At 41.4% G+C, this 57,671-nt stretch carries 49 protein-coding genes (2 of these 49 running past the window's edge); 41 read left to right on the top strand and 8 right to left on the bottom strand.

Features of this window, described 5'->3' with window-relative positions; genetic code table 11:
- From uvrB to whiA, 7 genes are all read left to right on the top strand, one after another.
- Positions 1 to 585, top strand: the final stretch of a protein-coding gene (gene uvrB, locus DVW06_RS03815) for an excinuclease ABC subunit UvrB (RefSeq protein ID WP_005471338.1). The gene continues 1,407 nt to the left of window position 1, outside the view; only the last 585 of its 1,992 coding nucleotides appear in the window; its start codon lies off the left edge, out of view; its stop codon occupies positions 583 to 585.
- A 14-nt stretch (positions 586 to 599) separates the two neighbouring features.
- The gene (gene uvrA, locus DVW06_RS03810; protein WP_137264421.1) at positions 600 to 3,416 is read left to right on the top strand and encodes an excinuclease ABC subunit UvrA; all 2,817 of its coding nucleotides are present in this window, start codon (positions 600 to 602) and stop codon (positions 3,414 to 3,416) included.
- A gap of 299 nt (positions 3,417 to 3,715) precedes the next feature.
- A complete protein-coding gene (locus tag DVW06_RS03805; protein WP_117474667.1) occupies positions 3,716 to 4,969 on the top strand; it encodes a carboxylate--amine ligase in 1,254 nt (417 codons plus the stop codon).
- A gap of 3 nt (positions 4,970 to 4,972) precedes the next feature.
- Positions 4,973 to 5,677, top strand: a complete 705-nt coding sequence (locus DVW06_RS03800) for an amino acid racemase (RefSeq protein ID WP_021149805.1) — start codon at positions 4,973 to 4,975, stop codon at positions 5,675 to 5,677.
- A 113-nt stretch (positions 5,678 to 5,790) separates the two neighbouring features.
- The gene (gene rapZ / locus DVW06_RS03795) at positions 5,791 to 6,681 is read left to right on the top strand and encodes an RNase adapter RapZ (RefSeq protein ID WP_003126416.1); all 891 of its coding nucleotides are present in this window, start codon (positions 5,791 to 5,793) and stop codon (positions 6,679 to 6,681) included.
- Positions 6,678 to 7,679 carry a gluconeogenesis factor YvcK family protein gene (locus tag DVW06_RS03790; protein ID WP_005471344.1) on the top strand — a complete coding sequence of 334 codons (1,002 nt, stop codon included), beginning with the start codon at positions 6,678 to 6,680 and terminating at the stop codon, positions 7,677 to 7,679. Before rapZ ends, DVW06_RS03790 begins: the two co-directional genes overlap by 4 nt.
- Before the next feature lie 15 nt (positions 7,680 to 7,694).
- The gene (gene whiA / locus DVW06_RS03785; RefSeq protein WP_003126418.1) at positions 7,695 to 8,630 is read left to right on the top strand and encodes a DNA-binding protein WhiA; all 936 of its coding nucleotides are present in this window, start codon (positions 7,695 to 7,697) and stop codon (positions 8,628 to 8,630) included.
- A gap of 155 nt (positions 8,631 to 8,785) precedes the next feature.
- On the opposite strand, the gene DVW06_RS03780 is transcribed toward whiA, so the two are convergent.
- The gene (locus DVW06_RS03780) at positions 8,786 to 9,301 is read right to left on the bottom strand and encodes a DsbA family protein (RefSeq protein WP_003126419.1); all 516 of its coding nucleotides are present in this window, start codon (positions 9,299 to 9,301) and stop codon (positions 8,786 to 8,788) included.
- A 226-nt stretch (positions 9,302 to 9,527) separates the two neighbouring features.
- Between DVW06_RS03780 and nifJ the strand changes: the two genes are divergently transcribed.
- From nifJ to DVW06_RS03755, 5 genes are all read left to right on the top strand, one after another.
- Entirely contained in the window at positions 9,528 to 13,223 is a 3,696-nt protein-coding gene (gene nifJ, locus DVW06_RS03775) for a pyruvate:ferredoxin (flavodoxin) oxidoreductase (RefSeq protein WP_123867016.1), read from the top strand.
- Positions 13,224 to 13,435: 212 nt separating this feature from the next.
- Positions 13,436 to 14,317 (top strand): diadenylate cyclase CdaA, encoded by an 882-nt coding sequence (gene cdaA / locus DVW06_RS03770; protein WP_005471347.1) that lies wholly within the window; start codon positions 13,436 to 13,438, stop codon positions 14,315 to 14,317.
- A complete protein-coding gene (locus DVW06_RS03765) occupies positions 14,314 to 15,408 on the top strand; it encodes a CdaR family protein (RefSeq protein WP_003126422.1) in 1,095 nt (364 codons plus the stop codon). The genes cdaA and DVW06_RS03765 overlap by 4 nt, the downstream gene beginning before the upstream one ends.
- A gap of 16 nt (positions 15,409 to 15,424) precedes the next feature.
- Complete coding sequence (gene glmM, locus DVW06_RS03760) at positions 15,425 to 16,780, top strand: phosphoglucosamine mutase (RefSeq protein ID WP_003126423.1); 1,356 nt, start codon at positions 15,425 to 15,427, stop codon at positions 16,778 to 16,780.
- 172 nt (positions 16,781 to 16,952) lie between these two features.
- A complete protein-coding gene (locus tag DVW06_RS03755) occupies positions 16,953 to 17,264 on the top strand; it encodes a DUF3784 domain-containing protein (RefSeq protein ID WP_005471352.1) in 312 nt (103 codons plus the stop codon).
- A gap of 248 nt (positions 17,265 to 17,512) precedes the next feature.
- Here the strand turns inward: DVW06_RS03755 and glmS are convergent, their stop codons facing one another.
- The gene (glmS, locus tag DVW06_RS03750) at positions 17,513 to 19,315 is read right to left on the bottom strand and encodes a glutamine--fructose-6-phosphate transaminase (isomerizing) (protein WP_003126426.1); all 1,803 of its coding nucleotides are present in this window, start codon (positions 19,313 to 19,315) and stop codon (positions 17,513 to 17,515) included.
- Between the two features lie 447 nt (positions 19,316 to 19,762).
- Here glmS and DVW06_RS03745 point away from each other — a divergent pair, with 447 nt between their 5' ends.
- The 5 genes from DVW06_RS03745 to tig all read left to right on the top strand — a co-directional run bounded on the left by DVW06_RS03745 (position 19,763) and on the right by tig (position 24,400).
- Positions 19,763 to 20,053: a hypothetical protein gene (locus DVW06_RS03745; RefSeq protein ID WP_003126427.1), complete on the top strand. Its 291-nt coding sequence runs from the start codon at positions 19,763 to 19,765 to the stop codon at positions 20,051 to 20,053.
- Positions 20,054 to 20,067: 14 nt separating this feature from the next.
- Positions 20,068 to 21,093 (top strand): signal peptide peptidase SppA, encoded by a 1,026-nt coding sequence (gene sppA / locus DVW06_RS03740; protein ID WP_003126428.1) that lies wholly within the window; start codon positions 20,068 to 20,070, stop codon positions 21,091 to 21,093.
- Positions 21,094 to 21,095: 2 nt separating this feature from the next.
- Positions 21,096 to 21,881: an RDD family protein gene (locus DVW06_RS03735; RefSeq protein ID WP_124019008.1), complete on the top strand. Its 786-nt coding sequence runs from the start codon at positions 21,096 to 21,098 to the stop codon at positions 21,879 to 21,881.
- A 149-nt stretch (positions 21,882 to 22,030) separates the two neighbouring features.
- Entirely contained in the window at positions 22,031 to 22,975 is a 945-nt protein-coding gene (locus DVW06_RS03730) for a hypothetical protein (RefSeq protein WP_003126430.1), read from the top strand.
- Between the two features lie 141 nt (positions 22,976 to 23,116).
- Positions 23,117 to 24,400, top strand: coding sequence for a trigger factor (gene tig / locus DVW06_RS03725; protein ID WP_003126431.1), 1,284 nt, complete (start codon positions 23,117 to 23,119; stop codon positions 24,398 to 24,400).
- On the opposite strand, the gene DVW06_RS17405 is transcribed toward tig, so the two are convergent.
- Positions 24,397 to 24,597: a hypothetical protein gene (locus tag DVW06_RS17405; RefSeq protein WP_003126432.1), complete on the bottom strand. Its 201-nt coding sequence runs from the start codon at positions 24,595 to 24,597 to the stop codon at positions 24,397 to 24,399. The two genes, tig and DVW06_RS17405, sit on opposite strands and share 4 nt — an antisense overlap.
- Before the next feature lie 91 nt (positions 24,598 to 24,688).
- Here DVW06_RS17405 and clpX point away from each other — a divergent pair, with 91 nt between their 5' ends.
- Together clpX and yihA are read left to right on the top strand one after the other, a co-directional pair.
- Positions 24,689 to 25,933: an ATP-dependent Clp protease ATP-binding subunit ClpX gene (gene clpX / locus DVW06_RS03720; RefSeq protein WP_005471356.1), complete on the top strand. Its 1,245-nt coding sequence runs from the start codon at positions 24,689 to 24,691 to the stop codon at positions 25,931 to 25,933.
- A gap of 81 nt (positions 25,934 to 26,014) precedes the next feature.
- Positions 26,015 to 26,602 carry a ribosome biogenesis GTP-binding protein YihA/YsxC gene (gene yihA / locus DVW06_RS03715; RefSeq protein ID WP_003126435.1) on the top strand — a complete coding sequence of 196 codons (588 nt, stop codon included), beginning with the start codon at positions 26,015 to 26,017 and terminating at the stop codon, positions 26,600 to 26,602.
- A 109-nt stretch (positions 26,603 to 26,711) separates the two neighbouring features.
- Here yihA and DVW06_RS03710 read toward each other — a convergent pair whose 3' ends face one another.
- Complete coding sequence (locus DVW06_RS03710; protein ID WP_416336620.1) at positions 26,712 to 26,948, bottom strand: SPJ_0845 family protein; 237 nt, start codon at positions 26,946 to 26,948, stop codon at positions 26,712 to 26,714.
- Positions 26,949 to 27,028: 80 nt separating this feature from the next.
- Here DVW06_RS03710 and DVW06_RS03705 point away from each other — a divergent pair, with 80 nt between their 5' ends.
- On the top strand, positions 27,029 to 28,360 hold the full coding sequence (locus tag DVW06_RS03705) for a hypothetical protein (RefSeq protein WP_003126437.1): 1,332 nt from the start codon (positions 27,029 to 27,031) through the stop codon (positions 28,358 to 28,360).
- A 122-nt stretch (positions 28,361 to 28,482) separates the two neighbouring features.
- Here DVW06_RS03705 and DVW06_RS03700 read toward each other — a convergent pair whose 3' ends face one another.
- From DVW06_RS03700 to DVW06_RS03690, 3 genes are read right to left on the bottom strand one after another with little or no spacing between them, the layout of a single operon-like run.
- Positions 28,483 to 30,387: a PTS fructose transporter subunit IIABC gene (locus tag DVW06_RS03700; RefSeq protein ID WP_137264420.1), complete on the bottom strand. Its 1,905-nt coding sequence runs from the start codon at positions 30,385 to 30,387 to the stop codon at positions 28,483 to 28,485.
- A 22-nt stretch (positions 30,388 to 30,409) separates the two neighbouring features.
- On the bottom strand, positions 30,410 to 31,324 hold the full coding sequence (pfkB, locus tag DVW06_RS03695) for a 1-phosphofructokinase (RefSeq protein ID WP_003126439.1): 915 nt from the start codon (positions 31,322 to 31,324) through the stop codon (positions 30,410 to 30,412).
- Positions 31,321 to 32,076, bottom strand: a complete 756-nt coding sequence (locus DVW06_RS03690) for a DeoR/GlpR family DNA-binding transcription regulator (protein WP_003126440.1) — start codon at positions 32,074 to 32,076, stop codon at positions 31,321 to 31,323. Before DVW06_RS03690 ends, pfkB begins: the two co-directional genes overlap by 4 nt.
- Before the next feature lie 203 nt (positions 32,077 to 32,279).
- Here DVW06_RS03690 and DVW06_RS03685 point away from each other — a divergent pair, with 203 nt between their 5' ends.
- A complete protein-coding gene (locus tag DVW06_RS03685) occupies positions 32,280 to 33,746 on the top strand; it encodes an alpha-amylase (protein WP_041120203.1) in 1,467 nt (488 codons plus the stop codon).
- Between the two features lie 175 nt (positions 33,747 to 33,921).
- On the opposite strand, the gene DVW06_RS03680 is transcribed toward DVW06_RS03685, so the two are convergent.
- The gene (locus DVW06_RS03680) at positions 33,922 to 35,469 is read right to left on the bottom strand and encodes a ClC family H(+)/Cl(-) exchange transporter (protein ID WP_034704340.1); all 1,548 of its coding nucleotides are present in this window, start codon (positions 35,467 to 35,469) and stop codon (positions 33,922 to 33,924) included.
- A 167-nt stretch (positions 35,470 to 35,636) separates the two neighbouring features.
- Between DVW06_RS03680 and pcrA the strand changes: the two genes are divergently transcribed.
- From pcrA to DVW06_RS03580, 20 genes are all read left to right on the top strand, one after another.
- The gene (gene pcrA / locus DVW06_RS03675; RefSeq protein WP_021149781.1) at positions 35,637 to 37,877 is read left to right on the top strand and encodes a DNA helicase PcrA; all 2,241 of its coding nucleotides are present in this window, start codon (positions 35,637 to 35,639) and stop codon (positions 37,875 to 37,877) included.
- A gap of 12 nt (positions 37,878 to 37,889) precedes the next feature.
- Positions 37,890 to 39,920 carry an NAD-dependent DNA ligase LigA gene (gene ligA / locus DVW06_RS03670; protein WP_003126446.1) on the top strand — a complete coding sequence of 677 codons (2,031 nt, stop codon included), beginning with the start codon at positions 37,890 to 37,892 and terminating at the stop codon, positions 39,918 to 39,920.
- Positions 39,910 to 41,007, top strand: coding sequence for a CamS family sex pheromone protein (locus tag DVW06_RS03665; protein WP_096711046.1), 1,098 nt, complete (start codon positions 39,910 to 39,912; stop codon positions 41,005 to 41,007). The genes ligA and DVW06_RS03665 overlap by 11 nt, the downstream gene beginning before the upstream one ends.
- A gap of 105 nt (positions 41,008 to 41,112) precedes the next feature.
- Entirely contained in the window at positions 41,113 to 41,418 is a 306-nt protein-coding gene (gene gatC, locus DVW06_RS03660) for an Asp-tRNA(Asn)/Glu-tRNA(Gln) amidotransferase subunit GatC (protein ID WP_003126448.1), read from the top strand.
- Positions 41,418 to 42,890 (top strand): Asp-tRNA(Asn)/Glu-tRNA(Gln) amidotransferase subunit GatA, encoded by a 1,473-nt coding sequence (gene gatA / locus DVW06_RS03655; RefSeq protein ID WP_003126450.1) that lies wholly within the window; start codon positions 41,418 to 41,420, stop codon positions 42,888 to 42,890. The genes gatC and gatA overlap by 1 nt, the downstream gene beginning before the upstream one ends.
- Positions 42,887 to 44,317, top strand: a complete 1,431-nt coding sequence (gene gatB / locus DVW06_RS03650) for an Asp-tRNA(Asn)/Glu-tRNA(Gln) amidotransferase subunit GatB (protein ID WP_003126451.1) — start codon at positions 42,887 to 42,889, stop codon at positions 44,315 to 44,317. Before gatA ends, gatB begins: the two co-directional genes overlap by 4 nt.
- Before the next feature lie 10 nt (positions 44,318 to 44,327).
- Positions 44,328 to 45,362 (top strand): diacylglycerol kinase, encoded by a 1,035-nt coding sequence (locus DVW06_RS03645; RefSeq protein ID WP_096711045.1) that lies wholly within the window; start codon positions 44,328 to 44,330, stop codon positions 45,360 to 45,362.
- A 375-nt stretch (positions 45,363 to 45,737) separates the two neighbouring features.
- A complete protein-coding gene (locus DVW06_RS03640) occupies positions 45,738 to 46,037 on the top strand; it encodes a YlaN family protein (protein ID WP_003126453.1) in 300 nt (99 codons plus the stop codon).
- 2 nt (positions 46,038 to 46,039) lie between these two features.
- Complete coding sequence (locus DVW06_RS03635; RefSeq protein ID WP_003126454.1) at positions 46,040 to 47,203, top strand: FtsW/RodA/SpoVE family cell cycle protein; 1,164 nt, start codon at positions 46,040 to 46,042, stop codon at positions 47,201 to 47,203.
- A gap of 21 nt (positions 47,204 to 47,224) precedes the next feature.
- Entirely contained in the window at positions 47,225 to 50,653 is a 3,429-nt protein-coding gene (locus DVW06_RS03630) for a pyruvate carboxylase (RefSeq protein ID WP_041120199.1), read from the top strand.
- A 16-nt stretch (positions 50,654 to 50,669) separates the two neighbouring features.
- A complete protein-coding gene (locus tag DVW06_RS03625) occupies positions 50,670 to 51,800 on the top strand; it encodes a CAP-associated domain-containing protein (RefSeq protein ID WP_081132028.1) in 1,131 nt (376 codons plus the stop codon).
- A complete protein-coding gene (locus tag DVW06_RS03620; protein WP_003126467.1) occupies positions 51,790 to 52,233 on the top strand; it encodes a YlbF family regulator in 444 nt (147 codons plus the stop codon). The genes DVW06_RS03625 and DVW06_RS03620 overlap by 11 nt, the downstream gene beginning before the upstream one ends.
- On the top strand, positions 52,205 to 52,552 hold the full coding sequence (locus tag DVW06_RS03615) for a YlbG family protein (RefSeq protein WP_003126468.1): 348 nt from the start codon (positions 52,205 to 52,207) through the stop codon (positions 52,550 to 52,552). Before DVW06_RS03620 ends, DVW06_RS03615 begins: the two co-directional genes overlap by 29 nt.
- 101 nt (positions 52,553 to 52,653) lie before the next feature.
- Positions 52,654 to 53,208 carry a 16S rRNA (guanine(966)-N(2))-methyltransferase RsmD gene (rsmD, locus tag DVW06_RS03610; protein WP_003126470.1) on the top strand — a complete coding sequence of 185 codons (555 nt, stop codon included), beginning with the start codon at positions 52,654 to 52,656 and terminating at the stop codon, positions 53,206 to 53,208.
- A gap of 1 nt (position 53,209) precedes the next feature.
- Positions 53,210 to 53,704 (top strand): pantetheine-phosphate adenylyltransferase, encoded by a 495-nt coding sequence (gene coaD, locus DVW06_RS03605; protein WP_003126473.1) that lies wholly within the window; start codon positions 53,210 to 53,212, stop codon positions 53,702 to 53,704.
- The gene (locus DVW06_RS03600) at positions 53,694 to 54,737 is read left to right on the top strand and encodes a SepM family pheromone-processing serine protease (protein WP_021149767.1); all 1,044 of its coding nucleotides are present in this window, start codon (positions 53,694 to 53,696) and stop codon (positions 54,735 to 54,737) included. Before coaD ends, DVW06_RS03600 begins: the two co-directional genes overlap by 11 nt.
- A gap of 227 nt (positions 54,738 to 54,964) precedes the next feature.
- Positions 54,965 to 55,384: a DUF1149 family protein gene (locus DVW06_RS03595; RefSeq protein ID WP_005471385.1), complete on the top strand. Its 420-nt coding sequence runs from the start codon at positions 54,965 to 54,967 to the stop codon at positions 55,382 to 55,384.
- 5 nt (positions 55,385 to 55,389) lie between these two features.
- Positions 55,390 to 55,761, top strand: a complete 372-nt coding sequence (locus DVW06_RS03590; RefSeq protein WP_137264419.1) for a VOC family protein — start codon at positions 55,390 to 55,392, stop codon at positions 55,759 to 55,761.
- A gap of 267 nt (positions 55,762 to 56,028) precedes the next feature.
- Complete coding sequence (locus DVW06_RS03585; protein ID WP_137264418.1) at positions 56,029 to 56,763, top strand: metallophosphoesterase family protein; 735 nt, start codon at positions 56,029 to 56,031, stop codon at positions 56,761 to 56,763.
- A gap of 382 nt (positions 56,764 to 57,145) precedes the next feature.
- On the top strand, positions 57,146 to 57,671 hold the 5' portion of the coding sequence (locus tag DVW06_RS03580) for a Tex family protein (RefSeq protein ID WP_081132030.1). It continues 1,658 nt past the right edge of the window; the window shows 526 of its 2,184 coding nt (coding positions 1–526); it begins with the start codon at positions 57,146 to 57,148; its stop codon lies off the right edge, out of view.

The raw sequence follows: 57,671 nt of genomic DNA, 5'->3' as shown, positions 1-57,671 counted from the left end.
TTTAAAGAGTTAGGAATCAAAGTCAAATATCTTCACAGTGACGTCAAGACACTTGAGCGGACAGAGATCATTCGCGATTTGCGGCTTGGTGAATTTGATGTATTAGTCGGGATCAATCTGCTTCGAGAAGGGATCGACGTTCCTGAAGTTTCTCTCGTAGCGATCTTAGATGCGGATAAAGAAGGATTCTTGCGTAGTGAGCGTTCTTTGGTCCAAACAATTGGTCGAGCTGCTCGGAATTCTGATGGTAAAGTGATCATGTATGCGGATAAAATGACTGACTCTATGCAGCGAGCGATTGATGAAACAAGTCGCCGCCGCAGTATCCAAGAGGCGTATAATAAAGAGCATGGCATCGAACCAAAAACGATCATTAAGGAAATTCGCGATTTGATCGCTATTACGAAAGTTGCGGAAGAGTCAGGCGATTATACAACCACTTCGTATGAAGACATGACTCGTGAAGAGAAAGCAACTCTCTTATTAAAACTGGAAAAAGAAATGAAAGATGCCGCAAAAGCATTAGACTTTGAAACTGCAGCTACTTTACGAGACACGATCTTGGAATTGAAAGCAGCTGAGTAAAAGGAGACAAGAGAATGGCAAATGATAAAATCGTAATCCATGGCGCTCGCGCACACAATTTAAAGAACATTGATGTGACGATTCCTAGAGATAAACTGGTTGTTGTGACCGGTTTGTCTGGTTCAGGAAAGAGCTCTTTGGCGTTTGATACCCTTTATGCAGAAGGACAGCGGCGGTATGTGGAAAGCTTGTCTGCATATGCACGACAATTTCTAGGACAAATGGATAAGCCAGATGTGGATAGTATCGATGGACTGAGTCCAGCGATCTCCATTGATCAGAAAACGACGAGTAAGAATCCTCGCTCAACGGTCGGTACGGTGACCGAGATCAATGACTATCTGCGTTTGCTGTACGCCCGTATTGGACACCCGATCTGCCCGAATGATCATATTGAGATCACTAGTCAATCAGTGGAACAAATGGTCGACGAAGTACTGGCATTGCCAGATCGGACAAAGATCCAGTTGTTGGCACCGATCGTTTATCAAAAGAAAGGCCAGCACAAAAAAGTTTTTGAAATGATTCAACGAGAAGGGTATGTGAGGATTCGAGTAGACGGTGAAATCTATGATGTTTCTGAAGCGCCTGAACTGGAAAAAAATAAAAAACACGACATCGCCATCGTGATTGACCGGGTCGTTGTCAAAGAGGGCATTCGTTCGCGATTGTTTGATTCTTTTGAAGCCGCATTACGTTTGGCAGATGGCTACGCTGTAGTAGATGTGATTGGTCAAGAAGAGATGTTGTTTAGTGAACACTATTCTTGTCCTTATTGCGGCTTCACAGTAGGCGAGTTAGAACCACGTTTGTTTTCTTTCAATGCACCTTTTGGGGCTTGTCCGGATTGTGATGGATTAGGGGTAAAATTAGAAGTTGATACTGATCTAGTGATTCCTGATACTAGCAAAACGTTGCGTGAAGGTGCAATCGTTCCTTGGAATCCCATTAGTTCACAATATTATCCACAAATGCTGGAACAAGCTTGCTTGGAATTCAATATTGAGATGGACACGCCTTTTGAAGAATTGCCAGAAGAACACCAAGCAATTATTTTGAATGGTTCCAATGGCGAAATGTTCCATTTTCATTATGAAAATGATTTTGGCGGTGTACGGGACGTTGAAGTACCCTTTGAAGGAATTCTTCCTAATATCAAACGTCGCTATCATGAAACCAATAGTGATTTCACCCGGGAACAAATGCGTCTGTACATGACAGAATTGACCTGTAAAACCTGTCATGGCTACCGGCTAAACCCGCAAGCATTATCCGTCAAAGTGAATGGCAAGCATATTGGTGAACTTAGTGAGATGGCAATTAACAACGCCTTATCATTTGTCGAAAAATTAACGCTCTCTGAACAAGAAAAGATGATCGCAAAACCGATCGTCAAAGAAGTGGATGACCGGTTAAGCTTTTTGCGCAATGTGGGATTGGATTATTTGACTTTAAGTCGGGCTTCTGGCACTTTGTCCGGGGGCGAAGCTCAACGTATTCGCTTAGCGACACAAATTGGTTCCAATCTTTCTGGTGTGCTTTATATCTTGGATGAACCTTCGATCGGTCTTCATCAGAGAGACAATGACCGCTTATTGGATTCATTGCGTAAAATGAGAGATCTTGGCAATACATTGATTGTGGTCGAACATGATGAAGACACCATGCGTTCTGCCGATTATTTGATTGATGTAGGTCCGGGAGCTGGACATGCTGGCGGCGAGATCGTTGCAGCAGGGACCCCAGAGGAAGTTGCGGCTAATGAACATTCGCTGACTGGACAATATCTTTCAGGAAAACGGGAGATTCCAACGCCGGCAGAACGTCGAGCAGGAAATGGACAGTCCATTCGCTTGACTGGCGCAGCTGAGAACAACTTGAAAAATGTCAGCGTTGATTTTCCTCTTGGAAAGTTTATTGCTGTGACTGGGGTATCTGGTTCGGGAAAATCAACATTAGTGAATGAAATTTTGAAAAAAGCTTTAGCACAAAAAATCAACCGCAATTCGAACAAACCGGGAAAATATAAGAAACTAACCGGATATGAAGCAATCGAAAAGCTAATCGACATTGACCAAAGTCCCATCGGGCGAACCCCTCGAAGTAATCCGGCAACTTATACAAGTGTTTTTGACGACATTCGTGATTTGTTTGCAAAAACCAATGAAGCCAAAGTCCGCGGTTATAAAAAAGGTCGCTTCAGCTTTAATGTCCGCGGCGGTCGCTGTGAGGCGTGTAAAGGAGATGGGATCATCAAGATCGAGATGCATTTCTTGCCGGATGTCTATGTTCCTTGTGAGGTTTGCCACGGCAAACGATACAATTCAGAAACCCTCGAAGTGCATTACAAAGGGAAGAATATAGCAGAGATCCTTGAGATGACGGTCGAAGATGCTGTCGAATTCTTCAAACATATTCCTAAGATCCATCGAAAATTACAAACGATCGTTGATGTAGGTCTAGGGTATGTCACGATGGGGCAACCGGCAACCACTTTGTCAGGTGGGGAAGCACAGCGAATGAAACTTGCCAGTGAACTCCACAAAAATTCTCATGGAAAAAGCTTCTATATATTAGATGAACCTACAACTGGTTTGCATACGGATGATATTGCTCGTTTATTGAAAGTCTTGGAGCGTTTTGTTGATGCAGGGAATACAGTTCTAGTGATCGAGCATAATCTTGATGTGATCAAATCAGCAGATCATGTGATTGATTTAGGTCCAGAAGGCGGCGAGGGCGGAGGAACGATCCTTGCAACTGGTACACCTGAAGAGATAGCAGCAGTTCCTGAAAGCTATACCGGAAAATACCTCAAGAAAGTCTTATGAGAGAGGTAGGATAAAGGCGGAGATAAAGGGGATTTTAGCAAAATTTAATATTTACTGTAATAATTCTGCAAATTCTCAAATAACTCTTGTAATGCACCGTTTATTTGTTAAAATAGCAATAGGTAAATGTCTATTCGTAACAGAATAAACGACCTATAAGTTCTATCCGTTCAAAGAAGAGGAAGGCAATCAGAGGTACATACTTTGATTGCTTTTTTCTTTATGGTATTATAGGTCTGTTGTAACAAAGTAAATAGGTAAAAATCTAAATTTATATATGCAAAAGAGAGAGTGGTTTTATGAATCCGGAAAAATTCGTTCCTATTTTGTTAGGAAGCGATATGAATGTCTATGGTATGGCAAGAGCCTTTCACGAAGCATATGGCATCCAGTCAATTGCTTATGCTGGGACACAGCTTGCCCCCACCCGCTATAGCAAAATCGTCAAGGTCAATCAAGTAGCAGGATTTGATCATGATCCTGGTTTTTTAGATACATTGATTGATTTGGCAAAAACCACTTATAACGATCCCTCTATGACTTATTTGTTGATTCCTTGCGGGGATGGTTATGCTGAATTGTTAGCGAAACATAAAGCAGATTTAGCGTCATATTACACATTTATTGCGAATGATTATTCTTTGTTGAAACGATTGATCAATAAAGTGAGTTTCTATGAAGTGTGTGAAGAGTTTGGCTTACCTTATCCAAAAACTTTTATTTTGACACCAGATCTATTAGAGGATGGCCGCTTTACTCAAGAACTGCCATTTGAGTTTCCCGTGGCATTGAAACCGGCAAATAGTGTCGCTTGGTTATCTGTTGATTTCGAAGGACGGAAGAAAGCCTTTATTATTGAAGATCGTGCCGAGTTCGATAAGATTGTTGAGCGGATTTATCAAGCTGGCTATAATTACGAGATGATCGTGCAAGATTTTATTCCAGGGGATGACAGCAATATGCGTGTGCTGAATGCCTATGTTGACAAAGACCATAATGTACGAGTGATGGCATTGGGTCATCCACTTTTAGAAGATCCAACTCCTGGAGCAGTCGGCAATTACGTGGTTATTCTGCCGGATGAAAACCAACAAATCTATCAAATGATTTCGACGTTCTTAAAACAAATTCAATATGTTGGCTTTGCCAATTTTGATTTGAAATATGATAGCCGAGATGGGCAATACAAATTATTTGAAATCAATCTTCGTCAGGGGAGAAGTAGCTTTTTCATCACATTAAGTGGATTGAATCTTGCTAAATTTCTGACAGAAGACTTAGTATTTGATGTGCCTTTCCAAGAAACTGTTTATGGGAAAGCATATGCTCCAACAGCGAAGCTTTGGTTGGGTGTACCGAAAAACATCTTTTTGGATTATGCCAATGAAAATGAAGAAAAAGAACGGGCTAAAAAGCTGCTAGCCGAAAATCGCTGGGGGACTACCGTTTTTTATGACAAAGATCTCTCCATCAAACGTTGGATTCTACTAAAAAGAATGTTCTATCTTTACAACAAACGATTTAAACTGCATTTCCATTCGAAAGAAGGCTAGTCTATGGAAAACTTCTTTAGTATCTTAGGTGGAATGGGAACGATGGCGACTGAAAGTTTTGTACGAATCTTGAACCGTCGAACCGTTGCTCATAAAGACCAAGATTATTTGAACTATGTGTTATTCAATCATGCGACAGTGCCAGATCGCACTGCGTATATCTTGAACAACGATTTAGAAGATCCTGTTCCTTATTTGCTTGATGACATCGCTAAACAGAACTTATTACAGCCAAATTTTATTGTACTGACATGTAATACTGCGCATTATTTCTTTGATCAGTTGCAAGAAGCCACACCGATTCCGCTACTTCACATGCCGCGGGAAGCTGCTAAATCTTTGCAAAAAGAAGGTGTTACCGGGAAAGTGGCCTTTTTAGGAACAGAAGGTAGTATCAAGGCTGGGATTTATGAAGCCGAGTTACGTGCTTGTGGCTTTGATGTCTACTTGCCTGAGCCGCAATTACAACAAAAAGTAAATACATTGATTTATGATCGGATCAAAGAATCTGATACATTAGACCAAGATCTTTATTTTGAGATCTTAGAAGAAGTAACACATAAAATTGGTTGTGAGAAAGCTGTCCTAGGCTGTACCGAACTTTCATTGATGGAAGAATTCACGGAAAATAATCCTTATCCGGTAGTCGATGCGCAATCGATTTTAGTCGATCGAACAATTGAAAAAGCGTTAACTTATCGAAATTGAGCGAGGCATTGACATGGGAGTCAACTCTCATGTTGATGCTTTTTTTGTGCGGTAGTGTTTAAATGATACGCCCGGCATGATATACTGTTAATGAGTGAGGAAGGAGTTTTACGATGACAGAAGTAGATAATTTAGAACTAGTGATCATCACTGGTATGAGTGGAGCAGGAAAAACCGTTGCTATTCAAAGTTTTGAGGACATGGGCTATTTTTGTATTGACAACATGCCGCCGAGTTTAATTCCTAAATTCTGGGAATTGATCAAAGAGTCAGGGAAAGTGACCAAAATTGCATTGGTCGTTGATTTGCGTTCGCGTTCCTTTTTTGAAGAAATCCAAAGCATGCTGATCGATATCGAGAATACTCGATTCATCGATACAAAAATATTGTTCTTAGATGCTACAGACAATGAGTTGGTTTCTCGTTATAAAGAGACACGCAGAGCCCATCCCCTTGCGATGGACGGCTTAATAACGGAAGGGATCCGTAAAGAGCGTGCGATCTTGGAAGACTTGAAGACAAAAGCGAATATCGTGATCGACACGACAACTTTAACACCAAGACAGCTGCGAGAAAAGATCAATCAAGAATTTCGTTCTTCCCATGAACATGGATTTCGGGTGGAAGTTGTTTCCTTTGGCTTCAAATACGGATTGCCTATCGATGCGGATATCGTGATGGACGTGCGATTCTTACCAAACCCACATTATATACCCGAATTGCGTCCGCTAACGGGAAAAGATGAAACCGTATATGACTATGTCATGTCTTTTCCAGAAACTGAAGAGTTTTATCAGCAATTTGAGACATTGCTTGAAACTATAATGCCTGGGTATATCAAAGAAGGAAAAAGCAGTTTGACGGTCGCAATTGGTTGTACGGGCGGACAACATCGTTCGGTCGCTTTATCTGAACGGATCAGCGCTGCTTTAGCAAAAAATTACAAAGTCAATGTGACCCATCGTGACAAAGATAAGCGCAAAGAGACGGTGAATCGATCATGAAAATGAAAACCTATCGAATCCGTAAACCTAAGATCGTTGTCATTGGGGGCGGAACTGGCCTGCCGGTCATTTTAAAAAGTTTGCGGAATCAAGGTGTTGATATCACAGCAATTGTGACGGTCGCAGATGATGGTGGCAGCAGTGGTGAGATCCGCAACCTAGTTTCGTCTATTTCGCCTCCAGGTGATTTGCGCAATGTGCTGGCTGCTTTGTCAGATATGCCGCAACTCTATAATGATATTTTTCAGTATCGGTTCAAGAAAGAAGACAAATTTCTTGCAAACCATGCCTTAGGTAATTTGATCATTGCCGCCATTGCGGAAATGCGCAACAGTACCTATGAAGCGATCCAGATACTTTCAAAAATCATGCACATTGATGGCCATGTCTATCCCTCTTCTGACCAACCTTTAATTTTGCACGCTGTTTTTAAAGACGGGACAGAAGCAGTGGGAGAATCCAAAATTGCCTTGGATCGTAAAACCATCGATCACGTGTTTGTGCGGAATCAAGATGACGAAAATGAACCCAAAGCTGCACGTAAAGTTGTGACGTCGATATTAGAAGCTGATATGATCGTATTAGGACCGGGTAGCTTGTTTACGAGTATCTTGCCGAATTTGATGATCAGTGAGATCGGACAGGCGTTGCTAGAAACGGCAGCGGAGACTGTTTACATCTGCAATATCATGACGCAAAAAGGGGAAACAGAACACTTTACTGATGCAGATCATGTTCGAGTTTTGCATCAACATTTAGGGAAGTCTTTTATTGATACCGTGTTAGTCAATACAGAGAAGGTCCCAGAAGGCTATATGGATCCAGAAATCTACGATGAATACCTTGTCCAAGTGAAACATGACTTCCAAGGACTGCGGAATGAAAGTTGTCGCGTGGTTTCAGCGGATTTCTTAGAGTTACGTGATGGCGGTGTCTTTCATGACGGTGATAAAGTGATCGATGAATTACTGCGGATCGTCTACGGTGCCAAAATCTAGAAAGGAGGCGACGCTATGTCCTTTGCAGCAGAAGTCAAAAAGGAACTGACATCACTAGAAGTACATCGGGAACATGCAAAAGCAGAATTAGCTGCTTTGATACGAATGAATGGATCGTTAAGTATTAACAACCAGCAGTTCGTTCTCAATGTGCAAACAGAAAATGCTGCCATTGCTCGGCGGATTTATTCCTTATTGAAAGATCACTACAATGTCCGAAGTGAGCTGTTGGTTCGTAGAAAAATGAAGTTGAAAAAGAACAATGTTTACATCGTTCGCTTAAAACAAGAGACCAAACGTGTATTGCTAGATTTAGATATTATGGATGGATTGATGTTTCATAGTCATGTATCGGATGAAATTATGGGGAATGCCCAAAAAATGCGTTCCTATTTACGGGGGGCATTTATGGCATCAGGTTCAGTCAACAATCCAGAGACCAGCCGCTATCATTTGGAAATCTATTCGATCTATGAAGAGCACAATCAAGATATCTGCGATATGTTGAACTATTATGGATTGAATGCGCGAGCCCTTGAACGACGAAATGGCTTTATTTCTTATTTAAAGGGCGCAGAAAAAATTGCCGATTTTCTCACATTGATCGGCGCGACCAATTCGATGCTCAAGTTTGAAGATGTTCGGATTGTCCGCGACATGCGCAATTCAGTCAATCGTTTGGTGAATTGTGAAACAGCAAATATGAACAAGACCATCGATGCAGCTTCCAAACAGATTGACAATATTGAATTTATTCAACAACGGGTGGGGCTGGGAGCTCTTCCAGAGAAGCTGCAGGAAATTGCAGAATTGCGATTGGAACATCCTGAAGTCAGCTTGAAGGAGTTGGGAGAGATGATTCCTTCTGGAGCGATCTCCAAATCAGGCATCAACCATCGAATCCGTAAAATCAATGAATTTGCGGATCGTTTGCGAGATAAAGTCAGTTAAACTAACCTGTGCCACAGGTCATAACAAGACAACAGTTGAAGGGATAGAATGAAGCTAAAACGGCTAAGTATCAAGTAGTTTTGGCTTCGTTGGACCGCACGTGCGAGTCGATTATCCTTCAAGAGTGGGTTGCTGTTAGAACTGTGGCACAGGTTTTATTCATTGATCAATTGTGTCAACTCATCCGCTGAGATTGATTCATCGAAAATGTGACTGCCTACGATAACGGTCGGCACAAATTGAATATTTGCTTTTCGGGCTTCTTCCACGATTTCACCAGCATACGTGGAATGGTTATGTTCGGTTAATCCTAGCTGGTTTTGCGCAAATTCTGCAACCTCCTCTAAAGTTAAATGTCCCCATTGATCTTGTGTTTGATAGATTTTAGTAATATCTGCGATCGTTTGAGCAGGATTATCCGTTGCTACAAACCGATGCATCACATTTCCCCGTTGAAGAGACTCTTTTTCTTTATCGAATAATTTGATCACTCGTTGAACTTTTCCCGCAGCAACAGCTTCGGTTAGGATCGGCAATGACTCTTCAAACCATTTGCGGCAATAAGGACAACGAAGATTCATGAATTCAATGATTGGCTTAGCATTTTCATCACCAATCTTGATTCCAGTAGTCGTATTTGTTTCTTTAGCTTTGATAATTGAAATATCCATGTTTCATCCTCCTTTTTTTTAAGTTTAACAGAATTTCAACTAGAAAGAAAAGGAGAAACAACCAAATGAAATTTGTGAAAAAATCTTAGATTAGATAGAAACTGTATCGTTTGCTCTTTCACTAAATCGCTGCTATTTTGATTTGCAGTATTTATTCAAGTAGATTTTTCAGCTATAATGGATTGTGTGAGAATGCTCAAAATGGAAGATAAAGGAAGTTAGAGAGATGCGCAAGAAAAAAACAATGGACGGAAATACAGCGGCAGCCTACATTTCTTATGCTTTTACAGAATTAGCCGCAATCTATCCTATTACCCCTAGTTCAACAATGGCGGAATTGGTAGATCAATGGTCCGCCAGCGGAAAGAAAAATATTTTTGGACAACCAGTGAAAGTGGTTGAAATGCAGTCAGAAGCCGGAGCAGCTGGTGTAGTACATGGTTCATTAAAGACTGGGGCTTTAACGACGACTTATACAGCTTCGCAAGGATTGCTGTTGATGATTCCAAATATGTACAAAATCGCGGGAGAACGTTTGCCTGGCGTATTTCACGTTGCCAGCCGAGCAGTCACTACGAATGCATTGAATATTTTTGGTGACCATACAGACGTGATGGCGGCTCGCCAAACAGGCTTTGCGATGTTGGCGGAAAGCAGTGTTCAAGAAGTTATGGATCTTGCACCTGTGGCTCATTTAGCGGCGATTGAAAGTGGGATTCCCTTTCTGAATTTCTTTGATGGTTTTCGAACCAGCCATGAAATCCAGAAGATTGATGTACTTGAATACAGTGAATTGGCTCAATTGATTGATCAAGAAAAATTAGCAGCTTTTCGCGAAAAGGCAATGAATCCAAACCATCCAACGGTTAGCGGAACGAATCAAAACCCCGATATTCATTTTCAACAGCGAGAAACGGTCAATGCCCATTACGATGCGTTACCGGCAACAATTCGCAAATACATGAAAGCCATTAATGATTTGCGCGGAACCAACTATGATTTGGTCGATTATTATGGCTGTGCTGATGCAGAAGAAGTAATTGTAACAATGGGTTCTTCGGCTCAGACTGTACAACAGACGGTGGATCATTTGCTCAAACAAGGAAGAAAAGTCGGGGTCTTGACAATTCATTTGTATCGACCATTTCCATTGGAAGTCTTTTTGGAAAAACTTCCATCAACGGTCAAAGCAATTGCCGTTTTAGACCGTAGCAAGGAGCCGGGAGCAAACGGTGAGTCTCTGCTTTTAGATGTCCAAAGTGCCCTTTATGATGCAGCGATCCGGCCAGCTGTCATTGGTGGTCGCTATGGATTGGGTTCAAAAGATATAACGCCAGATCAAATCGTTGCTGTATACGAAGAACTGACGAAAACAAAAAGTGAGCAAAAAAGACGGTTTACGATTGGGATCATGGATGATGTTACCCATCTCTCGTTGAACACGGAAGCTACTTTGGACTTGACCAATCCCAATACATTTCAGGCGAAATTTTGGGGATTTGGCTCCGATGGAACCGTGGGTGCCAATAAATCAGCGATCAAAATTATTGGCGATCACACAGATAAGTATGTTCAAGGTTATTTTTATTATGATTCCAAAAAATCAGGAGGATTAACAGTCTCCCATTTGCGTTTCGGAGACACACCGATCCGCTCGACTTATTTGATCGAGCATGCTGACTTTGTCGCATGCCATACCCCTGCGTATCTGCATACATATGATTTGCTGAAGGGGCTAAAAAAAGGCGGTACCTTCCTACTAAATACCACCTGGAATGAGCAACAAATTGCAACTAGTCTTCCTAAACACATCAAGCGTTACATTGCAGAAAATGACATCCGTTTTTATACCATCAATGCCATGCAATTAGCAATGGAGACTGGGCTCGGCAGACGCATCAACACGGCAATGGAAACTGCCTTTTTCTATTTGTCTGATATTATGCCTTTCGACGAGGTTCTGCCGATTTTAAAAGCGGAGGTATTAAAGAATTACGGACATAAGTCCATGGAAATTGTCGAAAAAAACTATTTAGCGATTGATCGGACCCTTGAATTGCTTTACGAGATTCAAGTGCCAGCTGAATGGGCCTTCATTGATGTGCCTGAACGGAAATCAACTGCAACATCCCGTTATGTTCGGGAGATCGTTGAGCCAATCAATCGACAGGAAGGCAATCAATTATCAGTGGGGACGCTCGTTCGGAATCAAATGACGGAAGGAGCGATGCCTCTAGGGACCACTGCAGTGGAAAAACGAGGGATTGCTTTAGAAGTGCCAGAATGGTTATCCGACCGTTGTACGATGTGCAATGAATGTGCATTTGTTTGTCCGCATGCAGCGATTCGACCTTTCTTAGTGGATGAAGATGAACTGACAGAGGCACCAGAAGGGTTTATTGTTCGAGAAATGCGAGGAAAAGATGGTCAGAAGTATCGAATCCAAGTTTCAATTGAAGATTGTACTGGCTGCGGGCTTTGTGTTGAAGCGTGTCCCGCAAAGGACAAAGCTTTGGTCATGAGCTCTTATGAAAGCCAAAAAGAGCAAGCAATGAATTGGGCCTTTGCTATGACACTACGTCAGAAAGAGAATCCGGCAAAACCGGGTACCGTAATGGGCACCCAATTCAATAAACCGCTTCTAGAATTTTCAGGAGCCTGTGCAGGATGTGGCGAAACTCCGTATGTCAAACTGTTGACTCAAATGTTCGGAGACCGCATGATGATCGCAAATGCCACCGGCTGCTCATCGATTTGGGGCGGCGCTGCTCCGGTGTCTCCTTATACGACCAACGACCAAGGGCAAGGACCGGCATGGTCCAATTCACTATTTGAAGACAATGCCGAATTTGGTTATGGGATGTTTCTAGCAAATCAAACACGAAGAGAAGCCTTAGCAGCAAAAATGCAGGCAGCCTTAATCACTGTTCCGATAGATCTACAAGGGATTATGCAAGACTGGATCGATCATCGGGAAGAAAGTGCAGGAAGCCAACAGAGGGCGGCAAAATTACAGGCTGCTTTACAACAAGAAATTCATCAACAGCCAAGTTTGCAAGCGATTCTTGACGACAGCGACTTGTTTGTAAAGCCAAGTCAATGGATGATTGGTGGCGATGGTTGGGCTTACGATATCGGATTTGGCGGAATCGATCATGTCTTGGCCTCAGGCGCGGATGTAAATATTCTAGTTTTAGATAATGAAGTCTATTCAAATACTGGCGGGCAAGTCTCTAAAGCAACCCCAACTTCAGCGATTGCTAAGTTTGCAGCTAGTGGGAAATATGTGTCGAAAAAAGATTTAGGGATGATGGCTATGACATATGGTCATGTATACGTGGCGCAAATTGCTTCCGGAGCCAATCAAATGCAGACGATCAAAGCTTTCGAAGAAGCGGAGAAATTCCCTGGACCATCTCTGATCATTGCTTATACACCATGTATCACCCATGGATTAGCAGGTGGCATGAGACAATCCATCAAAGAAGCAAAAGAAGCAGTGGCTTCCGGTTATTGGTCTCTATACCGTTACAACCCATTAATGACTGAAAAAGGTAAGCCAGCAATGACACTAGACTATAAAAAACCTGATTTTTCGTTAATGCCAACGTTTATGAAAACACAGGTTCGTTTTTCAGCCTTAGGTGCAGCTAACCCAAGTGCTGCAAGTGCATTATTCACAAAAACAGTCTTGGATGCCAAAAACCGTTTCTATAATTATGCGCGTCTTGCTGGGCAAGAAGAAAAGATTCGAGCAAAATTAGAAAAAGAGCCATTGTCTGAAGCAGAACCTCAATCGGTGGAAAAACAAGGAGAATCTGTTAGAACTAAACAGCGTAGATCAGTCTCTGATCCTGAAGTCGAAGCAGTTCGCGCGGCAAGAAGAGCTGCCAGAGCGGAGCGGAGAAAAAAATCAGAATAGGCAAGTGTCACAGCTCTAGCCAGTATCTGGCAGAGCTGTTTTTTTTAAGCTCCATTACGTAAAGATCAACCGTGTTATCCAATAATCGAGAGTCCAGAAAAAAGTGAGATTTTTTTTGAAAAAATGAGATAAATTTGCTTTTTTTCAACGTGTTAAAAGAAGTCCTATGTTATACTATTATTTGAAGTCTTAAGAATAAAGGAAGGCTGTTTATGTCGATGAATTTCAGTGATTTTTTTAATTTTGATTATTGGAGAGAAGTTTTCTCGTTTAATATATTTTCTATTTCGTTTTTAATCAATGTTTTGGATGTTTTAGTTGTCTGGTATGTGGTCTACAAATTGATTCAGTTAGTCAGAGGGACCAAGGCGATCCAGCTATTCAAAGGGGTCGGGCTGTTTATCGTCTTACGTTTTTTAGCGGGTTTGATTGGTTTGAGAACTCTCTCATGGCTGATGGATCAAGTAATCACCTATGGGGTGATCGCTGCTATTGTCATTTTTCAACCGGAGATTCGGCGAGGTTTGGAACATTTAGGTCGGAGTTCGCTATTCAAGACCTCTAAGTCTGAAAAGCACGAAGACGAAGTGATGGTCCAATCTTTAGATAAAGCGATCCAGTATATGGCGAAACGCAAAATAGGTGCCTTGATTACAATTGAGCGAACTACCGGTTTGGAAGAGTATGTCGAAACTGGGATTGCCTTGGATGCCGATATTACCGGAGAACTATTGATCAATATTTTTATTCCCAACACACCTTTGCACGACGGAGCAGTCATTATACGAGACGGCAAAATTGCGGTTTCGAGTGCGTATCTGCCCCTTTCAGAAAGCTTGTTGATTCCTAAAGAATTCGGGACTAGGCATCGGGCGGCAGTGGGGGTGTCAGAAGTCAGTGATGCTTTGACGATCGTTGTGTCTGAAGAAACTGGGGATGTCAGTATCACTATGAACAACCAATTGTTATCTGGGTTATCTCGAGAACAATACTTGGATATTTTGAATCGAGAGCTTGTGCCTGAAGAAAAAACAGCAAAACGTAATCTACTGCAATCTTTCCTTGACGGTGTGAACAAAGGGGGAAGAAAATGATTAAGAAAGAACGCCAACGAAATATTTTTTATGGTATACTAGCGCTGTTCTTTAGTTTGGTGTTGTTTTTTATTGCTAGTGGTTCCACACTGCAAGTCAATCTATCCGGCTCTACTAGTGGTTATGAAGAACATCTTAGCAATGTTCCCATCCAAACGACGTATGATACAGATAGCTATTTTATCCAAGGGTATGAAACCACCGTGAATGTCACCTTGAAAAGTCGAAATCGTATCCAGTTGAATGCAGAAAAAAATGATGAGACACGAAACTTTCGCGTGATGGCGGATCTCTCTGAATTAGGGGAAGGAACGCATGAAGTTCCTTTAGAAGTTCAGAATTTGAGTTCGGGTGTAACAGCTGAAATCGAGCCGAAGACCATCACAGTGACTATTGAAAAGAAAGTAACAAAAACATTTACTGTTGAACCAGTCATATCGGGCGCAGATATAAAGGAAGGGTATTCTATCGCTTCTCTAGAGGCAGATCCTCAGAAAGTAGCGATCACTACGGGTGATCGCACCTTAAATGATATCGATCGTGTGGTGGCTGTCATTGATCCTAATGAGATCGGAACGTCCTCTTCAACAGTCAAAGGAACGATACAAGCGTGGGATACCGCTAAAAATGCATTAGCAATTTTGCCAGATCCCGAAACAGTTAACGTAACGGTAACATTAGAAGCCCCGACAAAACAAGTGGAATTATTCGTCACCCAGCAAGGAACAGTTCCTAACGGCATCTCCCATTTTATCTATAGAATGAGTGCAATCAGCGGAACGATTTCTGGTAGCCAGTCTATTTTAGATACATTAGATCAAATTGGCGTACCAATCGATATTTCAAGAATCACCTCAACTGTTGAGCGAACTGTTGAAGTGCCAGTGCCAGATGGTGTGACGATTGATCCTAAAGTAGTGACGATCCAAGTGACACCTGTTTTCCAATCAACGGAAACGAATGGTCAAACTGGCAACGAGTCATCTGCCGAATCTCGATCAGATGAAACTAGTGAATCATCTACTAGTGAAGAAAACCGTGATTCAGAAAGCGAAACAACTGTTACAACTTCAGATGAGAGTAAAGAATAAGAGAGGGTAATACATTATGGGAAAATATTTTGGTACAGATGGTGTTCGTGGAGAAGCAAATAAGGAACTTACACCAGAATTAGCATTTAAACTTGGCCGCTATGGCGGATATGTATTGAGTCAACATGAAACAGACGATCGTCGACCTCGCGTCTTAGTTGGGCGAGACACACGAATCTCTGGTCAGTTATTAGAAAATGCACTGATCGCTGGTTTGCTATCTGTGGGAATCGAAGTGTTTCAACTAGGCGTCATCTCAACGCCGGGTGTGGCTTATCTGACACGGGTCCAAAAAGCTAGTGCTGGAGTAATGATCTCAGCATCACATAATCCAGCACAAGACAACGGAATTAAATTCTTCGGTAATGATGGCTTCAAATTGGTGGACGAACAAGAAGCGGAGATCGAAGCTTTATTAGATGCTGCAGAAGATACGTTACCACGGCCGTCAGCTGAAGGTTTAGGAACCGTTGATGAATTTCCAGAAGGTCTTTTGAAGTATTCCCAATTTCTCCGTCAAACGATCCCGGGTGATCTAGAGGGCATCACCGTCTGTGTAGATGCAGCCAATGGGGCGACTGCTACAAGTGTCAATCGGTTGTTTGCAGACTTAGAAACTGATTTTTATACCATGGGAACTTCGCCGAATGGTTTGAACATCAATGATGGTGTTGGTTCCACTCATCCTGAGAAATTAGCAGAGTTCGTTGTCGAAAAAGGGGCCGATGTTGGACTAGCCTTTGATGGAGACGGTGATCGGGTGATCGCTATTGATGAACAAGGTAATATTGTTGACGGCGATAAGATCATGTACATTTGTGCAAAATACTTAGCTGAACAAAAACGTTTGAAACAAGATACCATCGTTACAACTGTGATGAGCAATTTAGGTTTTCATAAAGCTGTTGAAGCCATTGGTTTGAAAGATGTGATTACTCAAGTGGGTGATCGCTACGTTGTAGAAGAAATGCGCAAAAATGACTACAACTTTGGCGGGGAACAGTCCGGACACATGATCTTCTTAGACTTCAATACGACAGGGGATGGAATGCTGTCTGGTATCCAGTTATTGAATATCATGAAGCAGACTGGGAAAAAACTTTCTGAGCTGGCAGGTGAAGTTACGATCTATCCGCAAAAATTAGTTAATATTCGTGTGACAGATAAAAATGGCGCGATGGATGTACCGGCAATCCGAAAAATCGTCGAAGAAACAGAAGCAGAAATGAATGGGGAAGGTAGAATCTTAGTACGCCCTTCTGGAACAGAGCCACTATTGCGCGTGATGGCTGAGGCACCAACAACAGAAAAAGTAGATTATTATGTCGATAAAATCGCAGCTGTCGTACGGGAAGAAATCGGTGCGGAATAAATGAGATCAAAAACCAACGAAAGTCGTTTTCGTTGGTTTTTTTATCTTGTGAAAATATAATGATAATCCAAATAATGATTTTCATGTGGTATACTCACTGTATAAAGCGCAAGAAACCGATTGGTGAATGGATCTAAACGTTAGGCAGACGTGTAGAGAGGATGAATGTGTGATGGGAAATACAACAGGATGGTTAGTCGTGGGTTTGTTTTTTATTACAGGTATCCTATTTTTAAGCAGACATGGATGGCAATTGATTGCTGGATACAATATGGCTTCTGAAGAAAAAAAGGCACAGTATGATTTAGATCGTTTGTATGTAGCGAATGGCATCGGTATGTTGGTTCTGGGTGCTTTCATCCTGCTTTCATTACTTTTTAGTGATCACTGGTCATTAATGGGGAATATTTTATTCGTTGCAACTAGTTTACTGACGATAGTAGGGATAATCATCATAAATGGCACGTGGTGTGTAAAGAAATGATACATTTCTCCTATGTTGATCAACAGAGGTGCAATGAATCTGGGATGAATGCTGCTTGCTGTTTTGTGCATTACTTAAAAGACTTTAAAAAAATTGAGGGACGAGAAAAGAAAGGATGATCAAAATAGGCAATTCCAAGCAGTTTCAGCTTGTCTAAAAAAATTGCTTTTAATTGGTTGTACGAAAAAAAGAGCTGCGACAATCGTCTTGTCGCAGCTCTTTTTTCTGCCTAAAAACTTTTAAAAGTTTTATTCGACAGTCACTGATTTAGCTAAATTTCGAGGCTTATCCACGTCATACCCTCGTTGCAATGTTGCAAAGTAAGCCAACAGTTGCGTAGGAATCACGGCAACTAAACTAGTAACCAATGGATGGACCGAAGGCAAAACAATGTGATCCGTCGCTTTCGCTAGTTCTTGGCTGACGATGACTAAAGTATGAGCGCCACGAGACTCAACTTCTTTCAAATTTCCTCTCGTATGGGAGCCGGTCACTTCTTCAGTGATGATTCCGATGACTGGGGTTCCTTCTTCGATCAGTGCGATGGTTCCATGTTTCAATTCGCCAGCTGCAAATCCTTCTGCTTGAATATAAGAAATCTCTTTTAGCTTCAGTGCAGCTTCCATGGAAACATAATAGTCATTGCTTCGACCAATATAAAACGCATTGCGACTAACAGACAAATAATCTTCTGCTAATTGACTGATGACCGCTTTTTCATCAACTAATGTTTCCATAGCAGAGGCAACAATACTTAATTCATGGAAAACATCGAAGTCCTGTGCAGCACCAATACCTTTAGCATCACCGATTGCTTTTGCTAATAAGGTTAAAACTGCGATTTGAGCAGTATAGGCCTTGGTAGAAGCTACGGCGATTTCAGGTCCGGCATGAAGTAACAATGTATGGTCAGCTTCACGAGAAAGAGTCGAGCCTGCTACATTTGTAATAGTCAGACTAGGCAAATTCATTTGATTGATTTTTACCAAGACTTGTCGGCTGTCGGCTGTTTCTCCACTTTGTGATAGAAAAATAAAGAAAGGTTTTGCAGACAGCAAAGGCATGTTGTAGCCGAATTCACTTGATAAATGTACTTCAACAGGAATCTGTGTCAGAGATTCTAGAATCGCTTTTGCGGCCCAACCAGCGTGATTACTGGTTCCGCAAGCAACGATGTAGATGCGGTCGCTCGCAATCATTTGATCCTTTAATGCGTCATCGATCGTCACTTCTCCTGTGCCTTGATACTCTTGAATGAGACGACGCATCACAGCTGGCTGCTCGTCGATTTCTTTCAGCATATAGTAAGGATACGTTCCTTTTTCGATGTCTGTTAAATCAAGTTGTGCTTCATAAGACTCGCGATAAACAAGATTTCCTTTTAGGTCTTCGATTTCAATCGTTTCTGCCGTCACAGTTACCATTTCACCGTCTTCAATTTCAACGAAATGAGTAGTCTGATCCAGCATAGCCAATGCATCACTACAAATAACGTTAAACCCATCCCCAAGCCCAATCAATAACGGACTTTTATTTTTTGCTACATAGATGGTTTCAGGGTCATTTTTATCAACTAATGCAAAGGCATAAGAACCACGAATCAATGAGAGTGCCTTTTTGAACGCTTCTTTAGTCGAAAGGTCTTTTTTCAATACTTCGATCAAGTGGACGACAATCTCTGTATCTGTCTGTCCTTCGAAGTGATGATCATTTAAATAGTTTTGATGCAATTCTTCAAAATTCTCGATTACTCCGTTATGAACCAGTACTAATTCTTGGTTAGAAGAAGTATGAGGGTGGGCATTTTTTTCTGATGGTTTACCATGAGTTGCCCAGCGAGTGTGTCCGATACCGATCGTTCCTGTTACTTCTGGTGTGACTTTGTCTTCCAAGTTTTTGATACGCCCTTGTGCTTTGACTAAGTGGCCAGAAGTACGATCAGCAACATATAAACCTGCTGAGTCATACCCACGATATTCTAAACGTTCCAAACCATTCAAAATGACTTGTTCAGCATTTGATTTTCCTACAATTCCTACGATTCCACACATAATGACAAATCCTACTTTCCACTACTTATTTACGATTCATTATGTATTTCTACCTGCGCAGCAAGAGGTTTGTTTTCATCTCACGATGAGGTTTTGTTCTTGCTTATAGAGTGCAGTCCCTAGAGTTACCCGCCGAAAACTTCGATAAACTCTTTCCTCGTCATCTGTTGTACAGATCTGGCGCTATTCCTATTGGTCTATCTGTCCTCCTTAAATTATTTTGTAGAAATACATGCATTATCATAATATTTATAAGGGCGTTAGTCAATAGAAAAAGCTAAAAAAAATAATTGGTATAGATGTTATCAGAGGCAATGTTTGTTCTGTAATGGAGATTTAAAGAAGGAGAATTGCAGATGATCCAATTCGTAAAATTGGAATTGTCCTTTTTGACTATCCTTTTTTTTTTAATTTCGATACAATGACAGAAGAAAGTGAGGGATGAAGATGTCAGAAACTGTACAATGTATGACGTTTTCCGAGTTAAAGGAAATAGTGGAAAGATTAGAGAAACAAGAAAATGTCAATGATGATACAAAAATCATGTTAGACACTGGTTGGGACAGCCTGCAGGAAATTCTTCCGGGTGCAATCTCTGTTCAAGAAGCACAAGCGTTTCGAGTGCAAGATGAATTAACTAAAGAATATTTCGGCGGCTACGCATTGAAAGAAAAAAGCGAAAAATTCGATGCAAGTGGACTAGTTGAAGCGGTAATTGTGATTGAGAACCGCTATTAAAAAGGAGTGGAAAAATGAATAAGAGAAGATGGGTGGCTGTTGCGATTGCAATTGGATTGTTTGTGTGCTCAGGTGTTTTTGCTTTGATGGCTCCGCCAGCAAATGAAGAGTCGTCACTGGACGGATTGAATGCTCTTTTATACGGAAGCAATGAATTGGAGGAACATCAAATAGCGGCTGGAGATAGCAATAACCGCATCCTTCGCTTGACTTTGGAAGGGACGATTGCGAATACTTCAGGTGGTGGATTGTTCTCAACAGAAGGATATGATCATCAATTATTTCTGGAAGAATTACGTGCCGCGCAAGAGGACCCAACGATCAAAGGGATTCTATTTGAAGTGAATTCGCCTGGGGGCGGAGTTTACGAAAGTGCAGAGATTGCTCGTGAAATGAAAAAGATCAAAGAAATTGGAATTCCTGTCTATGTTAGTATGAAGAACACCGCAGCTAGCGGTGGTTATTATGTCTCAGCGGGTGCGGACAAAATCTTTGCCACAGATGAAACCGTGACAGGTTCTATCGGAGTTATTATGTCTGGATTGAATTATTCAGGTTTATTGGATAAATTAGGGATCGAAGATAGCACCTATAAAAGTGGTGCCTTGAAAGATATGGGTTCCTCTACAAGAGCCGCTACCGATGAGGACAAGAAAGTTCTGCAAACTTACGTGGATAATGCATACGGACGCTTTGTTTCCATTGTAGCTGAAGGACGAGGCATGTCAGAAGAAGCTGTTAGAAAAATTGCTGACGGACGGATTTATGATGGTCAACAAGCTGTGGAGAACGGGTTAGTTGACGAAATTGGGTTTCCTGAGGACGCCTTCGCTGCATTAGAAGCAGATCAAGGGTTAGAGGATGCGGAAATTTTTGAATATGGTGTCGGTTCCACAGGGTTCGCTTCTACATGGCTGGGTTCAAAGCTGGCAGAGTTTCAAGGGCTGAAGGCATCTGAGTCTAGTCGTCTTTTGCAAGTAGTAGAAAGCCTGGGTACGATGGATGCGCCGAAACCTCTTTATTATTATGGAGGTGAATAACTATGCCTGAAAAAGAAACGAAAGAGCCACGAATCAAACAACAACCTGTTGAACAAGGAGCAGAAAACGTAACTCTGGAAAATCTAGAGTCGACCTCTGGAATCTCTACAGAGCAGGCGAATCAAGAAGCACAACTAGCTGTGGATACCCCAAATCAAGAGGCCGCTGTGACGAATCATCCAGATGATTTCTATCAACAAGTATTGGGCTCGTTTAAGAGAAAAGAATTTAGCGAGGAAGAGATTGATCAGCGACAAAAAGAATGGCAACGGTATGAGGGGATAGAAGACAAACAGAAAGAACGCAGACGAGTGAATGATTTTCCAGATTACTTTTTTGCTGGGTTTTGGATTCGGCTATTTGCTTATCTCGTAGATGTACTTTGTATCGGAGCTATTACAGGAATTACTCTGGATACGATCTATCACTTAGGTGGTTGGTCAAGTAGCGGGCATCCTTTTGGACTCTACCAGTTACTCTCGTTGGCCATCTACTTAGGCTATTTTGTTTTATTAACAAAGTTCAATCAGGGACAAACGGTAGGTAAGATGATTTTCGGTATTCGGGTCGTGTCATTTACAGAAGCTGATTTGAGTTGGAAAACAGTTCTGACAAGAGAACTGTGTATGCGCTACGTTTTGCAATTCAATCCTTTCTTTTATTGCGGTTATTTGCCAGTGATTTTTACTAAAGAAAAGCAGCATGCCGGAGATTATTTTTCTGAGACCAGTGTGTTTACTATCAATTTGATTAAAGCATTCAATAAACAGGCAAATGCCAATATGTAACAAGAATAGACAATAGCGTAATGAGCGGTCAGTCTCTATTTGAGGCAAACGAAGACTGACCCGTTGAAAAGCGGTCTTGCTACCAGAAGATTGCACCATACAAGCGGAAGTGCGATTGCAGATCGATTACAGATAAAGGAGAATGAGATATGGGAGACACGATCCAGTTTCCAAAACCTGAAGACCGCCTGCGTCATTCAGCAGAAAAAGCATATCAGGCAAAAGATTATCTGAAGGCTTACCATGATTACCAGGAAATTTATACTGAGCATTCTTCTTTTGAGATCAATCAGTCTCTCGTTAAGTGCTTACAGCAACTGGCTGATTTTGCAAAAGCGTTGGAAGTGGCAGATGATTTCTTGGATGAATACCTACAAGATCCAAATGGTTTTGTTCAAATTGGTCATTTGTTGATTCTTGATGGTCAATACTTGCAAGCGAGAAAATGGATAAGACTCGCAGAGGAATTTTCGGTGATCTCTGAAGCGGCAAGCGAAAATTTAGTGAAAGAATTGGATAAAGTAGAAGAAGTTCAACAAATACTTGGTTTGGAAGATTTTTTAGGAAAAAAACAGTCATTGCTTGCAATGGACAGCAGCAACCAACCAGTTAGCGGGCACACATGGCACGTTTTTTCCCAAGGACTCACAAAGGATCAGTTTGTATCGTTGATGACGGAGCTGCTTCCTCAGTTAACGAATCCTTTTTTGTTACCAAAACTAGTAGAAGAACTTGTCCGTTTAGGAAGTTCACAGCAGTTTGAATTGATAGACTACATGGGGGATCAACGGCAGATCATTCCCAATCAGTTATCTTTATTGAGGGAAGTGCCAGTTTTCAGCCAAATGCGACAAGCTGTGAATGAACGAATCGGGCAAGAAAATCCAACCTTAGCAGAAGGCATTTTAGAAGAGTTGAATGATCATTTTGCTTTAAGCTATCCGTTCTTGCCAGAAACCCAAGAGATTGATCGCTGGGTACAAAGCTATATCGATGAGTATCAAGATCTTTTTGCAAAAAGCGAACCACAAGCGATCGACGAGGAGATCCAACGTAAGAAAACAAGATTACGAAAGATTTTGGGTTCTTTCTAATTCTGAAAGCAGATCACTCAAGAAAAAAACGAGAAGTTTCTAGGTAAAATGTTTACAATTAAAGAACGTTAGTGTACTATTTAAAGGTATGCATGAAACTATTTCATATGTAAAATATAATTGTTATTCGGAGGGAAATAAATGACTGCAAAATGGGAAAAAACAGGCACCAATGATGGTGTATTGACATTTTCGATCGAGCAAGCTGAAATCCAAAAAGGCTTGACGACTGCATTTAATAAAGTGAAAGGCAACTTAAACGTACCTGGCTTCCGTAAAGGAAAAGTATCTCGCCAAGTATTTAACCGTATGTACGGAGAAGAAGCATTGTATGAAGATGCATTGAATGCTGTCTTGCCAGAAGCTTATGAAGCAGCAGTTAAAGAAGCTGGTATTGATCCAGTATCACAACCAAAAATCGATGTTGACAGCATGGAAAAAGGTCAAGACTGGGTGATCAAAGCAGAAGTGACTGTGAAACCAGAAGTTAAACTTGGTGATTACAAAGAGTTGACTGTTGAAAAACAAGATCGTGAAGTAACAGAAGAAGACGTAGATGCTCGCATCAAACGTGAACAAGAAGCACAAGCTGAGTTAGTCATCAAAGAAGACGAAGCTGCTGAAAATGGCGATACAGTCGTTATCGACTTTGAAGGTTTCTTAGGTGAAGAAACATTTGAAGGCGGCAAAGGCGAAAACTATTCATTAGAATTGGGTTCTAACTCTTTCATCCCAGGTTTTGAAGATCAATTAGTAGGAGTGAAAGCTGGCGAAAGCAAAGAAGTCAACGTCACTTTCCCTGAAGATTATCAAGCAGAAGATCTAGCAGGTAAAGATGCGGTCTTTAAAGTAACAGTTCACGAAGTCAAAGCAAAAGAATTGCCTGAATTAGATGATGAATTTGCCAAAGATGTTGATGATAGCGTTGAAACACTTGCTGAACTAAAAGAAAAATACCGCAAAGAATTGACAGAAACAAAAGAAAAAGCTGCTGAAGATGCAAAAGATGAAGCAGCGATTCGCCAAGCAGTTGAAAACGCAGAAATCGTTGAATTACCACATTCAATGGTCCATGACGAAGTTCACCGCTCAATGGATGAGTTCTTGAACAACATGCAACGTCAAGGAATTTCACCAGAAATGTACTATCAATTGACTGGTTCAACGGAAGCTGACTTGCATCAACAATTTGAAGGCGAAGCAGAAACTCGTGTGAAAACTAACCTTGTGATTGAAGCAATCGCAAAAGCAGAAGGTTTGGAAGCAACTGAAGAAGACATCGAAAAAGAAATTCAAGAGCTTTCAGAAGCTTACAACATGCCTGTTGATCAAATCAAACGCGTCTTGACAGAAGATATGTTGAAACATGACATCACAATGAAGAAAGCCGTTGAAATCGTAACTGGTACGGCGAAAGAAGCTTAATTTTCATCAAAAGAGCGGCAAACGTCTTTTCCGATGTTTGCCCTTTTTGATTGATCAAAAAGCAATGGTGTGTATATTTCATACGATCGTTTTTTGCTTACTTTGCCTTTTTGAGCAGGAGGATCTTGACTTATTTTGCGGACGTGGTCAATTGCTAAGAAAACGTAACGGCCATGAGAAATAGCTTTTTCTTTCAAATGAGTTATGATAAGATGATTAAAGACTGTAAAGATAGTAAAACCAATTCCACTCCTTTACAGGTTAGAAATTTATCAAGGGGTGAACAGTATGTACGACAACACAAATGGAAATGACGCTGTTCGTTGTTCTTTTTGCGGGAAGACGCAAGAGGAAGTAAAGAAGATCGTTGCCGGTCCTGGTGTATACATATGTAATGAATGTATCGACTTGTGCAAGGAGATCATTGACGAAGAGTTCTACGAAGAAGCCATTCGTGAATTTACCGAGGTACCTAAACCACAAGAATTGCTGCATATATTAAATGATTACGTCATCGGACAAGATCGTGCGAAAAAGACACTTGCTGTAGCGGTTTACAATCATTACAAACGAGTGAACGTTGAGCCGACCGCAGAAGACGTTGAGTTGCAAAAAAGCAATATTTGTCTAATTGGACCAACTGGCTCTGGGAAAACGTTCCTTGCTCAAACATTGGCCCGTTCATTGAATGTGCCATTTGCTATCGCCGATGCCACCAGCTTGACGGAAGCTGGATATGTCGGAGAAGATGTAGAAAATATTTTGCTGAAACTTCTGCAAGCAGCGGACTATAACGTTGAAATGGCAGAAAAGGGCATCATTTATATTGATGAAATCGACAAAATCGCTCGTAAAAGCGAAAATGTTTCGATCACGCGAGATGTATCGGGTGAAGGGGTGCAACAAGCGTTGCTGAAGATCTTGGAAGGGACACAAGCAAGTGTACCGCCTCAAGGTGGACGGAAGCATCCTCATCAAGAAATGATTCAAATCGATACGACGAATATTTTATTCATCGTTGGTGGTGCATTTGACGGGATTGATACCATCGTTAAAAACCGGATGGGTGAAAAAACGATCGGTTTTGGAACGAACAACAAACGGTTCTCAGAAGATGAAAGCATCATGCAACATATCATTCCTGAAGACTTGTTGAAATTCGGCTTGATCCCAGAATTTATTGGCCGTTTGCCGGTTATGGCAGCTTTAGACAAATTGACGACCGATGACTTGGTCCGTATTTTGACGGAGCCGAAAAATGCGCTAGTCAAACAATACCAAAAACTGTTAGCATTAGACGATACTGAGCTTGAGTTTGAACCAGCTGCTCTACGCGCGATTGCGGATAAAGCGATCGAACGCAATACGGGTGCTCGTGGTTTACGTTCGATTATCGAAAATATCATGATGGACGTGATGTTCAATGTTCCTTCTGATGAGTCGATTGAAAAAGTCATTATTACCGAAGATGCAGCCAAAGAAATCGGTGAACCGACAATCATTTATAATGAAGAAACAAAAAAAGCAGTTTAATTTTAGTAAGTCGGATAGTTTGATGACTATCCGACTTTCTTTCTGAAAGCATATGAGATTTTATTAGAAGGGAGCGAGCAGATGAAAGTACATGATGCAGAAATTGTGATCAGTGCTGTTTCACCGGCACAATATCCGGATACGCATTTACCGGAAATCGCGTTAGCGGGTCGTTCCAATGTTGGGAAGTCTTCCTTTATCAATACATTGATTAATCGAAAAAATTTAGCGCGAACGTCTTCGAAACCTGGTAAGACCCAAACATTGAATTTTTACTTGATTGAAAACACCTTGCATTTTGTGGATGTGCCAGGATATGGCTATGCAAAAGTTTCAAAAACGGAGCGGGCAAAGTGGGGGAAGATGATCGAGACGTATCTTGCAGAGAGACAGCAGCTGCGGGCAGTCGTCTCTCTAGTGGATCTGCGCCATGCGCCTTCTCAGGAAGATATTCAAATGTATCAGTTTTTGAAATATTATGAGATCCCAGTAATCGTGGTGGCCACGAAAGCAGACAAGATTCCTCGCGGGAAATGGAACAAGCATGAAAGTGTGATCAAAAAAGCGCTGGAATTCGATCCAGCAGACACCTTTATTCTTTTTTCTTCCATCACTAAACAGGGGAAAGAAGAAGCTTGGCAAGCGATAGAAGCGGCCATCAAGCAATAATAGATAAGAGGTAAGATGCATGGGGCAATCTCTCAGGACTAGAAAATAAACGGAGAAAGTTTGCTCCGGAACATCTTTTATCGGAAAAATTCTGTGCAAACAAAAAACATCAATTAAGATGTTTTTTTGTTTGTTTTTTAAGATCCGTATTTTTTTCAGTTTCTTCTTTATCTTCTTTCGCATTCAAGAAGCGTTCGATGTCGGGTTTGTTTTCTTTTTTGTCATTGTCGGGAAGAATAGCAAACTCATCGAACATTTTATCAAGAGAATCTTCACGTTGGAATTTTAATCCCATATTCCCACCTCCAAGCGCCTCTAGTTTACCATGAAAACCAAAGTTTTTCATCTCAAAAGTAAGCGAAATAGTGTTCAATCATGAATCCCTTTACTATAATAAAATAAGAAGTACATAAAGAGGTGAGAAAGATGATCAAAACGAAGAAAATCTATGCCTTTATTCAATCGGCACAACTCGCCGATGCTCTGATGCGTGAACAAATAGCCAACTGGTTCGCTTTGGTCCGTCTTTCCTTTACCCCCACCAGCTACTATTTAAATCAAAAGGAAATCCACTCCTATGATATCGCTGAAGTACGCTCATTGCTGGAGGGAAGTATTGACGAGGTCAATTTTGAACTGATTTTAACCGATGGACAAAATGAATCCAGTATACACGTTGTCCAAGAAGCCGTACTGCAACGACATCTTTTTACATTTGATGTTTTTCAGGGATCGCGAGAACTATTACTGAGTTATATAAAGACCACAATGGAACAAGGCGGTCTCTTTAGTTATATTCGAGCTTATGATGAATTCCTCAATCATAATGTCGAAAGTGTAGAGAAACGCTATAACTTTCAGAAACCAGAAGAAATCGCTGAATTACCAAAGCGAAAAAACCATGCCAAAGAAATCGTGATCGATTGCAATCAATTTGCCGGATATGATGTTTTTTATAACGGGTTTTGTTTAACTTCCTGTTGGCGCATGTATTTCTCAGAGTACTATGAGCGAGTGTTGCCGTTAGTGATTATTAAAGATGCCCAACAAGTAGAACAAATCCAAACGATGGAGGAAGGGGTTGTCATGGTGGAGCTTTACCGTGATCCGTTTCAATGGGATCATCCTGCCAACCTTTCCTATCAACGTTTGTTTCGGGACCAAATCGGGGTGGATCAACTTACTTGGGATAACGGAGTAGGGATTTTGCGAGAACCGTTTATTGAATACGCGTTTGGCCATCAGTTGATCCAAACGATCCAATATCAAAATGATCGTTTACAGCCCACCGTCAAACGCAAAGCGACCCATTTTATCACTCGGAACTTTGATTTAGTTCGTGAGATTTACCAAGAACGTCGGGTGAGGGGATTGTTGAATGCACAGGCTTATTTCCCTTGGATCGACCAAGAAGGCATGCGGATGATGGATTACATTGTCTTAAAACCACAGTTAACGCTCGATAATGGCTTAGATGCTTATGAATTTTATATTCGCAGTCATTTAGAGGCGGATTACACTACGGAACATTTTGAAGAATACACCGTTTGTTTGCAGTTCTATTTGCCGCAAGAGGCGATGACAGATATTCCTATCGACGAATTGAAAGATCGTATGTCAGATGTTCGCTTTGGTTTATTGCATCGCAGCAAAAAATATACCTGGGTCAATCTAAAAAAAGAAACCCATCGCTTGCGGGTCTATTTTATGAATATGGAACGCTTAGCTGAACACCAATCCATTTCTGGAAATAAATAGAGCCATATAAAATAGCAAAGACAAGGAAGTTGAATGATTCTCGCAAAAAAATCTCCAGTGTGTTTCAAACACGCTGGAGATTTTTTTGCATAGGAGACGCTAGTTGTTTCACACAACACGTATTAAGCGGTAGTTACTTCTTTTTTTAACAAACCGAAGATGATTCCTGAAACAATCGCACCAATTAATATGAACAATAGGAATAATAATGGTTTTGATAGTAAAAGGACCACAAAGATCCCACCGTGAGGAGCCATCAATTGAATATTGAATGCACCGACTAGGGCACCAGTTAAAGCAGAACCAATCACGAAACTTGGAATGGCCCGAAGAGGATCAGCTGCTGCAAAAGGAATCGCACCTTCAGTAACAAAAGATAAGCCCATCACGATATTCGTCAAACCTGCTTCTTTTTGATCTTTAGTGAATTTATTTTTGAATAAAACTGTTGCGATAAAGATCGCCAATGGCGGCACCATTCCACCAGCCATGACTGAGGCCATTACGACACTACCACCTTCGGCAACCGTTGTGGCAAGTGTTGCTGTACCGAACACATAGGCAGCTTTGTTGATTGGACCACCTAGATCGGCTGCCATCATAGCTGCTAACAGAGCACCTAGTAAAGCGGCATTTGTTCCACTCAATCCTGTTAAGAAGCTGTTTAAGCCGTCATTGATCGCTTTCATTGGGACATTGATCATTAGCATGAGGAACCCAGTAATCAACAAACCAAAAACAGGGTAAAAGAGAATCGTTTTGATTCCGTCTAATGACTTAGGTAAACCTTTGAAAAGATTGCGCAAGAATTTGATGACATATCCTGCTAAAAATCCACCAATCAATGCACCAAGGAATCCTGCGCCACCACTGTTTGCCAATGCGCCAGCAGCAAAACCAACGATCAAACCTGGGCGATCACTGATACTCGATGCAATAAATCCAGCCAAGACAGGTAACATGAATCCGAAAGCGGCATTACCGATTTGATTGAACCAAGCAGCTTGTTGATTATAACTACCTAATTGATTTAAAGCGTCTTGCGGTACACCCATGAATTGATCGACCATAAAGGAAATAGCGATCATGATTCCGCCTGCAATAACGAATGGCAACATATGGGAAACACCATTCATCAAATCTTTATAGATTCGTTGACCAAACGTACCATCAGCAGAAGATTCTTCTGCAACTGTTTGTCCGCTACTGTGAAAGACAGGAGCATCACCGCTTAAAGCTTCATTGATCAGTTGTTCCGTCTTACGAATCCCGTCACTAACAGGACGATTCACTAGATGTTTGCCGTTGAAACGATCCATCTCGACCTTTTTATCAGCAGCGACAATGACGCCAGCTGCTCGTGCAATGTCCTCTTCTGTTAATCGATTTTTAATGCCTTCCGAACCATTCGTTTCAACTTTGATTTCTACGCCTAGTTCTTTGGCTTTTTTCTTTAATGCATCTTCAGCCATGTAAGTATGAGCAATACCTGTTGGACAGGCTGTAACAGCAACGATATAAGGGCGATCACTCACTGACTCTGTAGTTGTGACATCTGTCTGTTCTTTTTTTTGTACTTCTGCTTCAGCAAATAGTTGTTGGACTGCATCCGCAGTTGGTGCTTTCTTTAATTTCTCAACAAATTCTGGATCAATCAACAAGCGGGAAAGAGCAGCTAAGGCTTGTAAATGGGTATCATTAGCTCCTTCAGGAGCAGCGATCATGAAGAAGAGGTAAGTAGGTTGACCATCCAGTGCCTCATAATCCACACCGGTTTTACTTTTAGCAAATAAAACAGTCGCTTCATTGACTGCTTGATTTTTCGCATGAGGCATTGCGATACCGTCGCCAAGACCGGTTGATGTTTGGGCTTCGCGAGCCAAGATCCCTTCTTTGTAGACAGCAATATCTGAAATGCGGCCAACTTCATAAAGTTTGGCAACCATTTCGTCAATCGCACCTTTTTTATCCGTTGCTTGAAGCTCCATGATCATGGCATCTTTTAAGAGTAAATCGTTGATTTTCATTGTTTATCCTCCTTATGTTAAGTCAAAGTATCTTTTCAATAACAACTTCTGGCAATAATTCTTGAATAAATGCTGATGTGGCTAAATCATCTGAAAAAGCAGTGGCGCTGCCGCAAGCAACTCCCCATTTAAAGGCTTCCAGTGCATTTTTTGTTGCTGTATATTGTCCGATAAAGCCAGCAATCATTGAGTCGCCAGCTCCAACCGAGTTTTTCAGTGAACGCTTCAGAACATTCGAGCGGTAGATTTCGTTTCCAGTAAAGAAAATGGCTCCATCTCCGCCAAGGGAGACAATGACATTCTTGGCGCCATCAGCGATTAATTTTTGTCCATAAGGTAAAATATCTTCGAAGGAGTGGAATGTCGTTTGATACAATTCCGCTAATTCATGATTGTTGGGTTTGATCAGCAACGGTTGGTCGGGTAATGCTGCGAACAACTCTGGACCCGTTGTGTCAATGACGAACTCGGCTCCAGCTTCTTTGACGATGGCGATCAACTCTTGATAGTAGTCAGCCGTCAGTCCATTTGGTTTGCTACCAGAAAAAATGACGATATCTTCCTTGGTAAGAGAAGACAGTTTGTCTTTCAATTGCTGACTTTCATCCTTTGAGATTGTTGGCCCTAATCCGTTGATTTCAGTTTCTTCGCCAGATTTTAATTTAATATTGATCCTTGTATCGGCAGCAACTTGTGTGAAATCGGTCGTGATTCTTTCATTGATCAGCCAATCTTCAATGAAACGTCCAGTGAATCCGCCAATAAATCCAAGTGCAGTGGAAGGGATCTGGATCCGCTGTAAAATACGAGAAACATTGATGCCTTTGCCGCCAGGAAGTTTAAAGTCTTGCTTCATTCGATTAAGTTCGCCCAATTGTAATGCTTCGACGTGGACAATATAGTCAATTGATGGGTTGAGTGTGACAGTATAAATCATTCGGATACCTCCATAATAGTCGTTTGTGTTCGAAATTTAGCCGCATAGTTTTTCGGACAGAAGTCTGTGATAATCTCTGCGTCTTCAATGGCAGCAACTTGAGCAAAAGTAGTTTGTTGAAATTTAGAATGGTCCAGTAATACATAAGCTTTTTGACTATTTTCAATCGCGATTTTTTTGATCATTGCTTCTTCAGGATCTGGAGTCGTAAAGCCTGCGTCTACATGAGCACCATTCATTCCAATAAAACAGCGATTGAAGCGCAGTTTTCGCAATTGCTCACTGGCACCGCTCCCCAAGACAGCGTTCGTACTGATTTTGATCGTTCCTCCTAAAATCAATGTCTCGATTCCTTGATCGATCAGTAATGCCGCATGTTTGACAGAGTTGGTTACAACCTTCACATTTGAGATCGATGACAAGAAAGGGATCATTTCTAAAGTTGTGGTTCCAGCATCCAAGTAAATGACCTCATCCTTTTTGATCAATGAGACGGCATATTGGGCGATTTTTTGTTTCTCTACTTGGAACTTTTGCGTTTTTTCTTTCATATTGGGTTCAAATCCAAGGTGCTGGATCTTTTTGGCACCTCCATGGATTCGGACCAAAACTCCCTGTGCTTCAAGTTCTTGTAAATCGCGACGGATAGTGGACTCAGATGCTTGTAATTGATGGATCAATTCGCTGACTTTCACGATATCCGTTTCTTCTAAAAGGGCTAAAATCCTTTGATGACGCTCTTCTGTAAGCATTTACATCACCTCTTCAATTGTTATGATAGCACATAAAACAGTCGTAATCAATCACAATCGTTTAAAAACAATCAAAATGTAAGGGTAATACATTCTTAAACGGTCAAAAACGGTCGGCAAATTACTCAGAAAAGAATCGAAATGGGTTAATGTTTGACAAGAATGGCTATTCTTTGGCTTAATTATTTTTAGGGGGGAATTATATGAAGAATGAAGTGATATTGCAAGGCTTCGAATGGGACTTGCCTGCAGACAGTCAACATTGGAATAGATTGAAAGAAATGAGTAGTGAGCTTAAAGATTATGGATTTACAGCGGTATGGTTGCCTCCTGCATATAAAGGTACAGCGGGCGTCGAAGATGTTGGCTATGGTGTCTACGACTACTACGATCTTGGAGAATTTGATCAAAAGGGATCAATACCAACCAAGTACGGAACCAAAGATGAATATCTTGAAGCAATCAAAGCGTTGCAAGATCAGGGGTTGGAGGTTTACGCAGATATTGTATTCAATCATTTGATAGGAGCCGATGAAAAAGAAACGGCACCAGCGGTCAAATACAGTTGGGACAATCGCAACAAGCCGATAAGTGATGAAGAAGAGATCGAAGCTTGGACGAAGTTCACTTTCCCTGGAAGAAAAGGGAAATACAATGACTATGTCTGGACGTGGAAAAATTTTTCTGGCGTTGATTATGATGACCGAACCAACGATCATGCCTTGTTTAACTTTGCCCAAAAAGGGTGGGAAGATCAAGTGGATGATGAGATGGGCAACTATGATTATCTAATGGGCTGTGATTTGGATATGGAGAATCCAGAAACTATCGAACAGCTGGATAAATGGGGCAAATGGTATCAAGAGTTAACGAATGTGGATGGCTATCGCCTAGATGCTGTCAAACATATTGAGTTTAATTATTATGTTAATTGGCTTTTGAATCGCCGGGAAGAAAAAGGCAAAGATTTATTTGTGGTGGGAGAATATTGGTCGGGTGATCTGCCGAAACTAGAAGAGTATCTCGATTCTTCCGGAAATCTGATCCATCTGTTCGATGTGCCACTGCATTACAATTTCTATGAAGCATCTCATTCGAATGGTGCGTACGATATGAGTCAAATCTTTGCAGGTACATTGACTGCTTCTCGAGAAGACTACGCTGTGACTTTTGTCGATAATCATGATACGCAAGTCGGTCAGAGTTTACAGTCATGGGTAGATGGCTGGTTTAAAGTGCATGCCTATGCGTTGATCTTGTTGCGAAAAGCTGGAGTACCAGTTGTTTTCTGGGGGGATCTATTCGGTATTCCTGAACAAGGTATTGAACCAGTTGGAGAAAATTTAGAAAATCTCCTGAAATTGCGTGAAAAAATCTCCTTTGGCAATCAAGTTGATTATTTCGATGACCCAAATTGTATCGGTTGGGTACTGACAGGAGATTATGAGCACGAACTGTCTGGCTTGGCCGTGGTCATGACGAATGCCCAAGGTGCTGAGAAAGAAATGACCATCAGCGCCATTCATGGTGGTGAAACTTACGTAGATATTTTGAAAAATAATGAAGCAAAAGTTGTCTTAGACGAAACAGGTAAAGGAATTTTCCCAGTCAATGACGGTCAAGTTTCCGTTTATGTGGATGAACGTTTGGTGGAAAAATACTATAGCTAATTTCAGAAGCTGATTTTAGAAAGAACCGTTTGGTAATATTATACGACAGCGATTGTATGGCAATGAAAGAAGGAGCAAAACTGCAGAACATGTGTCTGTAGCTTTGCTCCTTCGATTTTTTTCTGATCGATAAATAAAGACAGGAGGATGTTGACGGCAATTTGGCAGCCAATGTTTAAGTCAGAGGACCATCAGCTAAATAGCTGATTTTTTTCTTCACTTCCGAAACACTATTCGAATCCGTTAAGATCAAAAGGGCATCACCAACTTTCATGATCGTATCTCCGCGGGTCAAAATTTCGTTTTCGCCACGACGAATGGAAATCAGCAACATGTTTTCTGGCCAAGGAAAGTCTCGAACGGCCATCCCATCAAATGAACTTTCTGCGGTTACCGGATACTCGATCACTGTTTTCGTTCCTCGGATATTCACAGCGGGTTCTTTATGCATCTTTTCAAGGAGAGACTCATAAATAGGATGACCACCAAGACCATCGACCACGATATAAGCTACTAAACTAACTAGTCCTAACGGCATTAGGTGATTGATTGATCCAACCATCTCTGTTACTAAAATAATAGCAGTTAAAGGAGCCTTACCGATCGCTGTAAAATAACCAGCCATTGCTACGATCACGAAATTCTTGATATAAATAGGATCCAGACCGATCGACTGTGCCAAAAAGGTACCAAAGATCGCACCAATCAGCGCACCTAATGTTAAGATAGGAAGGAAAATCCCCCCAGGCAGTCCAGCTCCATATGAAATCATGGAAAAACAGTAACGCAAAATCAGCAACATGACCAAAAACAACAGGGGAGCCCCGGTTTCTCCTAAAGTCAAGATAATTTGATTCCCGCCGCCTAAATAGTCTGGTAAAAATAGACCGATTGGAATAATCAGCACAAAAGGAATCAATCCATACCAGTCAGAGGATATGGGTAGTTTTCCATACCATTTAGGCAAAGACAGCAATGTCCACTGGTAAAATCGTCCTAAGATCCCTAGTAAGATACCTAAGATGACTAAAGCACCGTAATATTTCAAAGGCAAGTCATTGATCTTTCCTTGGTAAAGGACAGGTTTCAATCCAAAAAAATTTAAAGAGACAAAGTTAGCAGTAATCACTGAAGCAAAAGATGTCAGCCATACAAGAGGTGAAAAGGAATGATGGATCTCTTCTAAAATGAACAGCAAACCGGCAATCGGTGCATTGAAAGCCGCCGACAATCCTGCACTGGCACCACTGGAAATCAATATTTTTTCTTCTGACTTTGGGGCTTCGAAGAACTGACTTAAACCTTGTCCGACAGCAGCACCTAGTTGAATCGAAGGACCTTCCCGCCCCAAAAAAAGACCCGATCCGACGGATAAAATGCCCCCGATAAACTTTTTCCAAAGGACAGAGAACCAATTATAATCGATCTCGCCACTTAACTTCCCTTCAACTTGAGGAATACCGCTGCCTTTGATTTGAGGTTCTGATTTTACTAAAAGGATCACAATAATTGCAGTGATGATAGAGAGAATTACCCACAGTATGATCTGATCTGGATGATCAGCAAGGTGTCGATAGACAGCAGCAACTTTTTCGCCTATCCATTCAATCGCAAGGCGAAACAAACTAACCACGATCCCCACAAATGCTCCTACCAAGATTCCTTTGCCTATAAAGGCCAGGCGGGTTGTATCTAAATAATGGATTTCATGTTTCTTCATCAAACTCCTCACTTTCCTTATTTAATTTAGCCCTTTTTTGAATAGATAACAAGGAATTTTTTTGAAGGACAAAAAAGAAAAATTTAGCAACTTTTCAAGGCGTTCGGTTTTCCCTACAATCGGATAATGCTATAATTGAATGGATTGAGAAAGAAAGGATGGTTAAAACCATGTCATCCAAAAACGAATTACTTGCGAATATGAATCCCCGGCAAAAAGAGGCCGTGATGCATACAGAAGGACCTCTGTTGTTAATGGCCGGAGCCGGTAGTGGCAAAACGCGGGTCTTAACCCATCGGATTGCTTATTTGATTGAAGAAAAAAATGTCAATCCTTGGAATATTCTAGCCATTACTTTTACGAATAAGGCGGCTAGAGAAATGAAAGAACGGGTGAATCAGCTTCTTGGATCTGGGGGAGAAGATGTTTGGGTCTCTACGTTTCACTCGATGTGTGTCCGGATTTTACGAAGAGATGTTGATCAGATCGGCTACTCTAGAAACTTTACGATCATTGATACCTCTGAACAAAACACTTTGATGAAACGAGTCTTAAAAGAGTTAAATATTGATCCAAAAAAATATGACCCGCGTTCCATTTTAGGAGCGATCTCCAATGCCAAAAATGAATTGTTGACTCCGGCAGATTATGAAAATCAACAAGGGAGCTTGTTTGAACAGATCGTAGGCCGCTGTTATGCGCTGTATCAAAAGGAATTACGAAATAATCAATGTATGGATTTTGATGATCTGATCATGAATACCATTCGCTTGTTTAAGGAAAATGAAGATGCACTGCAGTTTTATCAACGAAAATTTCACTATATCCATGTGGATGAATACCAAGATACGAATCATGCCCAATATACGCTTGTTAATTTATTAGCGGACCGCTTCAAAAATCTTTGTGTCGTGGGAGATGCGGATCAAAGTATCTATGGCTGGCGGGGTGCCAATATGCAAAATATTTTGGACTTCGAAAAAGATTATCCGGATGCAGCAGTGATTTTGTTGGAACAAAATTACCGCTCAACTCAGACGATTTTGAATGCTGCGAATCAAGTCATCAAAAACAACCGCAACCGTCCAGACAAAAATTTGTGGACTGAAAATAGAGCCGGTGAAAAAATCACTTACTATCGCGGGGATAGTGAACGAGATGAAGCTCGTTTTATTGTCAGTGAGATGCAAAAACAAATTGCAGATAAAGGACGTAAATTCGGCGACTTTGCTGTTTTGTATCGGACCAATGCTCAATCCCGGGTGATTGAAGAAATGCTATTAAAAGCAAACGTGCCTTATACAATGGTGGGCGGACGCAAATTCTATGATCGGAAAGAAATCCGTGATATCTTGGCTTATCTTTCGGCCATTGCTAACCCAAGCGATTCTCTAAGCCTAGAACGGATCATCAATGTGCCTAAACGTGGTATCGGGGCGACTTCTGTCGAAAAACTTCGTGAGTTTGCTTCGCTTCATGAATGGTCCTTGTTAGAAGCTGCGATGAATGTCGATTTAGCCAATATCTCAGGCAAGGCCGGCAAAGAACTTGGTAGCTTCGGCATGATGATGGACCAGTTTGCCCAAATGATTCCTTATCTGTCAGTGACAGAACTGACGAAAGAAATTTTGGATAAAACAGGTTACAAACAAGATTTGATCAATCAGAACAATCTGGAATCACAATCCCGGCTGGAGAACTTGGAAGAGTTCTTAACAGTGACCCAAGAATTTGACAAACGCTTTGAGGCACAAAATGAAGATGATGCCGATGCGCCAGAAGAAAAATTGACTGTCTTCCTCAATGACCTCGCTTTACTTTCCGATGTTGATTCCTATGAAGAAGAAAGCAGTCAAGTGACATTAATGACATTGCATGCGGCAAAAGGATTGGAATTTCCTGTGGTCTTTTTGATTGGGCTAGAAGAGAACATCTTCCCGTTATCTCGAGCATTGATGGAAGAAAGCGAACTGGAAGAAGAACGTCGTTTGGCTTATGTGGGGATTACTCGTGCAGAAGAAGAGCTATTCTTGACAAACGCATTTTCTCGTACATTGTATGGACGCACTCAATACAATCGTCCTTCTCGGTTTGTGGAAGAGATTGAACAAGATCTTCTGCAGTCACTGGGAGAAAGAACTCAGCCGAAAGGGGCAGCTGCTTCCTTTCAGCCTAAAGTTTTCAAACCAACGTATACCCAACCTCGTCAGTCCACTGTTTCGTCGAGACAAACCACGACTGCAGCCGGCAATCAATGGCAAGTGGGGGAAAAAGTCAACCATAAAAAATGGGGTGTCGGCACGATCGTTCGGACCACAGGGGCCGCCCAGGATCTAGAATTAGATGTCGCTTTTCCCCAACAAGGAGTAAAACGGCTGCTTGCAGCATTTGCTCCGATCGAAAAACTATAAGGAGGAATCGAAATGGCTGTGCCATCAACTGAAGTTCAACAACGAGCGGAAGAATTAAGAACCACTTTGAATCAATATGCCTATGAGTATTATGTGAAGGATCAGCCGTCTGTCGAAGATTACGTCTATGATCGACTTTATAAAGAACTTGTTCAATTAGAAACGGATTACCCGCAGCTGGTCACAGAAGATTCTCCTACTCAGCGAGTGGGTGGAATCGTTCTGCCTGGATTTGAAAAGGTCATCCATGATATTCCTCTGTACAGTTTGAATGATGTGTTTGATAAAGAAGAAATCATCGCTTTTGATGCGCGAGTCCAAAAAGCGCTAGGTCGTGCCGTTGATTATGTCTGTGAATTGAAGATCGATGGGCTATCAATCTCTTTGAAATATGAGAATGGACGGTTTGTGCGTGGTGCAACACGGGGTGACGGAACAGTCGGCGAGAATATTACGGAAAACTTGAAGACAGTCAAGTCAATTCCATTAAAATTGAAAGAACCTGTTTCATTAGAAGTCCGAGGCGAATGTTACATGCCTAAAGCTTCTTTCATCCGTTTGAATCAAGTACGGGAAGAAGAGGGCTTAGAGGTATTTGCCAATCCTCGAAATGCCGCAGCAGGAAGCTTGCGGCAACTGGATACACGGATTGCTGCCAGCCGTAATTTGAGCACATTCTTATATACTCTGGCAGATTTCGGTCCTATCGAGGCACACGATCAATTCTCAGCGCTTGATGAATTAGACAGTTTGGGTTTCCGGACAAATCATGAACGGCGTTTGTGCCGAACGATCGATGAAGTTTGGGCGTATATCGAAGAATTTCACGAAAAACGCAGTGAGCTGCCTTATGAAATCGATGGCGTTGTCATCAAAGTCAATGACTTCTCCGATCAAGATACACTAGGATTTACGGTTAAAGCTCCTCGGTGGGCGGCAGCTTATAAATTTCCACCCGAAGAAGCAGAAACGACCATTGAAGAGATTGAATGGACAGTTGGACGCACAGGTGTTGTGACACCAACAGCGGTCATGACGCCGGTTCGAGTAGCTGGTACAACAGTAAGTCGTGCCAGCCTGCATAATGTCGATTATATTCGCGCCAAAGATATTCGCTTGAATGACTCTGTGATTATCTATAAAGCAGGAGACATCATTCCAGAAGTTGCCAACGTATTGACGGATAAGCGGTCAAAAGCCAGTGAGCCCTATCCGATTCCTACCCATTGTCCCATTTGCGACAGTGAATTGGTCCATTTAGATGAAGAGGTGGCACTGCGCTGCATCAATCCGAAGTGTCCTGCACAAATGAAAGAAGGATTGAGTCATTTTGTTTCCCGAAATGCTATGAACATTGAAGGGTTAGGCCCACGAGTTCTTGAACAAATGTATGAAAAGCACTTAGTTGCTGATGTTGCAGACCTATATTATTTGACGGAAGAACAATTGTTGACATTAGACAAAATCAAAGAAAAATCGGCAAACAATATTTTGTCAGCAATCGAAGCCAGTAAAGAAAATTCTGTTGAGCGTTTGATATTTGGCTTAGGGATTCGCCATGTCGGATCTAAAGCAGCAAGAATTCTTGCGGAACATTATCGCAATCTGCGTAATCTAAGCAAAGCGGATGAGTCGGAGATCGTTTCTTTAGAAACGATTGGGCAAACCATCGCGGATAGTGTTGTCACTTATTTCAACAACGAAGAAGTCCATGATCTTTTAGATGAGTTGGAGAAAGCAGGGGTCAATTTTGATTACCTTGGTTTAAAAAATGAGGAGCTCTCGGCTATTGACTCACCCTTTAAAGGTAAGACAGTTGTCTTAACAGGAAAGTTGACTCATTTCACTCGGGAAGAAGCAAAGGAAAGAATTGAGAACCTTGGCGGAAAAGTGACGGGAAGTGTCTCAAAGAAAACAGATATCGTCGTAGCGGGAGAAGAGGCTGGTAGTAAATTGACGAAAGCGCAAAGCTTGGGCATTACAGTTTGGGAAGAGAATCAAATGGTGGCAGCGATTGAAGGGAGCCATAACCATGAAGATTAAACACTTCTTGATCGTCGCGATGTCGTTAAGCTTTTTGTCAGGTTGCGGCAATCTCAACAAAGGAATCACGAATATCAACGAAGGTGAAGAGACGGCCAGCGGTAATATTACCACTGGCCGTGTCGATAATTCTGTCTATCAGGCAGTCATGACAGACGGCAAGTACCAACCGAGTGCTGCTAGAGGATTGAATGCAGAGCAAATGAACAGCGGGTTCAATCAAACCAATTTTGAGAATGGCTTGCTGAGGCTGTCCAAGCAGACTTTTTCTGTCGATACGTGCTACTTTCAAGAAGGTCAAAAAATTCCTGCTGATACGATCAAGAATTGGCTGAAACGTGTCTCTGATGATAACCCGCAAGGTCTTAACCCTGCCGGTTCAGATCAGCCGCTTATTTTTCAACAATTGATGGAGCAAGATTTTATTAAAGAAGACGGCAAAACATTGGTAGGTATTAGTTTAGGCTTTGCCTTTAATACCGTCTACTATGGCAGCGACGAGACCATTTCTATCTCTCGTGATGAGTGGATGGCAAACGCGCGGAAGACAGTCAATGCTGTTTTGACACAAGTAAGAAAAATCAAAGGGTTGGAGACTGTACCTATCGTGATCGGTTTATTCGAACAAGCTGCTAAAGATGATATCGCCGGAGGCAATTATGTTTATCAAGCAGTCAGCCAAGATGGAGGAACAACTATCGATCAGTATGAGAAAGTAGCAGAGGCCCACATTATTTTACCTGTAGCTGCGGGGGTCGCCAATGCTGCCACCGATGATGGTTTGGATAATAAGTTCAAAACATTTCGTGATGCTGTCATTAGTTTCTTTCCTGACTTGAGTGGTGTGACCGGCAATGCGTATTACGTAGATGATCAACTCCAAAAACTTGTTTTGAAAGTCGAGTCGAATTATTACAGTAAAACCGAGATCACCAGTTTTGTTCAGTATAGCGCAAAGCAAGTCGAATCTGTCTTCAAAGGAGTTCCTGGCGAGATCGAAGTCCAAGTTGGCTCTCTAGGGAAACAGCAAGCTTTTATTGCCCGTAAAGATGGGGCAGAAAAAATCGAGACCTACATTTTCAATTAAGTATGATAATTTTCAAAATGTATTTCATGATTTGCTGGAAAAGTGATACAATACATTGGAAAAACGTAAACGTATTTTTATGGATGCGAGAAAGAGGAGGATTTTATGGCGATAAGCGAAGAACAAGTCAAACACGTTGCCAAGCTAGCAAAATTATCATTCTCAGATGATGAATTACATGAGTTTACCTCTCAGCTAGGAAAAATTATTGATATGGTAGAAACCTTAGAGGAAGTAGACACAGAAGGTGTGCCATTTACATCAAACGTTGCTGAAACAATCAATGTGATGCGTGAAGATATCGCAGCAGAAGGCTGGAACCGACAAGAATTGATGCGTAATGTGCCGGAATCAGAAGATGGTTTCATTAAAGTACCAGCAATTATTGATAATGGGGAGGCCGGTGCGTAATGACAGAATTAGTAAGTAAAAGTTTGGAAGAGCTCCATGGCATGCTTGTTTCCAAAGAAATTTCAGCTGTCGATTTGACAGCAGAGACATTCGAGCAAATCAAAGCGACTGAACCAAAAGTGGATTCTTTTATTACATTGAACGAGTCAAACGCGATGGCATTAGCCAAAGCAATTGATGAGAAGGGTATTTCTGAAAGCAATGTTTTGGCAGGGATTCCGATTGGGATCAAAGACAATATCGTGACCAAAGACCTACTGACTACAGCTGCATCTAAGATCTTGGCTAACTTTGAACCAATATATGATGCAACTGTGATGGAAAAAGTCTACCAAGCAGACATGATACCAGTCGGTAAATTGAACATGGATGAATTTGCCATGGGAGCAAGTACGGAAACTTCCTACTTCAAAAAAACAAAGAATGCGTGGGATCATACCAAAGTTCCTGGCGGTTCTTCTGGTGGTTCTGCAGCTGCAGTAGCTGCTGGGCAAGTACCAGTCTCATTAGGGAGTGACACAGGTGGTTCGATCCGGCAGCCTGCTTCTTTCAATGGAATCGTAGGAATGAAACCAACATATGGTCGTGTTTCACGTTTTGGTCTGATTGCGTTTGCTTCTTCATTGGATCAAATCGGACCAATGACTCGTTCAGTAAAAGATAATGCACTGGCATTGTCTGCCATTAGTGGATTTGACGCCAAAGACAGCACTTCTGCTGGAGTAGCAGTACCAGATTTTGCTGCAGGGTTAACTGGCGATATCAAAGGTATGAAAGTTGCGCTGCCAAAAGAATATATGGGTGAGGGGATTCAACCTGGTGTCCGTGAAGCTGTGTTGAAAGCGGCAGAAACATTCCGAGCATTAGGAGCAACAGTCGAAGAAGTCAGCTTGCCTCATTCTAAATATGGCGTTTCCGTTTATTATATTATTGCCTCTTCTGAAGCAAGCTCTAACTTGCAACGTTTTGACGGAATCCGTTATGGCTACCGTTCAGAAAACGTAAAAAATCTAGACGATGTGTATGTCAATTCTCGTAGTGAAGGATTCGGAGAAGAAGTAAAACGCCGGATCATGTTAGGGACATTCTCATTAAGTGCTGGATATTATGATGCTTACTTCAAAAAGGCTGGACAAGTCCGTACATTGATCAAACAAGATTTTGACAAAGTATTTGCTGATTACGATTTGATTATTGGTCCTGCATCTCCAACCGTTGCTTTTGGTCTAGGTGAAAATATCAATGATCCAATCACAATGTACATGAATGATATCTTAACGATTCCAGTCAATTTGGCTGGATTGCCAGGTATGTCTGTACCAGCAGGATTTTCTGAAGGATTACCAGTCGGTTTGCAAATCATTGGTAAACATTTTGATGAAGCAACGATGTATCAAGCGGCTTATGCGTTTGAACAAGCAACTGATTTTCATACGAAAAAACCAGTGATTTTAGGAGGGAATAACGCATGAACTTCGAAACAGTCATTGGGCTTGAAGTCCACGTAGAATTAAAAACAAACTCAAAAATCTTTTCACCGGCGCCAGCACATTTTGGTGCCGAGCCAAATAGCAATACGAATGTGATTGACTGGGGTTATCCAGGGGTATTACCGGTGATGAATAAAGCCGCGTTAGAATTTGGGATGAAAGCAGCACTAGCGTTAAACTGTGAAATTTCCAAAGATACTCATTTCGACCGCAAAAACTATTTCTATCCGGATAATCCGAAAGCCTATCAAATTTCTCAATTTGACCAACCAATCGGTCATGATGGTTGGATCGAGATCGAAGTAGCAGGCAAAAAGAAAAAAATCCGTATTGAGCGGGTTCATCTTGAAGAAGATGCAGGGAAAAATATGCATGGCATCGGCGGCTATTCCTATGTGGATTTAAATCGTCAGGGCACGCCGTTGATCGAGATCGTTTCTGAAGCAGATATGCGCTCGCCAGAAGAAGCCTATGCTTATTTGGAAGCTTTGCGCTCTATCATCCAATTTACAGAAGTATCTGATGTGAAGATGGAAGAAGGATCCATGCGTTGTGATGCCAATATCTCTTTACGTCCTTATGGTCAAGAAGCTTTTGGTACCAAAACCGAATTGAAAAACCTAAACTCTATGTCCTTTGTCAAAAAAGGCTTGGCTTTCGAAGAAAAACGCCAAGCAAAAGTATTGCTTTCTGGCGGTGAGATCCAACAAGAAACACGTCGTTTTGATGAAACCACTAATAAGACAATCTTGATGCGGGTCAAAGAAGGATCATCTGATTACCGTTATTTCCCAGAACCAGATATTCCTAAATTTGTTATTGATGACGAATGGATCGAACGAGTACGGCAAACATTGCCAGAACTTCCACAAAAACGCCGCCAACGGTACATCAACGAACTTGGATTGCCAGAATACGACGCAATGGTCTTGACACTGACCAAAGAAATGTCCGACTTCTTTGAAGCAACCATCGATGCTGGGGCGGAACCAAAACAAGCATCAAACTGGTTGATGGGTGAAGTTTCGGCCTACTTGAACAGTGAAAAATTGGAATTAGAAGAAACCAAATTAACGCCGGATAATCTTGCAGGAATGATCCAACTGATTGCTGATGGAACGATCAGTTCTAAGATTGCGAAAAAAGTCTTTAAAGAATTGATCACCAATGGCGGCGATGCCAAAGAAGTTGTCAAAGCGAAAGGATTGATCCAACTATCCGATCCAGCACAACTTCTGCCAATGATCAATGAAGTCTTGGATAAGAATCAACAATCTGTTGATGACTTCAAGAACGGAAAAGACCGGGCAGTTGGGTTCTTAGTTGGTCAAATCATGAAAGCAACTAAAGGACAAGCGAACCCTGGCGTTGTGAACAAATTACTTCAAGAAGAATTAGCAAAACGATAAGAGGCGGAATATGAAAAGAGCCAGAGTCATTTATAATCCAACATCAGGAAAAGAACTGATTCGTAAACATCTTGCCGATATATTAGAAGTCTTAGAGAAAGCCGGTTATGAAGCCAGTGCTTTTGCGACGACTGCTCTCCCATTCTCTGCTCGCGATGAAGCGAGTAGGGCAGGGAGAGCCGGATTTGATCTGGTTGTTGCAGCCGGAGGCGACGGAACCATTAATGAGGTAGTTAATGGTATCGCTCCGCTAAAAAAGCGCCCCAAAATGGCGATCATCCCAGGCGGAACAACCAATGATTATGCTCGTGCATTGAAGATTCCTAGAAACGATGTGAAGGCTGCTGCAGAAGTCATTCTCAAGGAACAAACGATCAAAATGGATATTGGAAAAACTGATCGGGATTATTTTATCAATATCGCTGCAGGTGGACACCTGACTGAGTTGACCTATGATGTTCCTTCAGAGTTGAAGAGTGTGTTCGGTTATTTGGCATATCTTGCAAAAGGCGCAGAATTGTTGCCGCGAGTCAAACCAATCAAGATGCACTTTAAATATGACGATGGAGAATATATTGGCGGCGCTTCGATGTTCTTCCTAGGATTGACGAATTCAGTGGGAGGTTTTGAACAAATCGCCCCGGATGCGAAACTTGACGATGGGAAATTTTCGCTGATCATAGTGAAAACGGCAAATATTTTTGAGATCGTTCATCTGATTGCATTGATGATGAACGGTGGCAAACATATCAATGACCGACGCTTGATCTATACAAAAACGTCTCGTTTAGAAGTCGATGCGCCAGATGCAAAAGATTGTTTGATGATCAATTTAGATGGTGAATACGGCGGCGATGCCCCGATGATCTTTACCAACTTGCATAATCATATTGAATTTTTTGCTAACCTAGATCAAATTCCAGATGACGCAGTTGTTGGAGAATCTTACGAAGAACTTAGTCAGGGATTCATCAAAGAAGTCGAACGGTTATCAGATGAGGACATCAACGGTGATGGCTTTATCGGTGAAAAGCAGAAACAGTAGTAATCAAAAGAACATGAAGCGGTGCGCTTCCTGTTCTTTTTTTGAAAGGAAGAAAGAACATGTGGACAATTCCACTTCTTTTTTTTCAATAAAGGCTGCTGGATCAATCTTTTGTCTTTTTCCTTATTAAGTGAATCGCTTTGAATGTTTCACAATTGGTTCGTGTTTCACGATTTACAAAGCAAAGCGGAACCAATGAAACAGAAAAAAACGAATGAAAATACTTCTTTTTTTTATATCAGTCGATAATTCGCTTTTTTTGTTAGCAAAAAAAAATTTATGTTCGTTATTTACGGTTGAATTTATGGCATCCTACTGTGCCAAATCGGTATAGAATATGCTATAATAATGAAACTAAGAAATGGGGGGACCAGAATGGCGCAGATTGATTCAGAAATGGCATTGAATCTGCTTTTAGAGGATGCCGAACGAATCAAACGATTGATTCGCAATCAAGAAAATAGTTTGTGTATTGCTCAGTGTAAAGCATTCGAGGAAGTCGTTGACACACAAATGTATGGCTTATCACGACAAGTCGCTTTCGCAACACGCTTGGGTATTGTAGACAATGCTGCTGGCCAACAATTGATGGCAGATCTGGAAAAAGACCTAAATCAATTGTATAGCGAAGTATATGAAGAACAAAAATCTACTGAAATCGGCAAGGAGGCATAATCTTGCCAGAAAAAGTTAAAAAAAGACACCTTTTAGACTATAGCATTTTAATACCTTACCTTATTTTATGCGTAACTGGTTTGATGATGGTTTACAGTTCGACCTCATATGTCGCTATGACAGCAAAGCCACCGACTACTTCAGCAGCTTATGTGATCAATCAAGCCGTTTTTTGGGTGGTAAGTTTGATTATGATCACGATCATGTACAAGATGAAAACTGATGTCTTTCGCAATAAGAAGTTTGTCCAAATTGCCATGATCGTTATTTTCTTTCTTTTGATCGCCGCCTTTTTCTTCCAAAAAAGGAATGGTGCATGGGGCTGGCTCTCGATTGCAGGATTCTCTGTTCAGCCAGCGGAGTACTTAAAGTTTATTATCATTTGGTTCTTGTCGGTCACATTCTCTTATCGCCAAGAGGGCATCCAGCAAGACTTCTGGGGTTCTGTGAGAAGACCAATGGCGATCGTATTGGCTTATACGGTGATTTTGGCCTTCTATCCCGATTTCGGGAACGCTGTTATTATTTTCATGCTGGCTTTTGTGGTTTTGCTGGCTAGCGGATTAAACTATGTGTATACCCTGATATTAGGTGGGGCCACAGTTCTCTTTAGTTTTTTGGCGATTACTTTTGTCAATTTGACAGGTGGGAAATTTCTGCCTGAATATATCTACAATCGATTTGCCGCTTTCACCAATCCTTTTGCCGATGAATTTGATACAGGACATCAAATGGTCAATGGATATTATGCCATGTTCAATGGCGGATTATTTGGTCGCGGATTAGGAAATAGTATTCAAAAACGAGGCTTCTTGAATGAAGCCCATACCGATTATATTTTTTCAATCGTGATGGAAGAACTTGGCTTGATTCCCTCAATCGTTTTGTTAGGGATTCTCTTTTATATGGTAGGAAGAATGTTTTTGATTGGCATTCGATCAAGAGATTCCTTTAATTCCATGATGTGTATTGGGATCGGGACATTATTTATGTCACAGATCTTTATCAATTTAGGTGGGATCACCGGCTTGATTCCGTTAACGGGGATCACTTTTCCTTTTTTGAGTCAAGGAGGATCAAGTTTGTTAATGTTGTCGATTTGTATCGGCTTTATTTTGAACATTAGTGCAGAAGAAAAGAGGAAACAATATAGTTTGAATTATTGATCAATGGAATGGAGTGGTATGATGAAAAAAGTATTAGTCGCTAATCGTGGAGAAATCGCGATTCGAGTTTTCCGTGCGTGTGCAGAGTTGGGCATCAAAACAGTGGGTATCTACGCTGCAGAAGATGAATATTCAGTCCATCGTTTTAAAGCGGATGAAGCGTATCTTGTCGGAAAAGGCAAGCGCCCCATTGAAGCCTATCTGGACATAGAAGATATTATTCGCACCGCGAAAAAGGCCGGTGCCGAAGCGATTCATCCCGGTTACGGATTTTTATCCGAGAATTTAGCGTTTGCGCAACGCTGTGAAGAAGAAGGCTTGATTTTTATTGGACCTTCGACACACCATCTGGATATCTTTGGCGATAAAATCAAAGCCAAAACAGCTGCAATCGAGGCTGGTATCCAATCCATTCCAGGTTCCGACGGACCCGTCAACACTATTGATGACGTTTTGCTGTTTGCTGAAACCCATGGTTATCCAATCATGATCAAAGCAGCCTTAGGCGGTGGTGGCCGCGGCATGCGGGTCGCTCACGATGAGAAAGAAGCCCGTGAAGGTTACGAACGAGCGAAAAGCGAAGCGAAAGCGGCATTTGGTAGTGATGAAGTCTATGTAGAGAAATACATCAGTAATCCAAAACATATCGAAGTGCAAATATTAGGGGACAGTCATGGCAATGTTGTCCATCTATTTGAAAGAGATTGTTCTGTCCAACGTCGACACCAAAAAGTGGTGGAAGTCGCTCCATGTGTATCAATGAATGCTGCCCAACGAGAAAAAATTTGTCAAGCTGCGGTACAGTTGATGAAACATGTCGGGTATATCAATGCGGGAACCGTAGAGTTTTTGGTAGAAGGAGACAACTTTTACTTTATCGAAGTGAATCCTCGGGTTCAAGTAGAGCATACCATTACTGAAATGATCACTAACTTGGACATTGTAACGACACAAATTTTGATTGCTCAAGGGAAAGACTTGCACAAAGAAATCGGAATCCCGCAACAAAAGGATATCCACTTTGAAGGGGTTGCGATCCAGTGTCGTGTAACGACAGAAGATCCTGCCAATAACTTTATGCCTGATACTGGAAAAATCGATACTTATCGTTCACCTGGTGGTTTTGGCGTTCGGCTAGATGTTGGTAATGCCTATGCTGGCGCCGTTGTAACTCCCTATTTTGATTCATTGCTGGTAAAAGTTTGTACCCATGCAGCGACATTTGATCAAGCGATTCAAAAAATGATGCGCTGCTTGAAAGAATTTCGGGTTCGTGGAGTCAAAACCAATATTCTCTTTATGCGCAATGTTGTTTCTCATCCGCAATTTCGTTCTGGCGAAGCGAAAACGACATTTATTGATAATACTCCTGAATTGTTTGAGTTTCCTCGCATTCGCGACCGCGGAAATAAAACAATGAAATATATCGGTGAGATTACGATCAATGGCTTTCCGGGAATCGAGAAACAAAAAAAACCATTTTATAATGATCCAAGAATTCCGCAACAGATTGAGACATTGCCTGATTTCGTATCGGCTAAAACCATTTTAGATACTCAAGGTGCTGATGGCGTCATTCGTTGGATCAATCAGCAAAAAAATGTTTTACTAACGGATACGACTTTCCGTGATGCGCATCAAAGCTTGCTGGCTACACGAGTTCGTACCCAGGACTTCAAGAAGATCGCTGCGTTGACAGAAGAGGGGATTCCTCAACTATTCTCCAGTGAAATGTGGGGCGGAGCAACGTTTGATGTTGCTTACCGTTTCTTGACAGAAGATCCATGGGAACGGCTGCGTATGTTTCGTAAGAAAATGCCGAACACATTGTTACAAATGCTGTTTCGAGGATCAAATGCGGTGGGATATTCAAATTATCCAGATAATGTGTTAGAAGAATTTATCAAAGAATCTGCTGCGCAAGGAATCGATGTCTTCCGAATTTTTGATAGCTTGAACTGGGTTCCGCAAATGGAAAAAAGCATCCAAGCAGTAAGGGACGCAGGCAAAATTGCAGAAGCAGCGATCTGTTATACCGGAGATATCAATGATCCGACTCGTCAAAAATACTCGATCGATTATTATAAGGATATGGCCAAGGAGTTGCAAAATCTTGGTGCACATATCATTGCGATCAAGGATATGGCAGGATTGCTGAAACCACAAGCGGCGTATCGCTTGATCAGTGAACTGAAAGCGAGTATTGATGTACCAATTCATCTGCACACCCACGACACGAGTGGCAATGGCATCATCACTTACTCTGCCGCAACCAAAGCGGGTGTCGATATTGTCGATGTTGCTATGTCTGCAGTCAGTGGAGCAACTAGCCAGCCAAGTATGAGTAGCCTTTACTATGCGTTAGTCAACGGCGAACGTTGTCCAGAAATTAATGTCGATAATATCCAGCAGTTGAATCATTACTGGGAAGATGTGCGTATGTATTACCATCCTTTCGAGAATGGGTTGAATGCTCCTCAGACAGAAGTGTATAAACACGAGATGCCTGGTGGTCAATATTCGAACCTGCAACAACAAGCAAAAGCAGTGGGACTTGGGGAAAAATGGGACGAAATCAAAGAAGTTTATCATGAAGTCAATATGATGTTCGGTGATATCGTCAAAGTCACGCCATCATCAAAAGTGGTTGGCGATATGGCTCTTTTCATGGTACAAAACGGGTTATCTGAACAAGACATTTATGATAAAGGTGAAACCTTAAGTTTTCCAGAATCAGTCGTTACTTTCTTCCAAGGTGAACTAGGTCAACCAGTCGGCGGTTTTCCAAAAGAATTACAACGGATCATTCTGAAAGGTCGGCCAGCATTCACAGAACGTCCTGGTGCGTTTGCTGAACCAGTAGATTTTGAAAAAGTCAAAGCCGAATTAGCAGAAAAGATCGGCTACCAGCCTAAAACAGAAGAAGTATTGAGCTATTTGATGTATCCGCAAGTCTTTTTAGACTACCGAAAAGCATATGAACAGTTTGCCGACGTCAAGGTCCTAGATACACCAACATTCTTTAATGGGATGCGATTAGGTGAAACGATCAATGTTGAACTTGAAAAAGGGAAAATCTTGATCATCCGCTTGGATGAAATCGGCGAACCAGATATTGAAGGCAACCGCACGTTGTTCTTTAACTTGAATGGACAACGTCGGGAGATCTTAGTCAAAGATCATTCGATCATCAGCTCCGTTCAAACAAAACGCAAAGCTGAGCCAACAAATAAAGAACAAATTGGTGCAACGATGTCAGGTTCTGTTCTACAAGTATTAGTCAAAAAAGGGGATCGGGTAGCGAAAGGACAAACCGTTCTAGTAACTGAAGCGATGAAGATGGAAACAGCGATCGAAGCTCGTTTCTCAGGTGTGGTAGAACACGTCTATGTTGCAGAAGGAGAAGCCATCACATCAGGTGATTTGCTGATCGAAATCAAAGAGAAGTAGGAAGTAGGTCTTGAAGATGAAACATAGAGGAATTTTATTTTGCTGCTTGTTTATTTTGGCGCTGGTCGTCGTCTATCTGCAGCCAGTATTTTTTCAGCGGGTTTCTCCTTCAAGACCTCTTTTTGATAATCCTGTAAAAGCGCCTACCAATTTGAATTATGAACCAATCAAAGCAGATGGCTTAGCAAAAGCGATCGGTGAACCTCTTTCTGATTTTGAAGAAGATTTTGGCTCGCCGATACGCACGTATCGCACAGGATATGACTTTGAAGTTCGCGTATACAATCACCTAGATGATCAACAATATCTCGAAATCAACACCGACGGCGAAAGTGTTCAGGCAATCAAAGTGATTGGCCAAGGCGGCGCATCCTTAGCCCCATTTTCGATTGGGATGACAATGACAGATCTTACAGAGCTTACGATGATCTATCCGAATTTTACATTGAGTCAAAATGATCGTTCAGTGAGTTTTGAACTTATGGAACAAGATATGAACTATCGTCCCTTAGTGGCGTTTGACAATGGCACTTTCGCGGTTTTGTTTTTTGATCAAAAGACATCGGAATTAGCAGCAGTCACTTATCTGGATCAAACGACATTATTGAAGCTGTCTCCTTATCAATTAACAGAAGGGGAGCTGCCGCTGTTTCAAGAGTCTCAAACAGTGAACCAAGAAACAGCTGCTCTTGAAAAAGAAACGTTAGCTTTTGTGATCATCCAAAAAATGCGTGATCAAAAAGAGCTGGAAAGTTTTGGGATGGCTTTAGATACTCATAGTGAAGCCAAAGATCTCCTTCAAGAAATCACGGAGAATCTTTCGGATCACTTAACATCTCAACGGATTCATGCCTATCAAAAAGCATTGACAGCAGAACGAACCAGCACCTTCACTCTGACCCAAGAAGAATGGCAGGATATTTTAAAGGAAAAGGAAATTTCAACCGTTTCTTCCATCTTTGAAGCACCTGTCTACGATCCGACATTTACGATTTTATCATGGTATAGTGATCCTTCGGTTTACAATGTTTTATCGAATCAAACCCCTGAGAAGATAGGAATTGCTTTTTCTAAAGCAAATATGGTAGTCTTAATCCAAGAAGATGAGAATGAACACACAGAGGATAGCACATCAGATGATTTATAATGACCATTTATATGCAATTGAAGACCAAATTGAACAATTAATTTCCAGTATCAAGAATAGTCAGTTGTTTCGCTCTTATTGTTACAACAAGAAGGCGATGTACCAAGACCAAGAAGTATTGGGATTAATTGATTCATTTGTACATAAAAAGACCGATTTTGAAAAAATCGCTGCTTATGGCACGTTTGCTCCCGGGTATAAAGAACAGCAGCGGGCATTACGCAAAGCCAAAAGGGCACTTGATTTGAATCCTCAAGTCGGAGAATTTCGACACAGTGAAAACCAGCTGCAAGTCTTGCTTGATGAGATCACAGTGTCGATTGCTGATTGTTTCTCAGAGGAAGTCAAAGTGGACGCTGGAAGTCCTTTTTTTCAATCAAAATCAACATGTGGAGGAAGTTGTCATGCAAGAGGAGACGAAAGAAACGTTTGAGATCCAAAAACGACGGGGACTGATCGTATGGGTCTATAGTTTACGCCAATTAAAAAATTTACGCAGATTCGGATTTGTCCATTATGTGTCACGCAAAATGAAATATGTGGTCATGTACTTGAATGAAGAAGACTATGAAATGAAAAAAAATAAAATCGAACAATTTCATTTCGTACGGCAAGTGGAACCTTCATATCGACCAGATGTTGAGATGAATTTTGCGGAAAAAATCGGCACTGACGCAGCATATCAAGTGAGTGATGATGGATTTGATGTGGAAGAAAAAAATACGACGATTCGACTGGCAGAAAATGTATAACAAAAGTTTGGGTGCCAATCGCACCCATTTTTGTTGCTCAAAAAGATGACGGTCACTGGAATACTTTTTTAAGAAATTATGGAACCTTTGGAGGAACGCATATGCGTGTTGTTGCAGGAGATTATCGAGGAAGAAAATTGAAGAGCTTAAGCGGGGATAATACCCGACCAACCACCGATAAAGTGAAAGAATCGATTTTTAATATGATTGGTCCTTATTTAGATGGCGGCTTGGTATTGGATTTATTTGCGGGCAGTGGCGGATTAGCTATTGAAGCTGTTTCTCGCGGCGCCGCACATGCCATCTGTGTCGATCGCAGTTATCCAGCGATTAAGATTATTCGAGAAAATATTGGCATCACAAAGGAGCCCGAAAAGTTTACTGTTTTAAAAATGGATGCCAAACAAGCCCTAAAAGAATTTGTGGGCACTCAACAGCAGTTCGACTATATTTTTTTGGATCCTCCTTATGCGAAGCAAGAGCTGGTTTTGCAGCTGGAACAAATGGTACAAGCGGATCTTATGGCAACTCATGCGGTCATTGTTTGCGAAACAGCAAAAGAAGTGGATTTGCCAGAGAGGATTGGCACATTGGTCCAAAGTAGACGGCAGGTTTATGGGATTACGGCAGTCACGATTTATAGAAATGAGGGATAAGATGAAGAGAATAGCATTATTTCCGGGCAGTTTCGACCCATTGACTGCTGGTCACGTAGATCTGATCGAACGGGGAGCTTCCCTTTTTGATGAATTGATCATTGGTGTCTTTGTGAATACTAGTAAAGTCAACTTCTTTACCGGTGGCGAAAAAGTGGAATTGATCACTGAGGCACTAGCGCATGTCCCGAATGTTCGCGTTGTTGCGCAAGAGACGGAATTGACCGTTACGGCTGCCAAAAAAATGGGTGCCCAATTTTTACTGCGAGGAATTCGGAGTGTCAAGGATTATGAGTACGAACGAGATATCATGGAAATGAATCACCACTTAGATCCGACGCTCGAAACAGTCTTTTTATTGGCAAATGCCAAATACAGTTATATTAGTTCAAGTTTGCTAAAAGAAATCTTGCATTTCGGTGGCGATGTGGAAGCCTATTTACCACCAAATATTTACCAAGCAATCGTAAAGAAGCGTGATGCTCATGAATCTTAAATCAACCGTTAAATATACCTTATTACTTGTTGCAGCATTAGTAGTTGCCGCCTGTGCCTTTTTACCAATCCCTTATTATATTGAACAGCCTGGGGCAACGATCAATTTGAAAGAACTAATTACAGTCAATGACCAAAAAGATCAAAACGATGGCTCGTTTTCATTGACCAGTGTCGGTATTCGGCAGGCAACCGTTTTTACGGCAATTGGCAGTAAATTTAATCAATTTCAAGACTTGGTTTCTGAAGAAGAACTTTTTGGCGGTGCAACGGATGAAGAGTACAATCGGATCCAACGTTACTACATGGAATCCTCTCAAAATAGTGCCATTGAGCAAGCACTGAAGCTAGCAGATATTCCCTACACAATGAACTATAAAGGTGTTTATGTTATGGGTGTAGAGTCCAACTCTAGCTTCAAAGGAAAAATTTCTGTTGGTGATACAGTAGTAGCTGTCAATGGAAAACGGTTTGACAACAGTCAAGATTTTATTGATTATGTTCAAAGTCAAAAAGTCGGTGATAAGATCCAAGTGACGTATCTCCAAGATGATGTAGAAAAAGAAGCAACCGGATCGCTGATTGAATTGCCATCGAATAAAAAAGCCGGCATCGGCATTTCGTTAGTTGACCATACGGAAATAAGTTCAGATCAAGATATTGTTATTGATGCAGGAAATATCGGTGGGCCATCAGCAGGCTTGATGTTCACATTAGAAATCTACGAACAATTGACGCAGCAAAACCTGCGTAAAGGGCATAATATTGCCGGTACTGGAACGATTTCCAGTGACGGAACCGTTGGCCGCATTGGTGGTATCGATAAAAAAGTAGCAAGCGCAAGTGAAAGTGGTGTAGAAATCTTTTTTGCACCAGAGGATGAAATCACGAAGGAAGAAAAAGAAGTTGATCCTTCGATCAAAACAAATTATCAAGAAGCTTTAGCAGCTGCGAAGAAACTAGGGACTGACATGAAGATCGTACCAGTCTCAAATGTGCAAGACGCACTAGATTATCTCAAAACGCTTAAATAAAAAATTTTACTTAACGAAATAGAAGCAAGAATCCATCAGGAAGCAAGAATCATCAGATAGAAAAACAATTTATCAAGTCAAGATTGTATCCTAACGATCCAATTGTAACGACGGAACAAGTTTTCTAGCATGGAAGAGATCTTGCTTCTTTTTGTCTGGATTTTTTTAATGAAGGTAGGCTGGATGTCATCGGTATGCTATACTTTTAATCAAGGAGTGTGAAGACTGTGGAAATCAAACGACAACAACCAATCGTCGAAGCTTATCATTTCGATATGAAGCCTAAAGACAAAGAAATGGAAACCAAATTGAATGTTGGCTTTGCCCCGTTGAAGGTACAAGATGAAGAGTATATGAAACAAAATAGTATTATTGGCGCCCGCTTGGAATTTCAACTCGTTTTTCCTGAATATGTGCTGTCCGGTCGGGTAGGGCAGGTCAATCACATCTTGAACCGGCAAGTCCGTTCAGGTGAAGACTTAAGCAAAGCGGAGACAGACCGCTTAGTGGAGCCGCTGTTTGATATTATCAAACGCTTAACCTATGAAGTAACAGAAATCATTACCGACAAACCAGGTCTGCAATTGAATTTCAATACTTCAAATGAAGCCTCAGAAACATCAGAATCATCAACAACAGAGGAGTGAGAGATATGTTTGCGAATCAAATGCAGATCATATTATATGTAGAGGACGTGCCCAAATCCGTTGCGTTTTGGCAATCATTGGGATTTGAAATCATTGATGAGCAAACGGCAGATGGGACTTCTATCGTTGAAATAGCACCAAGCAGCGAATCAGATGCTCGTTTTATGCTTTATGATAAAGGCTTTATTGAAGCCCATTCTCCTGAAGTAGCATTGAACTCACCATCGATCATGTTTTTTTCGGAAGATATCACAACGCTTTACAAGAAATTACTAGATACAAATGTAGAAGTTGGCGACCTGATCCAGATGGAAGAACGAATGGTCTTTAATTTTGCAGATCCAGATGGTAATTACTTTGCTGTTTCTGGAAAATAAAAAAAGAGAATTCCCAGTACTTAACTGGAGAATTCTCTTTTTTTGATTCAATCAATTAACAATCAAAATTCAAACTATTTCTTACCATGTGCAGCGATAGCCCCTGTATCAAAAGCTTCTCGCATGTCTTTTTTAAAATGGATCCATTGTTGATGCAGCCAATTCATCTTCTCGCTCCTTTAGTTGGTTTTATTATAAGGAAAGGGCTAACAGTTGTAAAGTTTCGCTGGCTTTTTTATAATAATTTAAAGAAGGGGATGAACCCAAATGAAAAAAATCATTTACGTCATTAGTGATATCCACGGGATGTATGATCTTTTTAAAAAACTTTTATTGGATTACGATCCATCACTGCATCAGCTTGTTCTGATTGGGGACTTGAATGATCGAGGGCCACGAAGTAAAGAGTGTCTCTTGTTGGGTAAACAATTGGTGGAAGAGACAGGAGCGATTTATTTGCGCGGGAACCATGAAGAATATTTTCTGCAATTTTTGAACGCACCAGAAGACTGGTATTCCGCTTATGTCCGCAATGGAGGCAAGGAGACGATGGAAAGTCTTTTACATCCGGGAGCAACAGAAGAGTACTCGCCAACTGAGATTGCATTAATGATCCGGAGTCGCTACCGTGACTTAGTGGCGTTTTTGATGGCAAGGCCGCTTTCTTATGAATGGCAAAAATATCTTTTTGTTCATGCTGGTGTTGATTTGACCAAGAAGCATTGGCAGGATACTTCTGACCACGATTTTATCTGGATCCGAGAGCCATTTCATACTGGAGAAAATCATACGGGAAAAACAATCGTCTTTGGACATACCATCACACCCATGCTTCATGGTGACATGGAAACAACGGATTTATGGTTTCATGATAATAAGATTGGCATTGATGGAGGGGCTGTTTTTGGTGGTTCCGTTCACGGCGTGATTTTTGATGAAGACGGCATTGTACAAGATATTGAATATCAAAATTTAACCGGCCCTTGGCATCCAGACTTTTAAAAAACTTTTCTAATCATAGAGGAATCTATGCGTCATTATGACTATTGGGTCTAAAGGTCCTTGGAAAAAGATAGGGTATACAAACTATTTCCAAACAGATTAGTTAAGATGGATCCGCATAGTAAAAAGGAAACATCCATGCTTGGTAATAACTAAGGCTTTCGAGGACGTTGAAGAAAGATTTTGAATGTAGATGACACTTCCTGCTGATGATTCAGCGGAAGTGTTTTTTGCTGGTTTATACCTTGAGCTTTAATTTCGCACCTCATGTTCTGTATGTTCTGTTTTTAGCCTGTTACTTACGTCTCTTTTCTGAGGTGTCTTTTTTATGTTAAACTTTTTATGTTAAACTTAGAGCAGTTAAATTGAAAGGTGAACGAATATGGCAGAATTAAATCATGATGTGTTGCACTTACTAATGCAGGAAACCACATCTTACAATCAACGACAAATCACGAAAGTACTGGAACTGCTCCATGAAGGAAACACCGTTCCGTTTATCGCTCGCTACCGCAAAGAAATGACTAGCGGTTTAGATGAGGTACAAATTCGTGAAATTGAAGAGCGCTATCAATATCTGGAGAATTTGGAAAAACGCAAGCAAGAAGTTGCTCGGTTGATCGACGAACAAGGAAAATTGACTAGTGAATTGGCGCAATCGATTCAGCAAGCAACAAAAATGCAGCAGGTCGAAGATCTTTATCGTCCTTACAAACAAAAACGGCGTACGAAAGCAACTATTGCAAAAGAAAATGGCTTGCAGCCGTTAGCTGACTGGATAGCGGCATTTCCAACAACAGGAGATGTCTATGCAAAAGCGGCAGAATTTACCAATGAAGCCATCCCTGACCCTGAATCTGCGTTACAAGGTGCCCACGAGATTATTGCTGAAACCATTGGAGATGAGC

The sequence above is a fragment of the Enterococcus sp. ARL09-542 genome (assembly GCF_005234805.1).
GTDB classification, from domain to species: Bacteria; Bacillota; Bacilli; order Lactobacillales; family Enterococcaceae; genus Enterococcus_D; species Enterococcus_D gallinarum.
This window is presented reverse-complemented; position numbering and strand designations above follow the sequence as displayed.

What these genes read in the sequence shown, in the direction of transcription:
- DVW06_RS03705 (WP_003126437.1), top strand. Translation starts at nt 27,029, where the DNA reads ATGATCAAAACGAAGAAAATCTATGCCTTTATTCAATCGGCACAACTC.
- yihA (WP_003126435.1), top strand. Translation starts at nt 26,015, where the DNA reads ATGAAAGTACATGATGCAGAAATTGTGATCAGTGCTGTTTCACCGGCA.
- DVW06_RS03585 (WP_137264418.1), top strand. Translation starts at nt 56,029, where the DNA reads ATGAAAAAAATCATTTACGTCATTAGTGATATCCACGGGATGTATGAT.
- pfkB (WP_003126439.1), bottom strand. Translation starts at nt 31,324, where the DNA reads ATGATTTATACTGTCACACTCAACCCATCAATTGACTATATTGTCCAC.
- gatB (WP_003126451.1), top strand. Translation starts at nt 42,887, where the DNA reads ATGAACTTCGAAACAGTCATTGGGCTTGAAGTCCACGTAGAATTAAAA.
- rapZ (WP_003126416.1), top strand. Translation starts at nt 5,791, where the DNA reads ATGACAGAAGTAGATAATTTAGAACTAGTGATCATCACTGGTATGAGT.
- DVW06_RS03590 (WP_137264419.1), top strand. Translation starts at nt 55,390, where the DNA reads ATGTTTGCGAATCAAATGCAGATCATATTATATGTAGAGGACGTGCCC.
- DVW06_RS03755 (WP_005471352.1), top strand. Translation starts at nt 16,953, where the DNA reads ATGGGAAATACAACAGGATGGTTAGTCGTGGGTTTGTTTTTTATTACA.
- rsmD (WP_003126470.1), top strand. Translation starts at nt 52,654, where the DNA reads ATGCGTGTTGTTGCAGGAGATTATCGAGGAAGAAAATTGAAGAGCTTA.
- glmM (WP_003126423.1), top strand. Translation starts at nt 15,425, where the DNA reads ATGGGAAAATATTTTGGTACAGATGGTGTTCGTGGAGAAGCAAATAAG.
- DVW06_RS03665 (WP_096711046.1), top strand. Translation starts at nt 39,910, where the DNA reads ATGAAGATTAAACACTTCTTGATCGTCGCGATGTCGTTAAGCTTTTTG.
- DVW06_RS03735 (WP_124019008.1), top strand. Translation starts at nt 21,096, where the DNA reads ATGCCTGAAAAAGAAACGAAAGAGCCACGAATCAAACAACAACCTGTT.
- DVW06_RS03765 (WP_003126422.1), top strand. Translation starts at nt 14,314, where the DNA reads ATGATTAAGAAAGAACGCCAACGAAATATTTTTTATGGTATACTAGCG.
- DVW06_RS03805 (WP_117474667.1), top strand. Translation starts at nt 3,716, where the DNA reads ATGAATCCGGAAAAATTCGTTCCTATTTTGTTAGGAAGCGATATGAAT.
- gatA (WP_003126450.1), top strand. Translation starts at nt 41,418, where the DNA reads ATGACAGAATTAGTAAGTAAAAGTTTGGAAGAGCTCCATGGCATGCTT.
- DVW06_RS03620 (WP_003126467.1), top strand. Translation starts at nt 51,790, where the DNA reads ATGATTTATAATGACCATTTATATGCAATTGAAGACCAAATTGAACAA.
- gatC (WP_003126448.1), top strand. Translation starts at nt 41,113, where the DNA reads ATGGCGATAAGCGAAGAACAAGTCAAACACGTTGCCAAGCTAGCAAAA.
- DVW06_RS03790 (WP_005471344.1), top strand. Translation starts at nt 6,678, where the DNA reads ATGAAAATGAAAACCTATCGAATCCGTAAACCTAAGATCGTTGTCATT.
- tig (WP_003126431.1), top strand. Translation starts at nt 23,117, where the DNA reads ATGACTGCAAAATGGGAAAAAACAGGCACCAATGATGGTGTATTGACA.
- DVW06_RS03640 (WP_003126453.1), top strand. Translation starts at nt 45,738, where the DNA reads ATGGCGCAGATTGATTCAGAAATGGCATTGAATCTGCTTTTAGAGGAT.
- whiA (WP_003126418.1), top strand. Translation starts at nt 7,695, where the DNA reads ATGTCCTTTGCAGCAGAAGTCAAAAAGGAACTGACATCACTAGAAGTA.
- ligA (WP_003126446.1), top strand. Translation starts at nt 37,890, where the DNA reads ATGGCTGTGCCATCAACTGAAGTTCAACAACGAGCGGAAGAATTAAGA.
- DVW06_RS03730 (WP_003126430.1), top strand. Translation starts at nt 22,031, where the DNA reads ATGGGAGACACGATCCAGTTTCCAAAACCTGAAGACCGCCTGCGTCAT.
- DVW06_RS03690 (WP_003126440.1), bottom strand. Translation starts at nt 32,076, where the DNA reads ATGCTTACAGAAGAGCGTCATCAAAGGATTTTAGCCCTTTTAGAAGAA.
- DVW06_RS03780 (WP_003126419.1), bottom strand. Translation starts at nt 9,301, where the DNA reads ATGGATATTTCAATTATCAAAGCTAAAGAAACAAATACGACTACTGGA.
- sppA (WP_003126428.1), top strand. Translation starts at nt 20,068, where the DNA reads ATGAATAAGAGAAGATGGGTGGCTGTTGCGATTGCAATTGGATTGTTT.
- pcrA (WP_021149781.1), top strand. Translation starts at nt 35,637, where the DNA reads ATGTCATCCAAAAACGAATTACTTGCGAATATGAATCCCCGGCAAAAA.
- DVW06_RS03600 (WP_021149767.1), top strand. Translation starts at nt 53,694, where the DNA reads ATGAATCTTAAATCAACCGTTAAATATACCTTATTACTTGTTGCAGCA.
- DVW06_RS03645 (WP_096711045.1), top strand. Translation starts at nt 44,328, where the DNA reads ATGAAAAGAGCCAGAGTCATTTATAATCCAACATCAGGAAAAGAACTG.
- uvrA (WP_137264421.1), top strand. Translation starts at nt 600, where the DNA reads ATGGCAAATGATAAAATCGTAATCCATGGCGCTCGCGCACACAATTTA.
- DVW06_RS03710 (WP_416336620.1), bottom strand. Translation starts at nt 26,948, where the DNA reads ATGAAAAACTTTGGTTTTCATGGTAAACTAGAGGCGCTTGGAGGTGGG.
- cdaA (WP_005471347.1), top strand. Translation starts at nt 13,436, where the DNA reads ATGTCGATGAATTTCAGTGATTTTTTTAATTTTGATTATTGGAGAGAA.
- nifJ (WP_123867016.1), top strand. Translation starts at nt 9,528, where the DNA reads ATGCGCAAGAAAAAAACAATGGACGGAAATACAGCGGCAGCCTACATT.
- DVW06_RS03745 (WP_003126427.1), top strand. Translation starts at nt 19,763, where the DNA reads ATGTCAGAAACTGTACAATGTATGACGTTTTCCGAGTTAAAGGAAATA.
- clpX (WP_005471356.1), top strand. Translation starts at nt 24,689, where the DNA reads ATGTACGACAACACAAATGGAAATGACGCTGTTCGTTGTTCTTTTTGC.
- DVW06_RS03700 (WP_137264420.1), bottom strand. Translation starts at nt 30,387, where the DNA reads ATGAAAATCAACGATTTACTCTTAAAAGATGCCATGATCATGGAGCTT.
- DVW06_RS03625 (WP_081132028.1), top strand. Translation starts at nt 50,670, where the DNA reads ATGAAACATAGAGGAATTTTATTTTGCTGCTTGTTTATTTTGGCGCTG.
- DVW06_RS03615 (WP_003126468.1), top strand. Translation starts at nt 52,205, where the DNA reads ATGCAAGAGGAGACGAAAGAAACGTTTGAGATCCAAAAACGACGGGGA.
- coaD (WP_003126473.1), top strand. Translation starts at nt 53,210, where the DNA reads ATGAAGAGAATAGCATTATTTCCGGGCAGTTTCGACCCATTGACTGCT.
- glmS (WP_003126426.1), bottom strand. Translation starts at nt 19,315, where the DNA reads ATGTGTGGAATCGTAGGAATTGTAGGAAAATCAAATGCTGAACAAGTC.
- DVW06_RS03685 (WP_041120203.1), top strand. Translation starts at nt 32,280, where the DNA reads ATGAAGAATGAAGTGATATTGCAAGGCTTCGAATGGGACTTGCCTGCA.
- DVW06_RS03630 (WP_041120199.1), top strand. Translation starts at nt 47,225, where the DNA reads ATGAAAAAAGTATTAGTCGCTAATCGTGGAGAAATCGCGATTCGAGTT.
- DVW06_RS03800 (WP_021149805.1), top strand. Translation starts at nt 4,973, where the DNA reads ATGGAAAACTTCTTTAGTATCTTAGGTGGAATGGGAACGATGGCGACT.